At 72.4% G+C, this 56,140-nt stretch carries 56 protein-coding genes and 2 pseudogenes (2 of these 58 cut by a window edge); 25 read left to right on the forward strand and 33 right to left on the reverse strand.

Annotated elements, in window-relative coordinates:
- Positions 1-266, reverse strand: partial view of a phosphoglyceromutase gene (locus E0504_RS16810; RefSeq protein ID WP_071066489.1) — the start only. The gene continues 472 nt to the left of window position 1, outside the view; 266 of the gene's 738 nt are visible here — the first part of the coding sequence; the start codon lies at positions 264-266; its stop codon lies off the left edge, out of view.
- Between the two features lie 403 nt (positions 267-669).
- Between E0504_RS16810 and E0504_RS16815 the strand changes: the two genes are divergently transcribed.
- Both E0504_RS16815 and E0504_RS16820 read left to right on the forward strand, forming a co-directional pair.
- Positions 670-1,104, forward strand: a complete 435-nt coding sequence (locus tag E0504_RS16815) for a Fur family transcriptional regulator (RefSeq protein WP_071066490.1) — start codon at positions 670-672, stop codon at positions 1,102-1,104.
- 7 nt (positions 1,105-1,111) lie between these two features.
- Positions 1,112-2,350: a folate-binding protein YgfZ gene (locus E0504_RS16820; protein WP_112106942.1), complete on the forward strand. Its 1,239-nt coding sequence runs from the start codon at positions 1,112-1,114 to the stop codon at positions 2,348-2,350.
- 77 nt (positions 2,351-2,427) lie between these two features.
- Here the strand turns inward: E0504_RS16820 and E0504_RS16825 are convergent, their stop codons facing one another.
- The 5 genes from E0504_RS16825 to E0504_RS16845 form a co-directional block, all read right to left on the reverse strand.
- A complete protein-coding gene (locus E0504_RS16825) occupies positions 2,428-3,777 on the reverse strand; it encodes a transcriptional regulator (RefSeq protein ID WP_071066492.1) in 1,350 nt (449 codons plus the stop codon).
- A 528-nt stretch (positions 3,778-4,305) separates the two neighbouring features.
- Positions 4,306-5,496: an ABC transporter ATP-binding protein gene (locus tag E0504_RS16830; RefSeq protein WP_112106947.1), complete on the reverse strand. Its 1,191-nt coding sequence runs from the start codon at positions 5,494-5,496 to the stop codon at positions 4,306-4,308.
- A gap of 11 nt (positions 5,497-5,507) precedes the next feature.
- Positions 5,508-6,863 (reverse strand): extracellular solute-binding protein, encoded by a 1,356-nt coding sequence (locus E0504_RS16835; protein WP_112106941.1) that lies wholly within the window; start codon positions 6,861-6,863, stop codon positions 5,508-5,510.
- Between the two features lie 35 nt (positions 6,864-6,898).
- Entirely contained in the window at positions 6,899-7,822 is a 924-nt protein-coding gene (locus E0504_RS16840) for a carbohydrate ABC transporter permease (RefSeq protein WP_071066494.1), read from the reverse strand.
- Positions 7,819-8,763, reverse strand: a complete 945-nt coding sequence (locus E0504_RS16845) for a carbohydrate ABC transporter permease (RefSeq protein WP_131625077.1) — start codon at positions 8,761-8,763, stop codon at positions 7,819-7,821. Before E0504_RS16845 ends, E0504_RS16840 begins: the two co-directional genes overlap by 4 nt.
- Positions 8,764-9,101: 338 nt before the next feature.
- Between E0504_RS16845 and E0504_RS16850 the strand changes: the two genes are divergently transcribed.
- The 4 genes from E0504_RS16850 (at position 9,102) to E0504_RS16865 (ending at position 12,914) form a co-directional block, all read left to right on the forward strand.
- Entirely contained in the window at positions 9,102-10,445 is a 1,344-nt protein-coding gene (locus E0504_RS16850) for a DUF349 domain-containing protein (protein ID WP_243657529.1), read from the forward strand.
- 114 nt (positions 10,446-10,559) lie between these two features.
- Positions 10,560-11,351 (forward strand): helix-turn-helix domain-containing protein, encoded by a 792-nt coding sequence (locus tag E0504_RS53480; RefSeq protein WP_112106938.1) that lies wholly within the window; start codon positions 10,560-10,562, stop codon positions 11,349-11,351.
- A 41-nt stretch (positions 11,352-11,392) separates the two neighbouring features.
- Positions 11,393-11,863, forward strand: coding sequence for a hypothetical protein (locus E0504_RS16860; RefSeq protein ID WP_112106937.1), 471 nt, complete (start codon positions 11,393-11,395; stop codon positions 11,861-11,863).
- A 97-nt stretch (positions 11,864-11,960) separates the two neighbouring features.
- Positions 11,961-12,914, forward strand: coding sequence for an aldo/keto reductase (locus tag E0504_RS16865; protein ID WP_112106936.1), 954 nt, complete (start codon positions 11,961-11,963; stop codon positions 12,912-12,914).
- A 69-nt stretch (positions 12,915-12,983) separates the two neighbouring features.
- Here E0504_RS16865 and E0504_RS16870 read toward each other — a convergent pair whose 3' ends face one another.
- Positions 12,984-13,481, reverse strand: coding sequence for a DUF1269 domain-containing protein (locus E0504_RS16870; RefSeq protein WP_165938533.1), 498 nt, complete (start codon positions 13,479-13,481; stop codon positions 12,984-12,986).
- Positions 13,482-13,565: 84 nt separating this feature from the next.
- On the opposite strand from E0504_RS16870, the gene E0504_RS16875 reads away from it, so the two are divergent.
- Positions 13,566-14,090, forward strand: a complete 525-nt coding sequence (locus E0504_RS16875) for an O-acetyl-ADP-ribose deacetylase (protein ID WP_112106935.1) — start codon at positions 13,566-13,568, stop codon at positions 14,088-14,090.
- A 6-nt stretch (positions 14,091-14,096) separates the two neighbouring features.
- Here the strand turns inward: E0504_RS16875 and E0504_RS16880 are convergent, their stop codons facing one another.
- Positions 14,097-14,942 (reverse strand): class I SAM-dependent methyltransferase, encoded by an 846-nt coding sequence (locus E0504_RS16880; RefSeq protein WP_112106934.1) that lies wholly within the window; start codon positions 14,940-14,942, stop codon positions 14,097-14,099.
- Between the two features lie 255 nt (positions 14,943-15,197).
- On the opposite strand from E0504_RS16880, the gene mshA reads away from it, so the two are divergent.
- On the forward strand, positions 15,198-16,502 hold the full coding sequence (gene mshA, locus E0504_RS16885; protein ID WP_071066503.1) for a D-inositol-3-phosphate glycosyltransferase: 1,305 nt from the start codon (positions 15,198-15,200) through the stop codon (positions 16,500-16,502).
- A gap of 166 nt (positions 16,503-16,668) precedes the next feature.
- Positions 16,669-17,163 carry a YbjN domain-containing protein gene (locus tag E0504_RS16890; protein ID WP_112106933.1) on the forward strand — a complete coding sequence of 165 codons (495 nt, stop codon included), beginning with the start codon at positions 16,669-16,671 and terminating at the stop codon, positions 17,161-17,163.
- A gap of 55 nt (positions 17,164-17,218) precedes the next feature.
- Here the strand turns inward: E0504_RS16890 and E0504_RS16895 are convergent, their stop codons facing one another.
- A complete protein-coding gene (locus E0504_RS16895; RefSeq protein WP_131625078.1) occupies positions 17,219-17,860 on the reverse strand; it encodes an FABP family protein in 642 nt (213 codons plus the stop codon).
- A gap of 263 nt (positions 17,861-18,123) precedes the next feature.
- Between E0504_RS16895 and E0504_RS16900 the strand changes: the two genes are divergently transcribed.
- Positions 18,124-18,486 carry a DsrE family protein gene (locus E0504_RS16900; protein ID WP_041254942.1) on the forward strand — a complete coding sequence of 121 codons (363 nt, stop codon included), beginning with the start codon at positions 18,124-18,126 and terminating at the stop codon, positions 18,484-18,486.
- Between the two features lie 189 nt (positions 18,487-18,675).
- Positions 18,676-18,924, forward strand: coding sequence for a hypothetical protein (locus E0504_RS16905; protein WP_112106930.1), 249 nt, complete (start codon positions 18,676-18,678; stop codon positions 18,922-18,924).
- Positions 18,925-19,064: 140 nt separating this feature from the next.
- On the opposite strand, the gene E0504_RS16910 is transcribed toward E0504_RS16905, so the two are convergent.
- The 9 genes from E0504_RS16910 to E0504_RS16945 form a co-directional block, all read right to left on the reverse strand.
- A complete protein-coding gene (locus tag E0504_RS16910; protein ID WP_020463590.1) occupies positions 19,065-19,364 on the reverse strand; it encodes a DUF1416 domain-containing protein in 300 nt (99 codons plus the stop codon).
- Between the two features lie 2 nt (positions 19,365-19,366).
- Positions 19,367-20,200: a sulfurtransferase gene (locus E0504_RS16915; RefSeq protein WP_071066507.1), complete on the reverse strand. Its 834-nt coding sequence runs from the start codon at positions 20,198-20,200 to the stop codon at positions 19,367-19,369.
- A complete protein-coding gene (locus E0504_RS16920) occupies positions 20,197-20,616 on the reverse strand; it encodes a DUF4395 domain-containing protein (protein ID WP_112106929.1) in 420 nt (139 codons plus the stop codon). The genes E0504_RS16915 and E0504_RS16920 overlap by 4 nt, the downstream gene beginning before the upstream one ends.
- Positions 20,617-20,709: 93 nt before the next feature.
- Complete coding sequence (locus tag E0504_RS54255) at positions 20,710-20,859, reverse strand: putative leader peptide (RefSeq protein ID WP_368952255.1); 150 nt, start codon at positions 20,857-20,859, stop codon at positions 20,710-20,712.
- A complete protein-coding gene (locus E0504_RS52110) occupies positions 20,825-21,493 on the reverse strand; it encodes a thioredoxin family protein (protein WP_235014140.1) in 669 nt (222 codons plus the stop codon). Before E0504_RS52110 ends, E0504_RS54255 begins: the two co-directional genes overlap by 35 nt.
- Positions 21,494-21,574: 81 nt before the next feature.
- A complete protein-coding gene (locus tag E0504_RS16930) occupies positions 21,575-22,342 on the reverse strand; it encodes a DUF2993 domain-containing protein (protein ID WP_131625079.1) in 768 nt (255 codons plus the stop codon).
- A complete protein-coding gene (locus tag E0504_RS16935) occupies positions 22,339-23,499 on the reverse strand; it encodes a hypothetical protein (RefSeq protein WP_243657531.1) in 1,161 nt (386 codons plus the stop codon). The genes E0504_RS16930 and E0504_RS16935 overlap by 4 nt, the downstream gene beginning before the upstream one ends.
- A 227-nt stretch (positions 23,500-23,726) precedes the next feature.
- Entirely contained in the window at positions 23,727-23,981 is a 255-nt protein-coding gene (locus tag E0504_RS16940) for a MoaD/ThiS family protein (protein ID WP_020463596.1), read from the reverse strand.
- A 64-nt stretch (positions 23,982-24,045) separates the two neighbouring features.
- Positions 24,046-25,083: an alpha/beta hydrolase gene (locus tag E0504_RS16945; protein WP_243657532.1), complete on the reverse strand. Its 1,038-nt coding sequence runs from the start codon at positions 25,081-25,083 to the stop codon at positions 24,046-24,048.
- A 126-nt stretch (positions 25,084-25,209) separates the two neighbouring features.
- On the opposite strand from E0504_RS16945, the gene E0504_RS16950 reads away from it, so the two are divergent.
- Positions 25,210-25,953 (forward strand): response regulator transcription factor, encoded by a 744-nt coding sequence (locus E0504_RS16950; protein WP_020463598.1) that lies wholly within the window; start codon positions 25,210-25,212, stop codon positions 25,951-25,953.
- A gap of 404 nt (positions 25,954-26,357) precedes the next feature.
- A complete protein-coding gene (gene mshD / locus E0504_RS16955; protein WP_112106926.1) occupies positions 26,358-27,326 on the forward strand; it encodes a mycothiol synthase in 969 nt (322 codons plus the stop codon).
- 52 nt (positions 27,327-27,378) lie between these two features.
- Here the strand turns inward: mshD and E0504_RS16960 are convergent, their stop codons facing one another.
- Complete coding sequence (locus tag E0504_RS16960; protein WP_235014135.1) at positions 27,379-27,810, reverse strand: STAS domain-containing protein; 432 nt, start codon at positions 27,808-27,810, stop codon at positions 27,379-27,381.
- A 496-nt stretch (positions 27,811-28,306) separates the two neighbouring features.
- On the opposite strand from E0504_RS16960, the gene E0504_RS16965 reads away from it, so the two are divergent.
- Positions 28,307-28,924 carry a hypothetical protein gene (locus E0504_RS16965; RefSeq protein WP_112106924.1) on the forward strand — a complete coding sequence of 206 codons (618 nt, stop codon included), beginning with the start codon at positions 28,307-28,309 and terminating at the stop codon, positions 28,922-28,924.
- A 123-nt stretch (positions 28,925-29,047) separates the two neighbouring features.
- On the opposite strand, the gene E0504_RS16970 is transcribed toward E0504_RS16965, so the two are convergent.
- The 3 genes from E0504_RS16970 to E0504_RS16980 form a co-directional block, all read right to left on the reverse strand.
- Complete coding sequence (locus E0504_RS16970; protein ID WP_071066584.1) at positions 29,048-29,422, reverse strand: hypothetical protein; 375 nt, start codon at positions 29,420-29,422, stop codon at positions 29,048-29,050.
- A gap of 444 nt (positions 29,423-29,866) precedes the next feature.
- Positions 29,867-30,547 (reverse strand): pentapeptide repeat-containing protein, encoded by a 681-nt coding sequence (locus E0504_RS16975; protein WP_235014134.1) that lies wholly within the window; start codon positions 30,545-30,547, stop codon positions 29,867-29,869.
- A gap of 54 nt (positions 30,548-30,601) precedes the next feature.
- Positions 30,602-31,336 carry a TMEM165/GDT1 family protein gene (locus tag E0504_RS16980; protein ID WP_112106923.1) on the reverse strand — a complete coding sequence of 245 codons (735 nt, stop codon included), beginning with the start codon at positions 31,334-31,336 and terminating at the stop codon, positions 30,602-30,604.
- Between the two features lie 406 nt (positions 31,337-31,742).
- Here E0504_RS16980 and selA point away from each other — a divergent pair, with 406 nt between their 5' ends.
- Both selA and E0504_RS16990 read left to right on the forward strand, forming a co-directional pair.
- Positions 31,743-33,221 (forward strand): L-seryl-tRNA(Sec) selenium transferase, encoded by a 1,479-nt coding sequence (selA, locus tag E0504_RS16985; protein WP_131625080.1) that lies wholly within the window; start codon positions 31,743-31,745, stop codon positions 33,219-33,221.
- A 24-nt stretch (positions 33,222-33,245) separates the two neighbouring features.
- Positions 33,246-33,872 carry a hypothetical protein gene (locus E0504_RS16990; RefSeq protein WP_131625081.1) on the forward strand — a complete coding sequence of 209 codons (627 nt, stop codon included), beginning with the start codon at positions 33,246-33,248 and terminating at the stop codon, positions 33,870-33,872.
- 5 nt (positions 33,873-33,877) lie between these two features.
- Here E0504_RS16990 and E0504_RS16995 read toward each other — a convergent pair whose 3' ends face one another.
- The 4 genes from E0504_RS16995 to E0504_RS17010 form a co-directional block, all read right to left on the reverse strand.
- Positions 33,878-34,672, reverse strand: a complete 795-nt coding sequence (locus E0504_RS16995; RefSeq protein WP_131625082.1) for an ABC transporter permease — start codon at positions 34,670-34,672, stop codon at positions 33,878-33,880.
- Entirely contained in the window at positions 34,669-35,652 is a 984-nt protein-coding gene (locus tag E0504_RS17000; protein ID WP_243657533.1) for an ABC transporter ATP-binding protein, read from the reverse strand. Before E0504_RS17000 ends, E0504_RS16995 begins: the two co-directional genes overlap by 4 nt.
- A 143-nt stretch (positions 35,653-35,795) precedes the next feature.
- The gene (locus tag E0504_RS17005; protein ID WP_131625083.1) at positions 35,796-36,599 is read right to left on the reverse strand and encodes a hypothetical protein; all 804 of its coding nucleotides are present in this window, start codon (positions 36,597-36,599) and stop codon (positions 35,796-35,798) included.
- Between the two features lie 226 nt (positions 36,600-36,825).
- Positions 36,826-38,361 carry a hydantoinase B/oxoprolinase family protein gene (locus tag E0504_RS17010; protein WP_112106918.1) on the reverse strand — a complete coding sequence of 512 codons (1,536 nt, stop codon included), beginning with the start codon at positions 38,359-38,361 and terminating at the stop codon, positions 36,826-36,828.
- A gap of 308 nt (positions 38,362-38,669) precedes the next feature.
- Between E0504_RS17010 and E0504_RS17015 the strand changes: the two genes are divergently transcribed.
- The 4 genes from E0504_RS17015 (at position 38,670) to hpnH (ending at position 45,108) form a co-directional block, all read left to right on the forward strand.
- Positions 38,670-40,319, forward strand: coding sequence for an NAD(P)/FAD-dependent oxidoreductase (locus E0504_RS17015; RefSeq protein ID WP_112106917.1), 1,650 nt, complete (start codon positions 38,670-38,672; stop codon positions 40,317-40,319).
- A gap of 1,204 nt (positions 40,320-41,523) precedes the next feature.
- Entirely contained in the window at positions 41,524-41,997 is a 474-nt protein-coding gene (locus tag E0504_RS17020) for a peroxiredoxin (RefSeq protein WP_112106916.1), read from the forward strand.
- 593 nt (positions 41,998-42,590) lie between these two features.
- Positions 42,591-42,962: a hypothetical protein gene (locus E0504_RS17025; protein ID WP_020463613.1), complete on the forward strand. Its 372-nt coding sequence runs from the start codon at positions 42,591-42,593 to the stop codon at positions 42,960-42,962.
- Positions 42,963-44,109: 1,147 nt separating this feature from the next.
- Entirely contained in the window at positions 44,110-45,108 is a 999-nt protein-coding gene (hpnH, locus tag E0504_RS17030; protein ID WP_112106915.1) for an adenosyl-hopene transferase HpnH, read from the forward strand.
- Between the two features lie 123 nt (positions 45,109-45,231).
- Here the strand turns inward: hpnH and E0504_RS17035 are convergent, their stop codons facing one another.
- On the reverse strand, positions 45,232-46,101 hold the full coding sequence (locus E0504_RS17035) for a helix-turn-helix transcriptional regulator (protein WP_112106914.1): 870 nt from the start codon (positions 46,099-46,101) through the stop codon (positions 45,232-45,234).
- Positions 46,102-46,530: 429 nt separating this feature from the next.
- Here E0504_RS17035 and E0504_RS17040 point away from each other — a divergent pair, with 429 nt between their 5' ends.
- The gene (locus tag E0504_RS17040; RefSeq protein WP_112106913.1) at positions 46,531-46,770 is read left to right on the forward strand and encodes a hypothetical protein; all 240 of its coding nucleotides are present in this window, start codon (positions 46,531-46,533) and stop codon (positions 46,768-46,770) included.
- A gap of 197 nt (positions 46,771-46,967) precedes the next feature.
- On the opposite strand, the gene E0504_RS17045 is transcribed toward E0504_RS17040, so the two are convergent.
- The 4 genes from E0504_RS17045 to E0504_RS17060 are packed head-to-tail and all read right to left on the reverse strand — an operon-like array spanning position 46,968 to position 51,217.
- Positions 46,968-47,939 carry an LLM class flavin-dependent oxidoreductase gene (locus E0504_RS17045; protein WP_112106912.1) on the reverse strand — a complete coding sequence of 324 codons (972 nt, stop codon included), beginning with the start codon at positions 47,937-47,939 and terminating at the stop codon, positions 46,968-46,970.
- Between the two features lie 47 nt (positions 47,940-47,986).
- On the reverse strand, positions 47,987-49,177 hold the full coding sequence (locus tag E0504_RS17050) for an XdhC/CoxI family protein (RefSeq protein WP_131625084.1): 1,191 nt from the start codon (positions 49,175-49,177) through the stop codon (positions 47,987-47,989).
- Positions 49,170-50,342 (reverse strand): VWA domain-containing protein, encoded by a 1,173-nt coding sequence (locus E0504_RS17055; protein ID WP_112106910.1) that lies wholly within the window; start codon positions 50,340-50,342, stop codon positions 49,170-49,172. The genes E0504_RS17050 and E0504_RS17055 overlap by 8 nt, the downstream gene beginning before the upstream one ends.
- Positions 50,339-51,217, reverse strand: a complete 879-nt coding sequence (locus tag E0504_RS17060; protein WP_112106909.1) for a MoxR family ATPase — start codon at positions 51,215-51,217, stop codon at positions 50,339-50,341. Before E0504_RS17060 ends, E0504_RS17055 begins: the two co-directional genes overlap by 4 nt.
- 83 nt (positions 51,218-51,300) lie before the next feature.
- Between E0504_RS17060 and E0504_RS17065 the strand changes: the two genes are divergently transcribed.
- The 3 genes and pseudogenes from E0504_RS17065 to E0504_RS17075 all read left to right on the forward strand — a co-directional run bounded on the left by E0504_RS17065 (position 51,301) and on the right by E0504_RS17075 (position 54,838).
- Positions 51,301-51,936 (forward strand): NTP transferase domain-containing protein, encoded by a 636-nt coding sequence (locus E0504_RS17065; protein WP_131625085.1) that lies wholly within the window; start codon positions 51,301-51,303, stop codon positions 51,934-51,936.
- A gap of 141 nt (positions 51,937-52,077) precedes the next feature.
- Positions 52,078-54,107: pseudogene (locus E0504_RS17070) on the forward strand (xanthine dehydrogenase family protein molybdopterin-binding subunit).
- An 11-nt stretch (positions 54,108-54,118) separates the two neighbouring features.
- On the forward strand, positions 54,119-54,838 hold the full coding sequence (locus E0504_RS17075; RefSeq protein WP_131625086.1) for an SRPBCC family protein: 720 nt from the start codon (positions 54,119-54,121) through the stop codon (positions 54,836-54,838).
- Here the strand turns inward: E0504_RS17075 and E0504_RS17080 are convergent.
- A pseudogene (locus tag E0504_RS17080) lies at positions 54,835-55,032 on the reverse strand ((2Fe-2S)-binding protein); the annotation flags it as partial. The gene E0504_RS17075 and the pseudogene E0504_RS17080 overlap by 4 nt on opposite strands.
- Positions 55,033-55,114: 82 nt before the next feature.
- The gene (locus E0504_RS17085) at positions 55,115-55,858 is read right to left on the reverse strand and encodes an ankyrin repeat domain-containing protein (RefSeq protein ID WP_112106906.1); all 744 of its coding nucleotides are present in this window, start codon (positions 55,856-55,858) and stop codon (positions 55,115-55,117) included.
- A 130-nt stretch (positions 55,859-55,988) separates the two neighbouring features.
- Between E0504_RS17085 and E0504_RS17090 the strand changes: the two genes are divergently transcribed.
- A protein-coding gene (locus E0504_RS17090; protein ID WP_200835326.1) for a thioredoxin family protein crosses the window boundary here: on the forward strand, positions 55,989-56,140 show its beginning. The gene runs 175 nt beyond the window's last position; 152 of the gene's 327 nt are visible here — the first part of the coding sequence; the start codon lies at positions 55,989-55,991; the stop codon falls past the right edge of the window.

Genomic DNA, 56,140 nt, shown 5'->3' on the forward strand with positions numbered 1-56,140 from the left:
TGCCGCTCGTTGAGGCGCCAACTGCGGCGCACCGGCACCCAGGTGCGCCCGGCCGCGTCCAGGGCCAGCCACGCGGTGCGGATGGCCCTGGTGAGCAGCGAGGTGTGCACCACGTCGGGCAGGACCCCCGCCTCCTGGAGCAGCTCCCCGCCGCGCGTGGCCTCCTTGAGGCCCTTCTCGGACAGATCGACGTCCACCCAGCCGGTGAACAGGTTTTCACGGTTCCACGTGCTCTCGCCGTGGCGGAGCAGGACGAGCGTCGGCATAGGTGAATCCTGCCCGCTCGGCCCGGTGCTCGGCCAGTGTCCTCCGCTGGTCCCGTGCACCGCCGGAAACGCAGCGACCCCCGGGTGCTCCGCCCCGCATAGGGCGGGACGGGCCGTCGGGACTAACGACGGCACCCGGGGGTCGGGTGTCTGCCTGGTACTCGCCGGTGCCGGTGCCCGAGGGCCACCCGGCAGGGGGTGAGGACCACGAGACCGGCTAGCGGACAGTCACCTCACGAGTCCTATGTGCATACAAAGCCTGGACCACCTCCCTTCTCGTGTACAGGGAACGCTACGCGCCAGCCGACCGCCGTCGCAAACGGTTTTTTCCACTGGTGCTCCGCGAGGAGCAGGGTGTGGTCCGCCCCGCCGGGATCCGCGCGGCGGGGCCTAGACTTTCTCCATGGCGGCCGAGGTCGACGACTGGCACACACGGCTACGTGCGCGTGGGTACCGCCTGACGCCGCAGCGCCAACTGGTGCTGGAGGCCGTCGCCAGGCTGGGCCACGCCACCCCGGAGGCGATCGTCCACGAGGTCCGGCAGACAGCCAGCGGCGTGAACATCTCCACCGTCTACCGCACCCTCGACCTCCTCGAGGAGCTCGACCTCGTCTCGCACGCGCACCTCTCACACGGCGCGCCGACCTACCACGTCACCGGGGTCGACCCGCACGTGCACCTGGTCTGCGGCGCCTGCGGGGCCATCCTGGAGATCTCGCCCGAGCGGCTCGCGGGCATCGTCGGCGAGCTGCGCGCGGAGCTGGGCTTCACCGTCGACATGGAGCACCTCACACTGGCGGGCCGGTGCGCGGAGTGCACAGCGGCCGGAAGGCGTTAGACCTGGCATGAGCACCGACACGCAGGCCCTCCGGCCGGCCCCGGCCCCGTCTCCGCTGCTCGCGCGGCCCGGAGCGGTCGCGGCCCCCGAGCCGGACGCGACGGTCGCGGCCCACTACGGCGATCCGCTGCGCGAGCAGCGCCGGGCAGTCACCACCGCGGTGCTGGTCGACCGCTCCAACCGCGGCGTGCTGCGCGTCACCGGTCCGGAGCGGCTCACCTGGCTGCACAGTCTGACCTCGCAGCACCTGTCGCAGCTGGCCCCGGGGCGAGGCACCGAGGCACTGGTGCTCTCCCCGCACGGCCACATCGAGCACCATCTGGTGCTCGCCGACGACGGCACCGCCACCTGGATCGACGTCGAGCCCGGGAGCGCGCCGCGGCTGCTGTCCTTCCTGGAGTCGATGCGGTTCATGCTCCGGGTCGAGCCGGCTGACGCCACGGCCGAGACGGCCGTCCTGTCGCTGCTCGGCCCGAACGCGGATGACGTCGCCCGGGCCGTGCTCGGGCCGTCGGCCGTCCCCGGCGAGGCAGGCGGCGGTCCTGCCGCGGGCACTGCCGCCGCGGGCTCCCCCACCGCGGCCGGTGCCGTGACCACCGGCCCGTACCCGGTCACCCGTGCGGCGGCCGCGACCGACCCGACCGCCACCGGCGCGGCCGTGGGCGGCCTGGCCCCCCTGATCCGCCGGATGCCCTACGGGCTGGACCTGCTGGTCGCACGCGCGGATCTCGCCACGATCGCCGACCAGCTGGTGGGCGCCGGAGCCACCCCGGCCGGCCTGAGTGCGTTCGAGGCGCTGCGGATCGCCGCGCGCCGGCCGCGCCTGGGCCGGGAGACCGACCACCGCACCATCCCGCACGAGGTGGGCTGGCTGCCGGCCGCCGTACACCTGGACAAGGGGTGCTACCGCGGCCAGGAGACCGTCGCCCGGGTGCACAACCTGGGTCGCCCGCCTCGGCGCATGGTGCTGCTGCACCTGGACGGCGCCGTCGCGGCTCCGGGTACCCCGGTCACCGCGGGCGGTCGCGCGGTCGGCTTCGTCGGGGCGTCCGAGATGCATCACGAGCTGGGCCCGATCGCGCTGGCCGTGGTGAAGCGCTCGCTTCCGGCGGACGCGGTGCTCGTCGTCACCGACCCCGACGGCGCCCAGGTGGCGGCGACGATCGACCCCGAGGCCGGCCCGGAGCAGCCGACCCGTCCCGCGGGGCGCCTGCTGCACCCGCACACCGGAGACACCGGAGGCTGACCGGCGGCGGAGGCTGACCGGCGGCCACCGCCCGCCTGTCCGGCGGCCGCCGGGATGACCGGCGGGCCGCCGGTCACTCAGGCCGTGCGGGCCAGTATCTGGTCGAGCTCACGCGCGGCCGGGTCCGCCGAGTGCCGGCGCAGCCGCCGCCGGACCTCGTCGGCACGCCGGCTGTTCCGCTTCGACCGGGTCGCCTCCAGCATCGGCAGGGCCTCCTTCGCCAGCGAGCACCCACCGTCGAGGTTGCCCAGGTCAATCTGGACGGCGGCCCGCCGCAACAGGTAGGTCGCGCGGTCCCGGGTGCGCTCGTGCGGGTGGATGGCCAGCGAGCCCTCGAGCCAGCGATCGGCGTGCACGAGGTGGCCGAGGTCGATGTAGCAGCTGCCGACCTGCGCCTGGTACTCGGCGTCGTCGAAGTAGGCCGACCAGGCCGGGTCCTCCGCGCGTGCCTCGACGAACGCCGCCTCGGCGCAGGCCAGCGCCTGGGCGCAGGCGCTGGCCTCGCCCAGCGCGGCGTGCGCGCGGGCCCGGCGCATCTGCAGCATCGCCGCGACCCGGCCGGTCGCCCGCCGCGCGCTGGCGACCGCGGCCTCCGCCAGGTCGACCGCCTCACGCGGCCGGGCGAAGTCCACGCACTGCAGCGACATGTTCTTCAGGACGTTCGCGCCGAGCATCCGGTCCCCCGCGGCGTGCGCGGCGTGCAGCGCGGTCACCCAGTACCGCTGCGCCGCGGTCTGGAAGCCGGCGTCGAAGGAGACCCAGCCGGCGAACCGGGCGAGCTCGGCCGCGACCAGGTGCAGGTGCCGGCCGATCGCCTCGGTGTAGGAGCCGCGGGCGAGCAGGTCGGCGACCACGCCGAGCTCGGCGTCCACCAGCCGCCGCACGCTCTCCCCGCCGAGACGCTCGTCCATCACCCGCAGGCCGGGGATGTTGTGCTCGATCCGGTTGACGATCTGCTCGTCCACCTGGCCGCCGGCGAGCGCGGCCTGCAGCCGGGCCGGCTCCAGGCCGAGCCACTCCGACGACAGCGACGCGACACCGGGCCCGGTGATGGTCAGGAAGCCGCGGCGGTCGGTCAGCGCGTCCTCGACGACGTCCATGAGCGAGGTGACGCTGCCCGAGGCCGTCCACGGGTACTCCGTGCGCACGGCGTCACCGGTCGGCAGCCAGGACGGCCACGGGTGGGACTCCAGCCGGTCGGTCGGGACCCCGAGCTCGGCGGCGAGCGCCAGCTGGGAGACACGGTCGGGCACGACCCCGCGGTGCTCCCAGCGCCAGACCTTCTGCCGCTCGGCGGCCATGTTCGCGACCCCGAGATCTCGGGCCCGACGCGCGACGACGCGTGCCAGCCGTTGGTAGGACCACCCACGCTGAGCGCGGACGAAGGCGAGGGGATGGGTGCAGGCGTGGGCATTGTCCGTCAGCATCGACGTCTCTCCTCTAGTCGCTGACACAGTCGCTTGCGTGACCAGCTAGCAACGCTATGTCGCGACATCTTCGTGTCCCAGGGCGATGGAGAGTGCGTTGTGAGCGAAGAGGTAACGCACGGACCACTTCAGCGACGCAATTGCACGGTTCGCTCGCCAAAGCGCGTGCGACGATGCCCGCATCGTCCCGTAGGCGCCAGATGCGGCACAGGGCCGGACAAGTCCACCCGCACTCCGCCCGCCTCGCGGACGGGCACTCGCGCCCGAGGCCGGCCGAGGCGGCCCCGCCGCCGGCACCCGCGCGAGGGCTGCCGGCCGGGGCCACGGGGATGATCCGCTTTAGACACAGGTCGGAGCACAGCCGCCTTTGCCCCAGAATGAGCATCAGCCATCCGACAGGCGCCGGCCAGGGTCTAAGGTCCGAACTCTCCATGGTCCGGACTTGGGGGCCTCAGGACACCCACGAAACGACAAAGGACCTCCGGAGGAACACTCCGGAGGTCCTGAGGTGCAGGTCAGCGGTGGTGGTCAGGACGGCTGGCGCGCCGGGGGGATCGGCAGCGACCGGCCGTCCGGGCCGAAACAGAGCAGTGCCGAGGCCGGCGCGGTCACCGTGACCGGCTCGTCGGGCGCGACCCGCACCTGGGCCGCCACCCGCACCCCGAGCGTTCCGGCCGCCGATCGCACATAGACGGTGCGCTCCGCACCGAGCCGCTCGGCGACAACGACGTGCCCCTTCACCCGGAACCCGTCACCCACGCCCGTCCCGGCGGCCGTGCCGACACCGACACCGGCGCGGGCGCCGATCCCGCCGCCGGACGGCGAGCGGGTGCCGGACGCGGCCGCGGCGGAGTCGCCGAGCCTCAGGTGCTCGGGCCGCACCCCGACGGCGACCGCGGCGGCGGGTGCCGGCGCGGAGAAGCCCGGTCCGCGCAGGATGCCGTCCGCCCAGGTGCCCTCGAAGACATTCATCGGCGGGCTGCCGACGAACGTCGCGACGAACCGGGTGGCCGGCAGGTCGTAGATCTCGTCCGGGGTGCCGATCTGCTCGACGGCGCCCCGGTTCATCACCGCCACCCGGTCGCCCACCGCCATCGCCTCGGCCTGGTCGTGGGTGACGAACACGGCGGTGGTGCCCAGTTGGCGCAGCAGGCCGACGATCTCCACCCGCAGCTCCACCCGCAGCTTCGCGTCCAGCCCGGACATCGGCTCGTCCAGCAGGACGACGCGGGCCCGGGTGGCCAGCGCGCGCCCGATCGCCACCCGCTGGCGCTGCCCGCCCGACATCTGGGCGGGGCGCCGCCGGGCGAGGTCGGCGATGCCGAGCATCCGCAGCGTCTCGGCGGCGCGCTCCCGGGCCGCCGCCTTGGACATCCCGCGCCCGTAGCGCAGGGCCAGCACGAGATTGTCCGTCGCGGACAGGTGCGGGTAGAGGGCGAAGTGCTGGAAGACCATCGAGACGTCACGCCGGTGCGGCGGGACGCCGAGCTGGCTGTCGCCGTCGAAACGCAGGTCACCCGAGGTCGGCGCGTCCAGCCCGGCGAGGATGCGCAGCAGCGTCGACTTGCCCGACCCGGACGGGCCGAGCAGGGCGACGATCTCACCGGCCTCGATCGCCAGGTCGACCCCGGCGAGGGCGTGCACGGAGCCGAAGTCCCGGCCGATGCCCACCGCCTCGATCCGGGCCCCCGAGGTGGCGGTGACCGGGCTCGCCGGCACCGGGTTCGCCGTCACCGGGTCAGGGTCTCGGCCTCGGCCTGCGCCGCGGCGAGGGTCTTGTCGACGTCCGCCCCGGTCATGATGCGCACGACCTGGTCGGACAGGGCCGGCGGGAGCTCCCCGCCGCGCGCGCCGCCCCACGACGGCGGCGCGACCAGCGACGGGATGAGGTCGTTGAACGGCAGCAGCTGCGGGTACTGGCGGTAGAACGGCTCCAGCCGGGTCAGCGCCTCGGTGTCCACGGGCAGGTAGCTCAGCGACTCGGTGCTCGCCGCCACGACGTCGGGGGCCAGCAGCGACACGACCAGCTCGGTAGCCATCTCCTTCTGGCACTGGTCGGTGGACAGCACGGTCAGCGCGTTGCCGCCCGCGACCGGCGCCTGCTTTCCGCCCGGCAGCGTCGGGAACGGCACCGCGCCGGCCCGGAAGCCCTGCGCCCCCTGGTCCTGGATGAACTTCAGGCCGCCCGCGAGGGCCGCGACCGTCACCATCGTCATCGCGGTCTGCTTGCGGATACCGAACCGCAGCAGGCCCTGGTTGGTCGGGTCGTCGGACTGCGGCCCGTACGTCCCGACCTTCGCCAGGAACCGGGCGGCCTCGAGCGCCTGCGGGCTGTTCAGCCGCGGCCGGCCCGCCTCGTCCTGGATCGGCGCGCCCTTCGAGCTGGCGAGGGTGTTCAGCGCCCACTGCCCGAACTGCTGACCGGTCGGGATGTCGATCGGCTGGACGTCCTGCCCGGACGCCTTGATCTTGTCGGCCGCGGCGATCACACCGTCCGTGGTGGTCAGCGTCTTCGGGTCGACCCCGGCCTTCTCGAGGATGTCGAGGTTGTAGACCAGCGTCAGCGTCGAGACCTGCTGGGGGATGCCGACCTGGCGGCCGCCGACCTGGCCGAGCGGGACCATCCGCTGGTCGTAGGAGGCCCGCAGCAGCCGCGGGGAGAGTTCCTGCGCGCCGAGCTGGTCGGCGAAGACCGGCAGCACGTCGAAGCCGGCGACCGCGACGTCGACCTGCTGGTGGGCTGAGCGGTCCGCGCTGAGCTGCTGCACCAGCGCCACATAGTTGGGCGCGGTGGCGACGATCTCGACCGTGAGGCCGGGATGCGTCTTCTCCATGTACGCCTTGCCGGACTTCGCCACGTCGTTCAGGTTCCCCACGGCGTACATCCGCAGCGTCTTCACCTGGGCGGCGCACTGCGGGGACGCCTTCGCGCCCTCGACGTCGTCCACGCCGGCGGCCGCGGTGCGCGCGGTCGGGCGCAGGCCCTCCCCCGGGCTGGCCGGCGTCGAGCCGCCTCCGCCACAGGCCGCCAGCGGGAACAGCGCCGCCACCACGGCGAGCGGCACCGCGCGTCGGAATCGGGTCACGGATCTTCCTCTCGGGAGGCTCGCCCGTTCGGCGGTCACGCCGCGAGCCCGGTTCCGGTGATGCCGGCCGTCAACCGGCGCTGGGCGACAACGAACACGACGAGGGTGGGCAGGCTGATGATCAGCGAGCCCGCGGCGAGCTGGGTGAAGTCGGGGAACGCGGAAGTTCTGGTGGCGAGCCCGGCGAGCGCGAGCGGGGGTGTCGCGATGTCGGGCGAGCGGGCGACGAGCAGCGGCCACAGGTACTCGTTGAACGAGAGCAGGAAGCTGAAGACGCTGACCGTGGCGATCGCGGGCATGCTCAGCGGGACGACGACGGTGCGCAGGGTGCGCAGCGTCCCCAGGCCGTCCATCCGCGCGGCCTCGAGCACCGACACCGGGATCGTCGACATGTACTGACGGAGCAGGAAGATCGCGGCGGCCTGCGTCATGAACGGCAGCACCAGGCCCACCCGGGTGTCGGCGAACCCGAGCGCCGAGATCGTGACGTAGTTCGGCACGGCGGTCACCTGCGGCGGGACGAGCAGGGTGGCCAGCACGACGCCGAACAGCAGCCCGCGCCCCCGGAAGGGCACCCAGGCGAACGCGTACGCCGCCGGGATCCCGGTGAGCAGTTGCAGCGCCAGGACGGCGAGGCTCACGCCGATCCCGGTCAGCAGCGCGGGGCCTAGATCACCCGCCTGCCAGGCGTTCTCGAACGCCCCGAAGCCCACCGAGGACGGGATCGGGTTCGCCGAGAGCCGCAGGGCGTTCTGCGGCGGGCCGACCGCGGTGCGCAGCATCCAGACGAACGGGAGGAGCGCGGCGGTGATACCGACCGCGAGGAACCCGAACCGGCCCGCCGCCGACAGCGACGACCAGAACGGCACGGCGCGCCGCCCGGCGCCTGCCGAACGCTTCGAACCGGGCGCCCGGCCGGCACCGGCGCGGTGCCGCGGGCTCGCCGCCTCGCTGGTCATGACCGGCCTCCTTCGGCGACGGGATCCTCGGCGCCCATGCCGTCGAGCTGCCTGGCCATCCGGACGCGCCGGCCCAGCAGCGCTCCCGCCGCGCCGACGAGCACCACCGCGACCAGCAGCAACAGGGCGATCATGGATGCGTAGCCGATCCGGAACGAACCCGTGAAACCGACCTTGTAGATGTAGTAGATGATCGTCGTGCTGGAGTCCAGGGGCCCGCCCTCGGTGAGCACCGCGACCGTCTCGAACGTCTGCAACGTCAGGACGGTGACGAACACCCCCAGGAACACCGTCGTCGGGGCCAGCAGCGGCAGCGTGACGTGGCGCAGCCGGGCGAGCCCGCGGACGCCGTCCACGTCGGCCGCCTCGTACACCGAGCGCGGAATCGCGGTCAGGCCGGCCAGATAGACCACGAAGACGAAACTGGTCAGCCGCCAGCCACCGACCAGCGCGACGACCGGGAGAGCGGTGGCGCGGTCACCGAGCCAGTTCACCGGATCGATGCCGACGAATCCGACGAGAGTGTTGGCCAGCCCGTCGGGGCTGCTGTCGAAGATGTACTGGAAGACCACAGCCATCGCCACGATGTTCGCACTCGCCGGCAGGAACAACGCGAATCGGACGGCCGCCCGGCCGCGGGTCACCCGTTCGGCCGCGAGCGCCAGCAACAGGCCGAACAGAACGGACGGAATGACCGTCAACAGGCAGTAGACCAGCGTGTTGCGGACGGCCTGGCCGAGATCGGGGTCCGCCAGTGCCTCGCGCAGGTTCGCCGTCCCCACCCAGTGGAAGTCCGGGCCGGTGAGGTTCTTGTCGGTGCCGGCGACGAAGGCCGACACGATCGCCGGGCCGATGACGAACACACACAGCCCGACAAAGGCGGGCGTCAACAGCGCGGCCGCCCGCCAGCCGTCCCGCCCGGCTCTGGTCCCCTGCGCCACGGTTACGCATCTTGGCCCGACGGCGACCGGTCCGCACACACCGGGGGGCGGGAAAAGATGAACGCCCGACGTCTTTTACGGCCAGCGCCTGATGACACACCGAACAGAGCCGCGCCATGGTGACGACGCTCGCGCCGCGCGGCCACACCGCCAGGCACCCGCGACAGCGACATCCTGGTCGTATCCCGGTGACGTCCCCGGCGGCGTCCCGGCGGCGTCCCGGCGGCCGACGCGCACCGACACGCCCGGGGGCGACACCGGTTGCGGGCAGGTTCGGCGAACCTCCTTCTTCATTCGATAGCCGCCAGCGGTCCCCTTCCGGCCGGATGCCTGCAACAATGACAGGCATCTTGATGTCGATCTTCGGGAACGCGATGAGTGACCGCAGCGACGGCGACCGCGATGACAGCGGACGCCACGGCACCGGACCTGGTGGGCCCGCCCACCACCATGACGGGGACGGACCTTCCGGCGGGCGGGACGAACTCGGCGACGACTGGGGCCGGGTGGATGCCGACGGCACCGTGTACCTGCGCACCGCCGACGGCGAGCGCGCGGTCGGCTCGTGGCGCGCGGGCAGCCCTGAGGAGGGCCTGGCCCACTTCCGCCGCCGCTACGACGACCTCCTCGCCGAGGTGGTGTTGCTGGAGCGGCGGCTGACGGTGAGTGGCGTCGACCCCGGCGGCATCGCCGGCAGCGCCCGCCGGCTGCGGGAGGGGCTGGCCCAGGCCTCGGTCGTCGGCGACGTCGACGCCCTGGCCGCGCGGCTCGACGCCGTCCTGGCGGCCACGGACACCCGCCGCACGGAGCTCGCCGCCGAGCGGGCCCGCCGGGTCGCCGCCGCGGTCACCGCCAAGGAGGAGCTGGTCACCGAGGCCGAACAGCTCGCCCGCAGCTCCGAGTGGAAGGTGACGAGCGAGCGTTTCCGGACCATCGGCGACGATTTCCGCGCGATCACCGGTGTCGACAAGCGGACCGACTCGGCGCTGTGGCGGCGGATCGCCGCGGCCCGCGACGAGTTCACCCGCCGCCGCACCTCGCACTTCGCCGCGCTCGACACCCAGCGCACGCGCTCACGCGAGCGCAAGGAGGCGATCATCGCCGAGGCCGCCGCGCTGTCGGACTCGACGGACTGGGGCCCGACGACCGCGCGGTACCGCGCGCTGATGGTCGAGTGGAAGGCGGCCGGCCGGGCCGCCAAGGACGTCGACGACGAGCTGTGGGCCCGGTTCCGGGCCGCGCAGGACGGCTTCTTCAGCCGGCGCAACGCCGTGAACGCCGAGCGCGACGCGGAGCAGATCGCCAACCAGGCCCGCAAGGAGGAGCTGCTCGTCGAGGCCGCCGCGCTCGATCCCGTCGACGTCGAGCGGTCGCTGCGCCGGTACCGCGAGATCCAGGAGCGCTGGGACGCGATCGGCCGGGTGCCCCGCGAGGCGGTCGGCAGCCTGGAACGCCAGCTCAACGCCATCGGGGACAAGCTGCGCGATGCCTCCGACGCCCGTTGGGACCGTCGCGACATCGCCGAGTCCCCGTTCCTGACGAAGCTGCGCGAGTCGGTGGCGAAGCTCGAGGCGAAGCTGGAGCGCGCCCGCGCCGCCGGCCGGGCCCGCGAGATCACCGAGACCGAGAACGCCCTCGCGACCCAGCGCGCCTGGCTGGCGCAGGCCGAGAAGGGAAGCTGACCGCGGTGCGCCGAATGGCCCAACTGCGCTAACTGCCCGCTTGCCACAGCTAGCATCAGCCCGTATCGTCGACCTCCTCTTGACCGGTTGTTCCTGTGGAGGTCGACGACGGCGGTGGCGGCTATCCATGTGCGGGATGTCGGCGACTTCATCCGCGAGCAGCGGCGCGGCGCGCAGATCTCACTGCGCCAGCTCGCCCGCCAGGCGGGGGTGAGCAATCCCTACCTCAGCCAGATCGAGCGCGGCCTGCGCCGGCCCTCGGCCGAGATCCTGCAGCAGATCGCGAAGGCCCTGCGCATCTCGGCGGAGGTCCTCTACGTGCAGGCCGGCATCCTCGAGGAACGCGAGGGCGGCGAGGACCTGCTGGCCGCCGTCCACGCCGACGAGACGCTGACCGAACGCCAGAAGCAGGTCATCGTCGACATCTACGACGCGTTCCGCCGGGAGAACGCGCTCGCCGGGCTGACCCCCGGCGCGCGGGGCCCGGCCGCGGCAGAGGCCGGCGACACCGAAGCCGACGTCGAGGCCGGCACCGCGACCGACGCTCTGACCGACACCGAGCCCGGCTCCGCGGCACCCGCGCCGCGCTCGGCGGCATCCCCGTCGGGCACGGACCGCGCGGCCTCTGCCGCCGAGCATGGCGAGACCACCCCGGGCGGGAAAGCCCCGGGCGAGGCCGGGCCGGGGCCCGCCGGGCGGACCAGGCCCGCGACGACCCGGCGCAAGACCGCCGCCACGGCGGGCGAGCCGACGTCCACGACGCGGCGCGCGGCGACCCGCAAGGCGGGGGACGGCCGGCGAGGCCCGCGTAGCAGCAGTACGAGGAGCGCCCCGGTGGCACCGGAGGACGGTGCCGGCGAGGCCACCACGAGCCGGACCCCGCCCGCGGGGCCGTCAAACACCTGACCCAACACCATCACAACCAGCGGAGATCGCTAGGAGATCACATGGCTACCGCCCGCACCGGCACGAAGACGAAGAGCGACACGCCCGCGGCAACCTCCGATGTTCGCAAGCCCCTGTACGCGTCGGTCGGCGCCGCCGATCTCGCGGTCGAGAAGCTCCGGACGCTTCCCACGGCCTACGGGACAGAGGTCCGGCGCATCTCGGACCGGGTCAGCCAGATCCCGGCCCAGGCGGCCAAGGTGCCCGTCCAGGTCGGCTCGGCCGTCCTCGCGCTTCCGGTGACCGTCGGGTCGCAGATTTCCGACCTGCAGGGCCGGGCGACCCAGCTCTACAACTCCTTCGCCAGCCGGGGCGAGAAGCGCGTCGCCGGCATCCGGCGCAGCCCCGCGACGGAGGAGGCGGTGAAGCAGACGAAGACGGCCGTCAGCCAGACGCGGGCCGCGCGCACCTCCACCCGCCGGGCGGCCACCGCCACGGGCCGCGCCGTCAGCGACGCCGCGACACCGAACTGAAAACAGCAGAACAAAAAATCAACACCACAGCTGCGCGCACCACGAACCCCAGACCCTGATTGCTGACGGTTCGTGGTGCGCGTGTTGTATTAAGGGCATGCGTTATCGCCCCCTGGGATCTTCGGGCCTGATGGTCTCCGTCGTCGGGCTGGGATGCAACAACTTCGGGTCCAGGGTCGACCTGACCGGTACGCGTGCCGTCGTCGAGGCCGCCCTTGACTCCGGGATCAACTTCTTCGACACCGCCGACACCTACGGGAACAAGGGCGGCTCGGAGACCCTGCTGGGGCACGTGCTCCGGGGCCGGCGCGACGACGTCGTCCTCGCCACCAAGGTCGGCAACGACATGGGCGGCATGTACGGCCAGGACTTCAACGCACGCGCCTCCCGCCGCTACATCCGCAAGGCGGTCGAGGGGTCGCTGAGCCGGCTGCAGACCGACTACATCGACCTGTACCAGCTCCACAACCTGGACGCCTTCACTCCCATCGAGGAGACGCTGGAGGCGCTCGGCGAGCTCGTCCAGGAGGGCAAGGTCCGCTACGTCGGGTCGTGCAACCTGGACGCCTGGCAGGTGTCCGACGCCGAGTGGACGGCACGGGCGTCCGGCACCACCCGGTTCATCTCGGCCCAGAACCACTACAACCTGCTCGTCCGGGACGTCGAGGCCGAGCTGGTGCCGGCCGCCCTCAAGTACGGGATCGGGGTCATCCCCTACTTCCCGTTGGAGAACGGCGTCCTGAGCGGCAAGTACCTGCGCGACGAGGCGCCGCCGGCCGGCACCCGGATGGCGGGCCGTCAGGACGAGCTCACCGACGACCTGTTCGATCGGGTGGAGACCCTGGAGACCTTCGCCAGGGAGCGGGACCGCTCCCTGCTGGACGTGGCGATCGGCGGCCTCGCCGCCCAGCCCGCGGTCGCCTCCGTGATCGCCGGTGCGACGAGCGCGGCGCAGGTCCGGGCGAACGCCGCGGCCGGCCAGTGGCAGCCCCGAGCGGACGACCTCGCCGTCCTCGACAAGATCGCTCCCACCCGCCGCCCGGGGGCCTGACACCTCGGGCCCGCTCGACGGCCCGGATCGGGAGCCTGACTCCTCAGCCGGGCTCGGAGCCCTGGCGCCTCAGGCCGGGCTCGACTGAAAGCGCAGGGCGCGGGCCAGGGCCTCCTCCCGCTCCCGGGGCAGCGAGGTTTTGATCACCATCGGATGGTGCTCGCGCAGCGCCGCGATCGCCGCCGGCCGGGACTCGCGGACCAGCGCGAACACCGCCGCACGGCCGGGCTGCAGATGGCCGGCGATGCGCCGGATCATGCCAGTGTCCATCGCCTGGGCCATCAGGAGCCGGCCAGCGAGCGCCCCACCGCCGGCGCCGATCGCCAGGCCCACGACCGGGGCCAGGAAGACGGCACCGACGGTGGCCCCGCACGCCGCGCCGCCCACCGCCGCTGATCTGATCCGCCGTGCCCCGTGCCGCACGTGCACCGCACCGCTGTCCTCGCGCCACGCGACCGCCCGGTCAGCCAGGTCGACCAGCCCCTGCCGGGACAGCCGCCGACCCAGCTCCCAGACCTGCTCGGCCTGGCGCCTGCTGTCGAACCCGAGTACGACCAACTCCGCCACGCCTCCATCGCATCGCAGGCCGTTGACGTCTGGCAAACGGACATTCCCGCGAGGGGCCCACTCTGGTCTCGGTACTGTGTCCGCATGGTCACGGTGAGGCTAGTTCAGGGCGACATCACCACCCAGGCCGTGGACGCGATCGTCAACGCCGCCAAATCGTCGCTGCTCGGGGGCGGCGGCGTCGACGGGGCGGTCCACGCCGCCGGCGGACCCGACATCCTGGCCGCCTGCCGCCGTCTTCGGGCCGGTGCCCTGCCCGGCGGGCTACCCGTCGGCGAGGCCGTCGCGACCACCGCCGGCCGGCTCGCCGCGAAGCACGTCATCCACACCGTCGGGCCGGTCCACACCCCCCACGAGGACCGGTCCCACCTGCTCCGGTCGTGCTACGCGCGTTCCCTGGCCGTCGCGGACGAGATCGAGGCCCGGACCCTCGCGCTGCCCGCGGTGAGCGCGGGGGCCTACGGCTGGCCGGCCCGCGACGCCGCCGACATCGCCGTGACCACCGTGCTCACCACCCCCAGCTCGGTCACCGAGGCCCGCTTCGTCCTGTTCGACCAGGCCATGCTGCGGATCTTCACCGAAGCCCTCGAGAACGCCACGACCGGCTGAAGCGCCTCAGGACGTCCGCGGCGGGCGGGGTGGCCAGGCGACGGTGAGCTCGCCGAGGCGCCACCGGCGCGGGCCGTCCAGCACCGACCAGCCGTCCCGCCGCAGCAGCTCGACGGCGCCGATCCAGCGCTGACGTGGCCCGAACGGACCACGCGGAGCCGCCCGCTCCCAGGCCAGATCCAACGCCGTGAGCAGGTCATGGACGTCCTCACCGGGCACGTTGCGCGCGATCAGCGCCTTCGGCAGCCGCGGCGCCAGGTCGGACGGGCGGGCCAGACTCGGCAGGTGCGCCGACAGGGTCAGCGTCCGGGGCACCCCGCCGGGCGGGACCGCGAACCAGCACGCCCGCCGGCCGATCTCGTCGCAGGTCCCCTCGACCAGCAGCCCGCCGTCCTGCAGCCGACCGGCCATCGCCGCCCACGCCGCGCCGACCGCCTCCTCGTCGTACTGGCGCAGCACGTTCATCGCCCGCACCACCACCGGGCGCAGTCCGGCGAGCTCGAAGCCGCCGCGCGCGAACGCCAGCCCCGGCGGACGGGCCGCCGGCGCCGCCGCGGCCACCCGCCCCTGGTCCAGCTCGAGCCCGACCACCCGCAGGTGGGGCCGCACCGGCCGCAGCCGGTCGTACATCTCGACGGTGGTGACCGGCGACGACCCGAACCCGAGGTCGACCACGAGCGGGTCCTCGGCGGCGCGCAACGCCGACCAGGCCGCCGAGGTCAGCCACCGGTCGACGCGGCGCAGCCGGTTCGGCGCCGTCGTGCCCCGGGTGGGCAGTCCGAGCGCCCGCGCCCGCCCCGCCGCCAGCCTCGGCGGCCGCCGCGCGACTGTCACACCCCTCACACCCCCCATCGGAGAACTCGACCACGAAGCACGCTGTTGTACACGGTCGCCGTCATGCCGGGTCGCACTGGCACAGCGTCGCTGTGGTGCAGCGTCGCACTGGCACAGCGTCGCCGTGGCGCGGAGTCGGTCGGATGGCGACGACCTGGTCCGGGCACATACAAGCTCGTACCGAGTGTGCCGGGCGGGCATAGGACGGCCACCGCCCGGTGTTGAACCGCTTTGGCGCCGGTCGTCGGGTAGATCTGCCTGTGGAGGTGGTTGGTGCATCTGGTCGGAGGCGCGCCGCCGGAACATCCCGAACCAGCCCGGCCGAAGCCAGCCTCGCGGGTCGCGATGCTGTCGATGCACACGTCGCCCCTGGAGCAGCCCGGCACCGGCGACGCGGGCGGGATGAACGTCTACGTCATCGAGCTCGCCCGGCAGCTGGCCGTGCTCGGCACCGAGGTGGAGGTCTTCACCCGGGCCGTGAGCAGCCGGCTCCCACCCGCCCTGGAGATCGCCCCCGGGGTCATCGTCCGGCATGTGCCCGCCGGCCCGTTCGAGGACATCGGCCGCGAGGAGCTGCCCGCCTGGCTGTGCGCCTTCACGGCGGACGTCCTGCGCACCGAGGCCGGCCACGCAGCGGGCTGGTTCGACGTCGTCCACTCGCACTACTGGCTGTCCGGGCAGGTCGGGCTGTCGGCCGCCCGCCGGTGGGGCGTGCCTCTGGTGCACACGGCCCACACCCTGGCGCGGGTCAAGAACGCCTCCCTCGCCGACGGCGACCGCCCCGAGCCGGAACCGCGCGTCCAGGGCGAGCAGGAGATCATCAAGGCGGCGACGCGGCTCATCGCGTCGACCGACACCGAGCGCCGCCACCTCACCCAGCTCTACGGCGCGGCGCCGGGCAAGGTGGACGTGGTCGCCCCCGGTGTCGACCTCGACGTCTTCCGCCCCGGCGACCCCCGGGCCGCCCGCGAGCGGGTCGGCCTCGACCCCGACACCCAGCTCCTCCTCTTCGTCGGACGCATCCAGCCGCTCAAGGCACCGGACGTCCTGCTCGCCGCCGCGGCCGAACTCATCCACCGCGACCCCGACCGCCGCGGACAGCTGGCGGTCGTCGTCGTCGGCGGCCCGAGCGGCTCCGGGCTCGAACGCCCGGACTCTCTGGTCAAGCTCGCCGCCGAACTCGGCATCACCGACATCGTCCGTTTCCAGCCGCCGGTACCCCAGGAGCAGCTCGCCCACTGGTACCGCGCGGCGACGGCGGTCGTCGTCCCCAGCCACAGCGAGAGCTTCGGCCTGGTCGCGGTCGAGGCCCAGGCCTGCGGCACCCCCGTGGTGGCCGCCTCCGTCGGCGGCCTGCGCACCGCCGTCGCCCACGGGACGTCCGGAGTCCTCGTCCACGGCTGGGAGCCCGCCGACTACGCCGACGCCCTGGAACGCATCCTCACCGAGGAACGCTGGCGCCGGCACCTGTCGACAGGCGCCCGACTGCGCGCCGCGAGCTTCGGCTGGACAGCGACCGCGAAGGGCGTCCTCGCGAGCTACCAGGCGGCGATCTCACCAGCGGCCGTCGCCGTCTGACCCGCCCCGGCGAGCCGGTCACCGCCGACCCGCTCGGCGGACCAGCCACTCGGGCGTACCCTCCGTCGCCGAGTCGGCTAGCGTCGCCGACGGCGGGTTCGGCCGGGCTCGGCGTCACCGCGCCCGCCCGGCTTGACCGGCACCACGAACGGGGAGGTCCCTGCGCATGACGGCACCCATCGACGGCGCGGAACGCGAACGGCTCGACAAGCTGATCAGTACCGCCCTGGACGACCTCGGCGTGGCCTACGAGCACCCCGACACCGGCGCCTTCCTGGTCACGCTCGAAGGCGAGCACAAGCTGCGCACCATGACCTGGCTCGTGGTCCAGGACCACACGCTGCTCGTCGAGGCGTTCTTCATGCGCGCGCCCGCCGAGAACGCCGCCGGTACCTACGGCTTCCTGCTCAGCCGGAACGCCCGCACCTACGGCGTGCACTTCTCGATCGACCGCGTCGGCGACATCTTCCTGACCGGCCAGGTCCCGCTGACCGCGGTCACCGCCGAGGAGGTCGACCGCCTCCTCGGCTGCGTCGGCTCCTACGCCGACGACAACTTCGACCCGGCCATCGCGCTCGGCTTCGCCGGCGCCATCGAGCGCGAACGCGCCTGGCGCGCCAGGCTGGCCGCCGACGCCGGCACCGCCCCCCGCCCCACCTGACGCCCCAGCCGCCGGCCGACAGCCCCGACCGGCCGGTAACCCGGCCGGTGCCGGATCAGGACGGTGAGCGGTGCAGGCGGGCGGAGAGGTGGGACTGCAGCGGCTTGCCGCCGGCCTCCATGTCGATCGCGTACGCCAGGTCACCGCCCTCGACCAGGCCGTACAGCCGGACCGACCGGGTGACCTCCCGGGCGGTGGCCGTCCTGATCAGGACGTTCGAGTCGAGATCGATCCTGGTTCCGGTGACCGTCCCGACGTAGATCTCGGCGATGCCGAAGGGGTGGGCGAGCATCACCTCGACGACCGGGCTCCCGTTCACCTTCCCGTCGGGGCCGGGCTCGGTGGCCGGTGGCTGGACCCGCCAGAAGCCGGTCTCGGTGGCCAGCGGGCTGCCGGGCTCGCGGCCGTCCCGCGGCTCGTCGGACCACCAGGCGTGCGAGACGTAGCCGAGCGCGGGGCGCCCGTCCGCCGCGAAGGTGATCTCCTGGCCGTAGTGGAACGACTCCATGCCCTCGTAGCCGCCGACGCCTTCGCCGCGCCAGGTCCCGACGAGGAACGCCAGCGGCAGCAGGCTCGGGTGCAGGTCGACCGTCGCGATGTTCCCGGCCGTGCCGCCGGTAGCTCCGCCGCTCGCGGTGTCGCCGTGTGCCGCTCTGTCGCCGCGTGCCGCCGTGTCGCCGGTCGCGTCCGCCCTCATCGTCCTGCCACCTCTCGCCCGGCCGCTCAGCGCTGGCCTCCGTACAGCTTGTAGACGGCGTAGCCGGAGAACCAGGCGATCAGCATCGCCATGGCCACCAGCAGGCCGCTCATGAAGTAGTGCAGCACGGACCACAGCCTAGGCCGTGCCCTGACGCGTTCCGTAACGCCTGCCCCGTACCGCACCTGGCCGGTGCGTGTCCGCCACCAGCCACCAGCTACCAGCCGCCGGCCCGCGGTGGCCCGGCACGGCACACTGGACGGGTGACCCGTTCGCTGCTCGTCAAGGTGACCGCCGGCGCCGACGCCCCGGAACGCTGCTCCCAGGCTTTCACCGTAGCCTCGGTGGCCGTCGCGTCCGGAGTGGATGTCTCCCTGTGGCTCACCGGCGAATCGGCCTGGTTCGCGCTCCCGGGGCGTGCCGCGGAGTTCTCGCTGCCGGAGGCCGCGCCGTTGAACGATCTTCTCGACGCGATTCTCGCCGCCGGCCGGGTGACCCTGTGCACGCAGTGCGCCGCCCGCCGGTCGATCGGCCCGGACGACGTCATTCCCGGGGTCCGCATCGCCGGGGCGGCCGTCTTCGTGAGTGAGGCGCTCGCCGACGACGTCCAGGCGCTCGTCTACTGACGTCCGCTCCGCCGGCGTCCGCATGTGGCCGGCGTCCGCAGGTGGCTGACGTTCGCGTTATACGCACCTGCACATGAGCGGTGCGTGTGCACCGAGAATGCGCGCTACTTCTGCACGCGCACGGCAGACCACTGACAGCACACGACGCGGCGCGTTCACCGGAACGCCGGGATGCGCTTTCATGATCGCATGATGCCGGAGTCCGAGATGCTCTTCGCCGTGGTGCAGTTCGAGGGAGCGGGCCGGCACACGGTCCGTCGCGTGGTCGCGCCGTTCCCCGACCGCAGCGCCGCGGCGACCTTCGCCGTCGACAACGACCTGCGTCACTTCACCGTGGGCCCGATGGCCTTCGCGGTCCCCACCAGCATCCCGTTCGGCGTCGTGGACGACGCCGAGCCCGCCGACAGGTTTCCCGCCCCGCGCCAGGCCACGAGCTGACCACCACTCCGGGCCACACTCGTCCCACCTGGGATGGCGCCCCACGCGTAACAGCCGGGTCCCGGGGAGGCGATTCCTCGGGACCCGGCCGCCACCGGGCACCCAGCTGCCAGCCGGATGCCCAGAAGTGTCAGACGAGGTCAGGCCGCGACGTCGACCTGGGTGTCGACCGGCTCGCCCTGCCGGGCGACGACCTTGCGCTCACCGCTCCCGCCGGGGACGAGCGCGCGGACCGTCCACTCGCCGGGGCGGGCGAAGAAACGGAACTGGCCGGTCGCCGAGAGCGGCACCTCCGCGGTGAAGTCGCCGCCGGAGTCGAGCAGCCGGGCGTAGCCGGTCGAGACCGGCGACCCGTCCTTCACCACGACGCCCTGGATCACGGTCTCCTTGGCCACGTCGATTCCTTCCACCGAGGGTCCACCACTGGTAGCGCCACACATGATCAGGCACCCTTCTCGATCGGCACGCCCACCAGGGAGCCGTACTCGGTCCACGAGCCGTCATAGTTCTTGACGTTCGCCAGGCCCAGCAGCTCGTGCAGGGCGAACCAGGTGTGCGCGGAGCGCTCCCCGATCCGGCAGTAGGCGATGGTGTCCTTCGACAGGTCGACACCGGCCTCGGAGTACAGCTTCTCCAGGTCGGCGTTCGACTTGAAGGTGCCGTCCTCGTTGGCGGTCCTCGCCCACGGGATGTTCTTCGCGGTCGGCACGTGGCCGGCCCGCTGCGACTGCTCCTGCGGCAGGTGCGCCGGGGCGAGCAGGCGGCCGCTGAACTCGTCGGGCGAGCGGACGTCCACCAGGTTCTTGTCACCGATGGCGGTGATGACCTCGTCGCGGAACGCGCGGATGTCGGTACGCGCCTCCGAGGCGGAGTACTTGGTCGCCGCGCGCGGGGTGACCTCGATGGTCAGCTCGCGGCCGTCCAGCTCCCACTTCTTGCGGCCGCCGTCGAGCAGGCGGACCTCGGCGTGGCCGTAGAGGACGAAGTACCAGTAGGCGTAGGCGGCGAACCAGTTGTTGTTGCCGCCGTAGAGCACCACGGTGTCGTCGTCGGCGATGCCCTTCTCCGACAGGAGCTTCTCGAACTGCTCCTTGTTCACGAAGTCACGGATCACCGGGTCCTGCAGCTCGGACTTCCAGTCAAGCCGCACTGCGCCGGGGATATGGCCCTTGTCGTAGGCCGACACGTCCTCGTCGACCTCGACGAGGACGACCTTGGGGTCGCCGCTGTGGGCTTCCACCCAGGTCGCGTCGACCAGCGCGTTCTCACGGCTCATGTGCGTGCTCCCTTCACGGTTGCGGAACGTAGGACGAGGTGGATCTGGCATCCGAGGCAGAATCCGAACGCCGCGTTCAGGAAGGCCGCGGCGAAGGCGAGGGCCGCCGCCGAGTAGCCCAGCGCGGCAGGCCCGGCGAGCAGCCCGACGGTTCCCAGCACGCCGAACACGGCGCCCACGGCCTGGGCGAACCGCGGGGGCGCCTCGTCCTCCAGGTCGGCGGGCGGGCCGAGCCGCGGCCGGACGAGGTGACGGAACACCAGCCCGTAGGGGGCGTTTCGGATCCCGGCCACGGCGCCGACCAGGAAGACCACGGTCTGCGCGAGCAGGAGCCACGGATTACCGGTAATGATCGTTACGGCGAGTACAACAGTGGTCACGGCCGCGGCGAACCGCGGCCCACGTGGATCCACCATGGTGCTGTTCTCCTGACCTGCAAACGAGCTCGGGCAGCCGGGCGGGGCTGCCACACCCGGCCGGCACGGGCGCGGACGTACGTCAACGCGCTGTCAGAAGATGCGACACAAGCAGCTGCTCACGCGGCACAGGTCGACCGCGCGGCGCTTGACCAGCTCAGTGCTGCACATGGTTCGTGTCACGGTAGCAGCGAACGTCACGTCTGTGTTAAGCGTTACCCGACAGACCCACCGAATCACCATCAGTACCCTTCCGATGGTCTCCGGGCGCCGACTCGACGAGCGACGCGAGGGTCGCCAGGACGGCGTCCCGGGTCGGCGGCGCACCGCTCGCCCTGCGTGCCTCGACACCCTCGGCGTCGAGGACGAGCACCGTCGGCGTCCGGCGCACACCCAGCCTGCGCACCAGCTCCAGGTGCGACTCGGCGTCCACCTCGACATGGCGCACCCCCGGCACGATCGCGGCGACGTCGGCGAGCACCCTCCGGACCACCCGACAGGGGGCGCAGAACGCCGTCGAGAACTGCAGCAGGGTCGCGACCTCGCCGGGCACGTGCCCCAGCGCCGCAAGCTCCGCCGTCAGACCACCCCGCCCGCCCCGCGCCGTCTCGCCAGGCGCCGTCTCGCCAGGCGCCTCGGGGCGGTGATCGCCCGGATCAGGGCCCGGCACCGCACCGACACCGGTCACCGCCGCCGGACCCGCGTCCCCACGACCCTCACGTTCACCACCTCCGTGCTGGTCACCGCGGCGCGCGCCGGCGCCCCGGGGACCACCGCGCACCCGGGACACCCGGAACCGGCCGTCCCGCGCCCTGGTCACCAGGCCGACCCCGGTCGCCGCTACAAGTGCCGCCAGCAGGACCCACACGCCGGTCATGGCGGGTGCAGCGCCTCAGGACCGCGAAACCTTCCCACCTCCGTGCGAGGCGCGAGGCGCGCGTGCGCGCCGGGCCGCGGGTCAGAGGCCGGGTGTGCCCGCGGGGGCGACCGTCGGGGCGACGGTGGCGTCGAGCAGCACGTTCTCCCCACCAGCGGCGAACGTCAGCCGGTCGGCGCCCACTGTGGCGGACCGCAGCTTCATGTTGAACGGCAGCCCGGTCACCGGCACCCGCACCGTGAGCAGTGAGCGGACGGTGTCGAGCAGGCCCGGCGGGATCACCGCCGCCAGGTCGGGGGCCAGGTCGCGCGGGGTGAAGGTGACAGCGTCCGGCGCGACGCCGATATCGGTCGTACCGGAGACGGGGTAGGCCGTGCCGAGGAGATCGACCGTTCCGCCGACCTGGATCCCCTGCCCGGCCGGGCTGATCTTCAGCTGCGAGTTCTGACTGGCCAGGTATGCGTTCAGGTCGTTGAAGGTCAGGTCGACCTCGGCGTCGACCTGGTCGACGGGCACCCGCTCGACCGCGCCGCGCAGGACGTCGGAGAGCGGGAGCCGCACCCCTGTCAGGTCGGCGTGGACGCGATCGATCCGTGTGCCGTCCTGCTCGTAGCCGCGGACCTCGAGCTGGACGTCGCGATACCGGCCGGCGACGACCTGGGTGAGGAAGGGGAAGCCGCCGAGGGACACATCTGGCCGTTGCGCCAGGTTCTCGGCGTTCTGGGCCCTGGTCGCGATCTGGTCGGCGACCACGCGTGCGGCGACCCGGTCCAGCACCCCGACGACGATCAGAGCCACGACCATTGTGATCAGGAAGATGCGCAGGCCGCGCCGGCCACCGGGGCTCATCCGGGAAGCTGCCTGCCGACGAGGTACACCATGGGCGCCGCCAGCGCGATCGGGAGCAGCGCGCCGAGCAGCACCCCGGCCAGGGCGCCTCCCGGAGCGAGAACGCCACGCGAGGCAGGGCTGCCCGAGACAGGGCTGCCCGAGGCAAGGCCACCCGGAGCGAGGCCACCCGGGGCGAGGGCCCCGGCTCGTGGCTCGGAGTCCGGCGCGGACGGTGCCTCGGGCGCGGTCTGGCCCAGCAGGAGGCTCACGCACGCGGCGGCAACGGCCCCGGCGGCGGCGAGGGCGGCCGCCGGGGCCGCCCCGAGGTCCGTGAGCGAGCCGTAGAGCGAGCCCGCACCCGCACCCGCCATGGCGCCGAACGCCGCCGCGATGAGGACCACAGCTCGTGCCACACCCCCGCCCACCGAGCCAGGTCCGCCGGGCGCCGCGAAACGGCCGAGGCCGGCGAGCGCGGCCAGCAGCCGGCCGGCCAGTACCGACGTCCCGGCCCCGATCAGCCCGGCGATCACCATGCTGTCGGCGGGGTTCGGGGCTCCGGCCTCCGAGCGCAGCACCAGGAATCCGGTCAGGAAGGCGGTGACGGCGACACCGCCCAGCGCGGCAGCCATGTCACCGCTGACCCGGTCCGCCGCGCGGGACGGCCGACCCTCCGCGGGCACCGCCGCGGGGCCGGGCCGGTGTACGCGCCGCGCGAGCTGGTAGAGCACCGTCACCGCGAGGGAGACCCCGATGACGCCGGCGACCGTGCCGATCCCATTGTCGTCGTAGCCGTGACCGCCCGCTTCGCCGTCGCCGGGCCAGAGCACGGCGAGGTCACAGGCCAGCGCGCTGCCGGCGACGAGGGCGACGGTTCCCGCCGAGGCACCGAGGGAGCGCGTCCACGCCCAGCCGAGGACAATCTGCGCCGCGAGCAGCACTCCCGCCAGCGCCCAGGGACCAGCGACCGCCGCGAACGCCGCACCGGCGGCCAGCACCGCGACCGTCGCCCCGACGGACACCGCCTCAAGCCCACCCGGCAGAACCGATGGGACCGGCAGGTCCGGTTCGCCCGGCGCGACCGACGGATCCGGCAGGGCCGGTTCGGCCGGGCGTGCCGCACCGACCGGCCGGGCGACTTCCGGCGATCCGGGCGAACCGGGCTCGGGCGTGGGCACCGCACCATGCTGCCACGGTCGATCGACGAAGATTCCAGGGCCCAACGGTGGCTGCATGTGTCCGTGCGTCAGCCGGCCGCGGACGCCCGCACCCAGCGCCGTCATCGCGACCCAGGCCGCACCGAATCATCGAACTACTTGTCGTTCGCCGTCCCACTCGCCGCTTCAGGAGCAGAGCAGCCCCATCGACCCCGAAACGGCGAGCACGACGTCAAAGAGAGAGCGGCTCATCCCCCCGCGAACGGGGGTAACACCTCGATGAGCGCGCCTTCCCGCAGCGTGACGCTGTCGGGATCACGCCGGCCGACGGGCTCGTCGTCCACCAGGAAGGCGCACCTCGCGAGTACCGCACCGAGGCGCTCGCCCCGGCGTTCGGTGACGTCGGCCAGCGCGGTCGCGAGGGTGGCGGCGTCGAGCTCCTCCTGGGCGACGCCGGCCGCGTCGCGGGCCGCGGCCCAGTACCTGACCATGATGCGTGCCACGGTTCTCCTTCACGTCTAGTCCACGTCGACCGCGTCCGGTCAGTCCACGTCGACTCAATCCACGTCAACCGCGTCGTGACCGGCTCCCTCGGCCAGGGCCGGAACGACGCCACTCCCCCGCCGCTCCCCGCCGCGCGACCGGTGGCCGCAGGACTCCGGACGACGGTTCGCCCAGTATTGGGGACGTGTCACCTCCCGGGCCCCGGCCAACCCCCCGGCCAGCGTCGAGACCCGCCCCCAGGCCCTCGGCCGTCTCCCCGGCGATGCGCCCCGCGCGCGCCGACCACTCGGGACGGCCGGCCAGCAGATCGGGCAGGTGGGCGCCGATGCGGTCGAGCAGGCCCGCGGTGGCGGCGGCCTCGGCGTGGCCGAATCCCGGGACCACCCACAGCTGCCCGGTCGGGCCGGCCGCGGCGGCCAGCGCCCGCGGGTGCTCGAGCGTGAAGTACGAGTCACGGTCACCGTGCACGATCAGGACGGGCGTCGGCGCGATCCGTCCGATGAGTTCGACCGGCGAGGGCGGCACCGCCGGCCATGGCTGCGCGGCGATGCGCACGCCCAGGGCGACCCGGGCCGCGGCTCGTCCGGACGCCGTCTCGGCGAACCAGTGGATGCGGCGCATCGGCGCCGTGTCGCGGACGAACCACCGGCTCGCGGCACTGACGGCGACGACCGCGTCCGGACGGTGCCGGACCCGGTGCCCGTGCGCCGGCTCGCCGCCGGCTGCCAGCCCCGCGTGCCGGACCACCACGGCACCACCCATGGACCACCCCATAGTGACCACTTCGCGGTAGCCGAGCCGTCGCGCCTCGCCTACCGCCGCGTCGACATCCAGGACTTCGCGGTCCCCGAAAGTGCAGGTGCCGGTCGATCTGCCGTGACCTCGCAGGTCCATCGACAGCACACTCACGTGCGTGCGCAATCCGGCTGTTACAGCACGCAGCGCGGGTCGCCCGATCGATCCGGAGAACCCGTGGACGAGAACGACGCAGACCCCGTGCGGGTCTGTCACCGCGGGAACACGATTACGCAGCTCCGTGGCCAGGATCTCAGCGTCTGCGGTGGGAAGAAGTCGGTAGACAGTAGGAGCGGAGTAGGGCACTCCGCTATCCTCCCCATGGACCGGTGCTCGTTTCATGCCCATGACGGTCGTGGAACGTGGGACACCGGAGACAAGGATCGCTGGGTCGACGCTGCCCCAACACACACCGCACCTGGAGGAGCCGTCTTGAGCGTCGTCCTTTTGCTCACCAACGCCCCCGGTCCGTCAGCCGAGTCCTTCCCGTCGCTCGGCCTGCTCACGCACACGGTCCGGGTGGCACCGCTGGAGGCAAGCGCACTGCTCGACGCACCGCCGGTCGATGTGATCGTCGTCGACGGCCGCCGTGAGCTCGTGATCGCGCGGGGCCTGTGCCGGCTGCTGCGCACCACCGGGCTCACCACCCCGCTGCTCGCCCTTGTCACCGAGGGTGGGCTCGCCGCCGTGTCGGCGGACTGGGGCGTCGACGACGTGGTCCTCGACACCGCGGGTCCCGCCGAGGTCGAGGCGCGGCTGCGCCTGGCCATCGGGCGGGTCGCCGCCGCCGGCGGTACGGCCGAGGCCGGGGTCATCCGGTCCGGCGACCTGTCGGTCGACGAGACCACCTACTCCGCCAAGCTGCGTGGACGTCCGCTCGAGCTCACGTTCAAGGAGTTCGAGCTGCTCAAGTACCTCGCGCAGCACCCGGGGCGGGTCTTCACCCGCGCGCAGCTCCTGCAGGAGGTCTGGGGCTACGACTACTACGGCGGCACCCGCACGGTTGACGTGCACGTCCGCCGGCTGCGGGCGAAGCTCGGGCCCGAGCACGAGGCGATGATCGGAACCGTCCGCCACGTTGGCTACAAGTTCGTGGCGCCGCCGATCTCGCCGCTGCCCGAGTCCGGTGCCAACCGTATGGACCGGGACGACATCCGCACCCCCGAGCGCGTCTGACCTCACCACTGGCGCTACCCGCTCCACAGGCGCCACTTGCTCCACAGGCACGGGGCTCGCGCCAGCACCACCGCGCGCGTTCCGAAAGGGTCCGACGGTCGTCGGTGACGACGACCGCCGGACCCTTTCGGCGTTTCCGGCGTCTTCCGCCACCATCGCCCTGCGCCACCGGCGCCTTCCGCCACCGGTCACGGACAGCCATGGTCGGCGTCCGTTGACGCCTGACGTAACCTCGTGGTCACGTGCAGACGCAGGCTCCGCCGCGACCGGGCGGGACACAGGTCCCGCCGCCACCGCCCCCCGCCGGCGCTCGTCACATTGACACCGGTACCGGGAAGATCGACGTTCTGGGGAACGTCCTCGTGCCGGGCGAATGTCCGGCCCGGACGCACTAACGTCGACTGGTGACCTCGCTGAGCTGGCTCCGCGCGCTCGATGTGGCCGACATCGCCGCCATCACCGACCTGCTGGCCGCGGCCGAGCGGGCCGACGGCAACGGCGGCGTCTCCGAGGACGTCCGCCTCGCCCTCCGCCCCGGCCCGGTCGGTGGCGGCGTGGAGCACCTGGTCGCCCGCGCCGGCTCGGCTGTCGTCGGCTACGCGGCGCTCGGCGGCACGGCCATGGAGCGGCAGGCTGAGCTGGTTGTCCATCCCGACCACCGCCGCAGGGGAGTCGGCACCGCGCTCGTCCACGCCCTCTTCGCGACGACGTCACCGGTCTCGTTGAACATCTGGGCACACGGGGACACACCGGCCGCGGCCGCGCTGGCCGCGCGCAACGGGTTCGACCGGGAGCGGGTGCTCCTGCAGCTGCGCCGGCCCCTGGCTTCGGCCCGCCCCGGTGATCCGGATGATCTGCCAAGGCCCATCATCCCGGCCGACGTGACGATCCGGGCCTTCGAAGTGGGCGTGGACGAGGAGGCCTGGCTCGCCGTCAACGCCGAGGCCTTCGCCGACCACCCCGAGCAGGGCCGCTGGACGCTGGACGACCTGCGTGCGCGGGAGGGTGAGTCCTGGTTCGACCCGGCCGGCTTCTTCCTCGCCGAACGGAACGGCGCCCTGCTCGGCTTCCACTGGACCAAGGTGCACCCGCAGGACCCGGTACCCGAGCACCCCGCCGCGCCGGACCAGCCGGCCGGGCAACCAGGGCCGATCGGTGAGGTCTACGTCGTCGGAGTGGCCTCGGCGGCGGCGGGCACCGGGCTGGGCGCGGCGTTGACGATCGTGGGTCTGCGGCACCTGCGCGACATCGGCCTGGCCTCGGTGATGCTCTACGTGGACGAGGACAACGCGCGCGCCGTCCGTCTCTACACCCGGCTCGGGTTCCGCCGGCACGCCGCCGACGTCTCCTACCGGCACCCGGCGCGCGGCTAGGCCCGGTGCCGTGGATGGACGCAGCGACGGGTCCGTTCAGGGGCCGGGCAGCTCAGGCTCCGCGGCGCGACACCACTCCCGGCCACCGTTCCATGCCACGCGCGCCGCTCGCCCGCATGCCGTTCGGACGCGCAGCATTGGAGCGCGTGCCGTTCGGGACGGCGACCGAGCCGTGGTCGACGTCGATCACGGTCGTCAGATTGGTCACGTCGAGCAGCCGGTAGGTGTTCTCGTTCAGGTTTCGCAGAATCAGGCGCCCGCCCGCGGACCGCTGCCGCTGGTGCGCGTAGAGGATCACGGCAAGCCCCTGCGAGTCCAGGAACGAGACCTGCTCGAGATCGACGACGATCTCACGAACTCCGGCGATTCGGGCGTCGAGCAACGCCTCCCGCAGCGGTTCCAGTGACGAGTAGTCGATCTCGCCAACCGGGTGCACCACGACAGCGTCCCGACCTGTCACTTCCACACGCACGCTGGGGACCATGGCTCCGCTGTCGGCCGAAACGACGGTGCGGGGCGGGAAGCACGGCCGGCCTGCCTCCCGCGGCGCGACGCGCTCCTGACAAGCGCGATAATCCAGCTACTACCCCTCCGCTATCGGGCTCACACCCGCGCGTCCGTCACGTTTTCATCCGTCCGCGTCTTCGCCGTGGGCGGGCGTGGGAGCGGCCACAGCGATCTCCCCCGGCCTGCGCTGACACCCGATGGCGTAGAACAGCTACCTGAAGCAATCTGGTTTACGTGGAGCAACCGACCGGCGGAATTTGCGTCTCTCTGTGGTCCTGTTTCACGGTGGTCCTGTTTCACGCGGGACGGCCCACCGCGGCCACCTCCACCGATCTCCGCCGCCGATCCGTCGAGGAAAGGCGGATGCCGGGTAAAGCTCCCCGGCCCGCGGGGTGTAATGGCCGAAATTCACATGAGAGCGTCGTCCCGTGAACAGCGATCGAGCAATCCCTCGGCCGCGGACAGGAGTAACGATGCCCCGATCCACCCCCAGCCCCATCACGGCCCCGGCCACCGGGCCGCGCGACGCTCACTCCGGGTCACCCTCGGATCCGGCGATCTCCCCGACCGGCACCACGACGGCCCCGACCGACGTCCCGACGTTCCCGAGTGACACCAGGATCTTCGTCGGCCGGGTCGACGGGACCGCCGTCACCGTCACCGTGACGCCCGGTTCGGGGGGCCGTCCGGAGACTGGGCCCACGGGCGGGTCCCGGGGCGCTCACGTCAATAGCGACAACGAGATCACGGACGACGAGGACACGGAAGGCAAGGAGGAGGAGGTGACCGTGCGGCTGCGGATCGAACCGCCGGAACCGGGCCGTGCCGCCTTCGTCGACCTCGAGCCGGACGAGATCCTCCGCATAGTCGATCACCTGATGACGATCGTCTCCACGCGGCCGGCCGCGTTCCGGGCCGCACCCGAGCCGGCCGGGGGCGCTTCACGGCTCACGGTCGTGGCGACCGAGGGCACGACGGCCGGAGGCCTGCGCCAGGCGCTGGCCTCCGTGCCGGCCGAGGCCCGGTTGCAGGACTTCGTCACCGACACCGAGGTCGTCCTCGTCTTCGGCCAGCACCGGCAGCGGCCCTGAAGACGCTGGTACCGGCGGCGGTCCAGAAGCCGCCGATGCCCGCGGCGGCCCTGAAACCGCAGGTGCCCGCGGCGGGACACCACTGCCGGGCCACTGCCTGCCAGCGGAGAACAGCCAGGTCGGTCAGCCCCCGGGGACGCCGGCCCGCCGCGTGTCCAGATCGGCGCGGTCGGCGACCCAGTACGGGCCCTCGTCCTCCACCACGTCAGCCATGATCACATAGTGGTGGCCCTGATGGCCGGTCGGAAGCAGGCAGGTCATCCCCTCGGCGCGGCACCCGGGAGCCGTGATGGTCCTCGGGGCGGACCACGACAGCCAGACCTCCTCGTTCCCCCATCCCTGCAGTACCGCCATGTGGTTGTCCGGGTGGCCCTGCTGAAGCGCGCAGGTCACCTCGCTGGGCACCTCGTACGCGGCTCCTGGCACATCGTCGAGCCGTATCGCTATCTCTTCGGGCACGCGCTGCCAGGCACCGCAGCTGCCCTCCTCCGTGATCATCTCGTCGCCGTTCCCTCCGCTGTCCGCCGGCAGCCCCATCGCCACCGGTTCGATCGGGCGTATTGGGGCACTCTTCGTGTCCACATCGCCACAAGCGCGATCGACGCACCGATATAAGCACGGACCGTCGCGAGGTCTCCCAGCAGGGCGGAAACATCCCGTTCATGGGTCCGCGCGCCTTTCATCACGTTCCGCATTCCGGCGATCCTCCACCTTCACCCGAAATCAGGAGAATTCCCACTAAGGACATCCGAATCGGTCATCCGGACCGGAGGTCGGGGTCGAGCCTCCGGACCACGGGTACCTCAGGCGACGGCCGTCACGCGCGCGACCGGCGGCCTCGCGGTCGCGGTCGCGGTCGCGGTCCGCCTGTATCACTCCAGCACCGGTATCGCCCGCTACACCGAACGCGACCAGGCACAACCCAGGTACGGGCGGAAACGCTCAGACCACAGATATTCCGAGCGCGGCGGCCATCGGCCCGGCGAGACTCGCCAGGTCCGACGAGTCCACCTCGGCTCCAGCCAGGCCATCGGCTCCCACCACGCCGTCGAAACGACATCCCCGCAGCTGAGCCGCCGCGATCTGCGTACCAGTGAAGATCGCGGAGCTGAGATCACAGTCCTCGAACCGCACGTGGTCGAGCCGTGTGTCCGTCATATCCAGCCCGGAGAGGTCGCAGTTCACGAACCGCGCCCGGCGCAGCAGGCAGGCCCGCAGCGCGAGCCCGTCCGCCCGTACCTGGTCGAACACCACGTCGTTGAGCTCCCCGCGGATCCACACCGTGCCGGACACCCGGCCGCCGGTGGCCCGGACCCGCGTCGCGCCGCCCCCGTCGAGCACGATGCCGGCCAGGACGGCCTGATCGGCGACCATGTCGCGCAACCGCAGGCCCGTGACCCGCCCGCCCAGGACACGGGCGCCGGCCAGGACGATCGACTCCACCGTCGTCCCGGTCAGGCCACCGGCGTCCGGGTCGAGTTCGCTGACGGCCGCGGCCAGGTCGTCGACGGTTCCACGGACGACCCGGCGGCCACCTCCCGCGGACGCGGCGGCACTCCCGGGCTGGTCGTCGATGGCCGGAGGGAGCGGCTGCCAAAGGTCGGTCCTGCGTCGCGGCGGCATGTGCGGAGTCTGCCGCGCCGCGTTCGGCCGGCGAACCGGGCCCGTGCCGGGCGGTCAGCCGCGGATGGCGTCCACGAGCGAGATCAGCGCCAGTGCCGTGAACGCGACCGCGGCGATCCGCGTGATCACCTTTACCGACAGGACACGAAGCAGCCCACGACCGCCGACGATGGCCAGACCCGCGACGGTCCACAGCGCGAGGACCGCGCCGAGCCACACCGCCACCGGCGCGGAGAACCGGGCGGCGAGGTTCGCCGTCGAGAACTGTGTGAGGTCACCGAGTTCCGCGACGAACACGACCGCGAAGGACGTCGCCGCGACCCGCGGGAACGTGGACCGCGACGGGTCCGCGCTCGCCGGGCGCGCCGAACTCGGCTCCGCAGCGGGAACCGGGCCGGACGCATGCCCGGTGCCAGCACCGCCAGCCGCACCGGCACCGCCCGCCGGCTCCGCGACCACGGTGGCAGCCCTCGGCGCGGGCAGCGCCTCGGCCGGGCTGGGCTCGGACTCGTCCGTGGTCTCCTCGCGTCCCTCGCGGAGCACCAGCACCGCGCCGAGCGCGAACAGCACCGCCGCGACCGCGTCGACGAGCCGCCCGGGCAGCAGCGAGATCGCGCTGCCGGCGGCGACCGCCACTGTCACGTGGATCGCGAAGGCGGCCGCGACACCCGTCCAGACGTAGAGGGGACGGTAGCGGCTGCCCAGCACGAGGCTCGCCACCATCGTCTTGTCAGGCAGTTCCGCCAGGAAGATCACACCGAAGGTGACAAGTACGGCGGTGAGGCTCACGGCTCGGGTCCCTCTCATTGGAGCCGGGCCGGGACGGGAGCCGCCTTCGACCCGGCATGACAGCCAGATCGAAGGTCTCGCCCACCTGACGGAGGTCAGGCCCGACGGCCGGGCCCGAACAGGTCGGGCCAGTATGTCGACGCGCCGGACCGTGCGGCTCCCCGGCGGCCCGACGACCGCGGCGCATCCGCCGCGCACGGAGCGCGGTGACACGGGCGCGGCGATCGGACACGGCCGGTGGCCACACGGCGGGGCTACTCCCCTTCAGCTCCGAAGCTACCCCCAACAACGCCCTGACGGAACCCACGGCGATCCCGTCTCAGGACGACAGTCAGGCCACGCATCGGGGACAGACGACGGAGAGCCAACCATCCATCACAGATAAGGGCCATTAACATCACTCAAGGTGACCGACGATCCAGGTCGACCTCTTACCGAGCCGACGCGGTTCCTCACCACGCCCGCGCCGACCGCCGTGCTGGTGGCGCCCGCCCGGCAGGCCGGAGGCCCACGCCCGGTGATCAACGCCACCGGCATTCTCCTGCACGACGGCCTCGGCCGCGCGCCGCTGTCCCCGGCGGCCCGCACCGCGCTCGACGCCGCGGCCGGGACCTGCGACGTCGAGGTCGACCTGGTCACGGGTCGCCGCGGCCGGCGCGGCCGCACGGCGATGACCGCGCTGGCCGCGGCCGTGCCAATGGCCCGTTCCGTGCACGTGGTCAACAACAATGCGGCCGCGCTCATCCTGTCGGCCGCGGCGCTCGCGGGCCGCCGGGAGATAGTCATCAGCCGCGGCGAGCTCATCGAGACAGCCGACGGGCTCCGCCTGCCCGAGCTGCTGACGTCGACCGGAGCCCGGCTGCGCGAGGTTGGGACCACAAATCGGACCACACTCGGCGACTACGCCGACGCCATCGGGCCAGGCACCGGTTTCGTACTTCGGGTACATCCGCCCAGTTACCGGGTCGTCGGGCTGACGACGGCCCCGGCGCTCGCCGATCTCGCCGAGCTGTGCGCCGGCCGCGGTGTGCCACTCGTCGGCGATCCCGGATCCGGACTGCTGCACCCCGAGCCCACCCTGCCCGACGAACCGGACGCCTCGACCTGGCTGAGCTGCGGGGTCAGCCTGGTCACCACCTGCGGCGACAAGCTTCTCGGCGGGCCGCAGTGCGGCCTCGTCCTGGGCCGCGCGGACCTGGTCGACCGGCTGCGCCGGCATCCGCTCGCCCGCGCCCTGCGGGTGGGCAAACTGACGTTGGCCGCACTGGAGGCCACGCTGGGCACCGGGGACAACCCCGTCCGCAGGTCGCTGCGCGCCGAGCCCGCCGAGCTGCGGCACCGGGCCGAGCGGCTGGCGTCCTGGCTGCGGCAGTCCGGGGTCCCTGCCTCCGCCGTGACCAGCCGGGCGGTCGTCGGCTCGGACGGCATCGACGACACCGCCCGGGCCGGGGCCGCCGTGCGCCGCGGCGCCGTCGGAACCGGAGCGGGCCACGGCGGCCACACGGTCTACGGGTCGGGGCCGGACGTGTGGGAGAGCGGCCTGCCGAGTGCGGCCGTCGCGCTGGACGCGGCCCTGGCCGCCTTCCTGCGCCGCGGCCGCCCGTCCGTCCTCGGACGGGTCGAGCAGGGCTGCTGCCTGCTGGATCTGCGGTCGGTTCCACCGGACCTGGACCCCGTCCTCGCCGCGACGGTGCTCGCCGCCGCGGCCGAGTCGGGTACCGCCACCGCCGGCGACCTCCACGCGCTCTCCGCGGACACGCCCGCCTCCACCGTTCCTTCGGCGGCCACCGGCTGGACGGATCCGGCACGCCGGGAGGATCCGGCGGGCTGGGAAGGGCCGGGCGCCGACGCCGGGTCCGACGTCGACGCGGTCACCTTGCAGTGAGCGAACCGGCGTGAGCGTGGCCCGGTGACCCTCGGCCCGGTCAGCGAGGGCTCGGTAAGCCGTGGCCCCGTCAGCCGAGACTCGGTCGGCCGCGGCGCGGTCAGACGTGGCGCCAGCTGGGCCGGCGGATTCGTCATCGTCACCCACGGCCTGGTGCACCTGCTGGTCTGGCCGGGCGCACCGCTCGGGACGGCCGGCGCGGGCGGCGGCAAGCGCCTGCGCTGGAACGGCGACTCGTGGTCGTGGCAGCCGGGGTGGCTGCCGGCCGTCGTGGTCCACTCCGTCGGGGCGGCGCTGCTCGCGGGCGCGGTCCTCGGTTGTGTGCTGGGCGGGCTCGCGCTGCTCGGGCTGCCCGGCGTCCGCCGCTTCCCGCTGCTGACCAGCGCGGTCGGGGCCATCTGCTCGCTGCTGCTGTTCGCCCTCGTCTGGCCCGGCCTCGAACCGGACGCGGCCGAGTTCACCGCCGGGCCGGTGCTCAGCGGAGTCCTGCTGGCCGGGGCGGGCGTCGCCGCGCTGCTACGCCGACGAGCCCGCCGCTCCTCCGGCGACACACCCGCCACCAGCCCGCCCGCCACCAGCCCGCCCGCCGGCAGCCCGCCCGCCGGGCATCCGACGCCTGGCGGACGTCCGACACCCGCCACCGGCAGGTGAGGCCGTCAGGAGACCTCGCGGCGCAGGGTGCGGACGAAGCCGGCCACCAGCGGCACCAGGACCCACAGCGCAGACGAGACGGCCATCTGGCCGAGATGGCCGTCGAACCGCGCCTCCTGCATCCAGGTCACCGACTGCGCGCTGTCCAGCCACGGACTCAGCTTCCGCAGCACTCCGAACGAGAAGACGACGCCCCACAGGGTCGGGATGAGGTAGACGCTCACGATCGCGGCCGCGCTCGAGCCGAACAGCGCCGCGAAACCCATCGCCGAGACCGTCCCGACCACCGAGGCGAGCACGAGCCCCAGGACGAGCAGGCTCCACGGGCGGTCGGCGACGACCGAGCGGCCCAGCCCCCACTCGGCGACCGCCATCCCGCCCAGCGCGATCACGAAGGTCGCGACGACCGCGAGCAGGGCCAGGATCACGCCGACCGTGATCTTCGCAGTGAGCACCCGCGCGCGGCGTGGCTCCTGGGTGAAGGTCACCAGCACCGTGCGCTGCGTCCACTCGCTGGTCAGCGCCAGGATCACGACGACCGGCAGCAGCACGCCGAACCCGACCGAGCCGAGGCCTAGATAGACCGATGCCCACTGGTCGACGTCGTCCGGGAGCAGGAGCGGGACCAGCTGGCACAGGACGGACACGGCGGTGGCGACGGCCAGCAGCCATCGCGTGGCGCGGGTGCCCAGGCACTTGTCCCACTCCACCCGCACCAGCCGGGCGAACGGGATCGGGACGGCGGCCGGCCGCGGTGCCACCGCGCCGGGGCCACCGGTTCTCGTGGCGGTGACGGTCATCGGGCCACCTCGGTCCGGGCAGCGGTGCCGGCGGCGGAGCCGGCAACGGAGCTGGCGGCAACGGTGCCGGTGCCGGCGGGCACATCCGTGGGGAGGGAGGCGGTGAGCGAGAAGAAGAGGTCCTCGAGGGTTCCGTGGTCCGCCGGGCGCAGCTCGGTCACGAGCACGCCGGCGCCGACGGCGGCCCGGGCGACGTCCGCCGCGGTCGTGCCGGACGAGACGTCCACCAGCAGGGCCCCGTCCGGATTCGGCGTGAACGGGATCGCCGCCCGGGACAGTGCCGCCGCCAGCGCGGCCCGGTCCGGCGCGCCGACGATCAGCCCGGCGGGGGCGAGCAGCTCGTCCAGCCGCCCGCGCGCCACCACCGCGCCCGCGGCGATGACCACGAGCCGGTCGACGGTCGCCTGCACCTCGCCGAGCAGATGACTCGACAGCAGCACCGTCCCGCCGCGCGCGGCGAACTCCCGCAGCAGCCGGCGCATCCAGGCGATGCCCTCCGGGTCGAGGCCGTTCGCCGGCTCGTCCAGGATGAGGACGTACGGGTCGCCGATCAGCGCCTGGGCGAAGCCGAGCCGCTGGCGCATCCCCAACGAGTAGGTACCCGAGCGGCGGCCGGCCGCCGGGCCGGCGAGACCGACCAGGTCGAGCATCTCCTCGACCCGCCGGCGGGGGACGCCGGCCATGTCCGCGGCCGTCCGCAGGATCGCCCGGCCGCTGCGGCCGCGGTGGGTCGCGGACGCGTCCAGCAGCGTGCCGACCGCGCGGGAGGCGTTGGGCAGCGCGGCGAACGGATGTCCGTCTACGGTGGCCTGGCCGGCGTCCGGCCTGGTCAGGCCGGTGATCATGCGCAGTGTGGTGGACTTGCCGGAGCCGTTCGGGCCGAGGAAGCCCGTCACCGTCCCCGGTTCGCAGGTGAAGGAGACGTCCCGTACGACGGTGGACACCCCGTAACGTCTGGTCAGCGACTCGACACGAATCATGGCGATGATCGTGCCGGCCGACGCCCGTCGCGGGCATCGGCCGAACGGCGACTCCGCATCGACGACCGGCTCTGTCTCCGCTCCGGCCAGCGACGGTCGGCCGTGGCCGGAAGGTGATCCGCGCCGGCGGCCGAAGACAGCCCTCAGGTCAGGGAGAGCGCCGAGAGCTCGCGGTTGAGGTTGGCGCGGGCGGCCGGCTCCCAGTGCCTGCGGGCCCAGGAGGTCGCGTAGATCTCCCCGTCCAGCAGATGCCGCAGGATGGCGCCGCGCCCGGAGGCCCAGGTGTCGCCACCGACCCAGGCGTACTCCAGGCGCACCCGGCGGACGTACCGGTCGTAGGCGGGCGCGGGACGCGCGAGCACCCGCAGGTCGGCGTCGTTGACGAACGCCTCGTCGACGGACACCGCCCGGTGCCCCGCTGTGGCCTCGACCAGGCGGCACACGTCGGCGATCGCCTCGGCCTGGCAGCCGAGACGGGTCAGGACGCCGGCGGCGAGCTCGGCGGAGCGCTGTTCGTTGTCCCGCGCCCGGGAGTCGTAGACGACGTCGTGGAAGTGCACGGCGAGCAGGCAGACCGGTAGCCGCACCTCGGCGGCCTCGGCCCGGTCGGCGGCGATCAGCAGGTGGAAGGCGGCGGTCGTCTCCGCCACGTGCCGCAGGGTGTGGTAGTGCCGACCAGGTTCCTGGTACCTCCGGACGAGGTCCACGAACGCGGCGACCCGTTCCCCCGGGTCCGCCGTCGCGCCGACCGCGACCAGCGCGCCGTCGAACGCCCTGGCCAGCGGTGAGCGTGGGGCAGGGGCGGTCACGGCAGGGGCGGTCACGGCCGCGGCGGTCGCGGCGGGCGCGGCGGTCGCGGCGGTCGCGGCGGTCGCGGTCGGGGTCGCGGGCGCACCGGGCACCGCGGCCACCGCCATCGCGGCGCCAACACCGAACTCAGCCTCCATGTGGCCTCCCGGTTCCTCGCATCCCGGTCGGGTCACCCTCGATCGTGAACGCTGTGTGGTCCGTCCGCAGCCAATTACATAGATCTACCGATCACACCTTTGGTCTATGGGTAGCCCGGTGCGCATCGCCGCAGTCGAACACGCGCGCGAAGGTGGGCGCGTGGCCGTCCAGATAACGATCGACAGCCAGACGTACACCCTGCGCGATGATGTCGATCCCGAGGAATTACGGCGGCGGGCCCCATCCGCCACCGCCCGGTGTGCGCAGAGTGACGACCGACCCGGCAGGGAGCTGCCGGCTCGCCTTCGGCGGGAGCGGAACACCGTCAACATCGTTGTGCCCGACCGCGCCGGGCCCACCGCCCGCCACCCCACCGGGCGCGTGCCGCCGCCGGTCGGTCAGGACGGACAGCGTCGCCGGCTCCAGCACCCGCACCGAGCGCACGAGGCCGTCCCCGCCCGGATGCCTGCCGGCCCCACCAGTGCCGTCGGCCAGCTCGTAGCGCTCCACCCGCATCGGGTACTCCAGCTCGAGCGCCTCGATCGGGGTGTTCAGCGTGTTCGTCATCCCCACGTGCACCCCGGAGGGGCCCCGGCCGCGGGCGGACGCGCCCTGCCCTCCGCCCAGCGTCTCGTAGTACGTCCAGGTCGCGCCGCCGATCACCAGATTGTTCATCGTCCCCTGCCCGGGCGCCGCCAGGACGTCCGACCCGGCGCCGACCGCCAGCCGCAGGGCCGCCAGCACCGTGTCGGCGATGCGCTGCGATGTCTCCACGTTGCCCGCCACGACGGCGGACGGGCGTTGCGCGTCGACCAGCGAACCGGGCTCGGTCACCACGGTCAGCGGGGCGTAGGTGCCGTCGCCGGTCGGGACGTCGTCGGGCAGCAGCACCCGCAGCGCGAAACAGCACGCGGAGCGGGTCACGGCGCGCGGGCAGTTGACGTTGCCGCGCACCGCCGGTGACGTGCCGGTGAAGTCGACGGTGATGCCGTCGCCCTCGATGGTCACCGCGACCCGCAGCGCTATGTCCCGGTCGTCGACGCCGTCGCCCTCGAGCTCGCTCTCCACCCGGTGGACGCCGTCGGGCAGCCGCGCGATCACCGCCCGGCTGCGCCGCTCGCCGTAGCGGAGTACCTCGGCGAACGACTCCAGGACGAGCCCGGTGCCGTGCCGGCGCGCGAGCTCGGCCAGCCGGGTGGCGGCCAGCCCGTTCGCCGCCGCCTGCGCGCGCAGGTCACCGCGGCGCAGGTCGGGCGTCCGCGAGTTCGCGCAGATGAGGTCGAGCAGGTCCTCCTCCCAGCGCCCCGCCCGGACGAGCCGGACCGGCGGGATGATCAGGCCCTCGGCGAAGATCTCGGTGGAGTCCGCGGGCATCGACCCGGGACGCATCCCGCCCATGTCGGAGTGGTGCGCCCGGGTGGCCGCGTAGCCGACCACCTCGCCGTCGAACGCGAGCGGGGAGATCAGCGTGACGTCGGGCAGGTGGTTCCCGCCGGAGAACGGGTCGTTGAGCACCCACACGTCACCAGGCAGCGGCCCGCGCTCGGCGACCACCCGGACCGACTCGTACATGGCGCCCAGGTGCACCGGCACGTGGGCGGCCTGAGCGATCATCCGGGCGTCCACGTCGAAGATCGCCGCCGAGCAGTCGCGCCGCTCCTTGATGTTGGACGAGTACGCGCTCCGGACGAGCAGCGTCCCCATCTCCTCCGCGATGCCGCCCAGCGCACTGGACACCACCGACAGCGTCACCGCATCCATGCCACATCCATGCCACCAGCGTGGCAGCCCGCCGGCCGCCGCCGCGCCGGGACGGGCCCGCCGACGACCCTGCCCAACGGACGATTCCGGGCATTTACCTTAATCGGTAAATATAGGAGCAAAAACTCTATACCAAACGATATCGGGAGAATTGCCTATCCATCCGAGTTTATATTGCGTTTATCTAGACCAACGGACGAATAAGTGGTTCAGTACGCGATTGTGAAGGGATCGGGGGGTCTCGAGAGCCCGCAAGCGGAGCGAGACCCGCTGATCATCTCCGATAGCGGCGTACAGGGAGTCACGCAATGAGCGAGTACGACTATTCGGTTGCCATTCTCGGCAGCGGCATCGCCGGCTCGACCCTGGCCAACATCCTCGCCCGCCACGGTCACAGTGTGGTACTCATCGACAGTGGAACACACCCGCGATTCGCACTGGGGGAATCGACGATCGGCGAGACGACCTATCTGCTGAAACTTCTCGCGCAACGTTTCGACGTCCCGGAGCTCGGCCATGTCAGCAGCTTCGAGGGCGTCCGGCAGCACGTCTCGTCCGCGTGCGGCGTGAAACGCAATTTCGGCTTCGTCTACCACCGGGAGGGGGAGATCCAGGACCCGGAGGAGGTCACGCAGTGCAGTGTCTCGGAGTTCCCGAACGGCCCTGAGATGCACATGCACCGCCAGGACATCGACTCCTACCTCTTCTACTCCGCGGTGCGCCACGGCGCCCACCCGCGGCAGCGGACCTTCGTCGACCACGTAGAGATCACCGATGACGCGGCCACCCTGACGACGCGGGCCGGTGAGCGGATCCGGGTCCGCTACGTCGTCGACGCCTCCGGGCGGAACTCGGTGCTGGCCAACCAGTACGGCCTGCGCGAGGACCCCTGCCGGTTCAGGACACACTCGCGGACGCTGTTCACCCACATGGTCGGGGTCACCCCGTTCGACGAGGTGACCCGGCCCAGCGGACAGCCGTCACCGTGGCACCAGGGGACGCTGCACCACATCTTCGACGGCGGGTGGCTCTGGGTGATCCCGTTCGACAACCACCAGAGCGCCACCAACCCGCTGTGCAGCGTCGGCCTCAACCTCGACACCCGCCGCTTCCCGAAGCAGCCCGGCGTCACCGCCGACGAGGAGTGGCAGACCTACCTGGACCGTTTCCCCAGCGTGGCGCGCCAGTTCGCCGCCGCCCGGCCCACCTGGGACTGGGTGTCCACCGGGCGCACCCAGTACTCCAGCACCCGGACGGTGGGTGACCGCTGGACCATGATGAGCCACGCCGCCGGCGCCATCGACGCGCTGTTCTCCCGCGGCATGGCGAACACCATGCAGGTCATCTACGCCTTCGCGCCCATGCTCATGGACGCCCTCACCGACGGCGACCTCTCGGCCGAGCGCTTCGCCTCCATCGACCAGCTCAACCAGACGATCCTCGACGTGAACGACCGGCTGGTGGCCGGCTCGTACACGTCCTTCCAGGACTTCGACCTGTGGCGGGCCTGGTCCAAGGTGTGGTTCATGGCCTGGAACCTGGGCATCTCGCGGATCGTCGGCACCTACTTCGGCTTCCTCGAGCGGGGCGACCCGGCGCTGTTCGACCGGCTCTTCGACGCCCCCTTCCCCGGTACCTTCTGCCCGGACCTGCCCGAGTTCCAGGACCTGTTCCGCCGGCTCGGCGGTGTGATGGACGAGGTGGACCAGGGCCAGGCGACACCCACCGAGGCGGTCGGACGCCTCGCGGACCTGCTCGGCACCGCCGCCTTCCTGCCCGAGCCGCTGCGTCTGGGCGACGTCCTGCGTAGGTGGCACGACGGCTCGTTCGACGCGCAGCGCCAGATGTACGAGTGGGGCCGCTCGGCATCGCCGCGGCCGCTGCGCCGCTGGTACGACTACGACCTCGACGTGCTCCTGGCCCGCAGCGGCGGCGTTCCGCAACCCGTCACCTTCTGAACCAGCCATTCCGCCGTACCGCCGAGCGCGTCGCCTGCTCGGCGCTACGGCGCTACGGCGCTACGTGACGCAGTGGCGTGACAGGACTACGGAGCTGCGATTCCGCGGTTCCACGGAACCGCGGCTGGGCGGCTGGGCGGCTCCGCGGAACCGCGGCGGCTCCGCGGCTCGGCTACCGCGGGAGGGCATGGCGGAGCCGCGAGCGCGGGGCGTGGACGCGAGCCACCAGCGCGTCATGTGACTCAAAGTAGTCGACGGAGACGGCCAGCGGATGCGAAAGAAGTCGCTCGGCGACGGTTCCACCGCGTCAGGAATCGACCCTTCTTTCACCGCCGAAGAGGTCATCCTCCACCATTCCGCGCGCTACGGAACCCGACGGAACGCAGGTCGACCAGCTGGAGGATCCGGGGCCGCCGACCACGTGCCGCAGAGCCACCCGACGACGCAGCCGCCGGTGGAATACCAGGACCGTGCAGTATGCGTTCCGTGTAACCGGAAATGCCAGCCATTCACTTTATCGACACATTGGCGACTCGATATGAGCCGGACCTGGGTGGGCAGGCCTTCGCTCGGAGCGGTGCCACAGGCCTGCAATCCCGACCGGCCATTGTCGCGGCACGGAAGGCCCCGCGGACTCCGATTCCCGGAAGCCGGGACCATCGCCGCAGACCAGGGCCCTTGGTCCCTCAATAGAAGAACAATGTCCAGACGACACCACCGCGCACCACCCGCCCCTACACCGGACCTCCCGGCACCTTCCCCGAGGCCCGAGCCGCACCCCAACCCGATCCCATCCCGGCACCGGACAGAAGCGTGGCGACCGAGTGACACCATGGACTCTCTCAGTCGCCACACTTCAGATCCCACGCCCGCTCGGGGCTCGGACGCCCCGTCCCCCGCGAGCTCCGCGGCCCGTGGGTGGGTGGAAAGGTGACCGAAACAGCCGAAAACGTGACACGGCGCTTTACGTCACCGGTACGGTTACCTAATTCAGCCATCCACGGCTTGGCCGTCATCCACCACGGGCGCGGGTCCAGTGACCCGGCGCACGCGACCGGTCCCCGCCGCGGCGCACCCGGAAGGAGCCAGATGTCGAGTCTTCTCGACGATCCCACCAGGCGGGTTCACCCCGGCTGCCCCCGTGACCCGGGCCGCCGTGTCATGCCCGGCGGGTCGCTCGGCCGCGAGTGGGGGGTGGCCTGAGATGGCGACGCCCGCGATCGGTCAGCCGGCGCCCGACTTCACCCTGCCCGGCCTGACGCTGACCGGTGAGGAGGCCACCCGGTCCGAGTTCGCCCTCTCCGGGGAGCGGGGCCACCCGGTCGTCCTCGCCTTCTACCCGGGTGACAACACTCCGGTCTGCACGAAGCAGATGTGTTCCTACGCCGCCGGCATCGAGGTGTTCCGTGACCTCGGGGCCCTGGTCTGGGGAATCAGCCCGCAGGACCTCGACAGCCACGAAGCCTTCGCCCGTTCGTATTCTCTCGGCTTTCCCCTGCTCGCGGACGACGACCGCACGGTCGTCAAGCAGTATGGCATCTCCCTGCCAGGACTCGGACTACGCCGGTCGGTGTTCCTCGTGGATGCGAACGGCATACTACGCTGGAAGCAGGTCGGGCTGATCGGTGTGACCTACTCCGACGTGGAGACGATCGCCAAGCAGATCGCTCAGCTCTGAGCACACGTTCCGCTCTGAACGCGTGCTCGGCGTGGCCCGTGGCATCGCGGGCGGCTCCCGGTTGTAGGCCGTAGGACCGGAGGGCCGTCCACGGAACGATGGTGGATCGCCTGCCACGTGGGGGCTTCGGGGCGGTGTGGCGGGGCCGAGACCACCGCGGCCACGGGACGAATCGGCCGGGTCGCGTGCCCGTCCCGCCGGCGCCGCCTGCTCCTGGGGCTCGACACCTGTCTTGACCTGCGGTTATACGAATTCAGGTAGACAATCCCACGGACCTCTCAATTTATGCACTCGCGACACTCTAATTGCCTGGTCAGTCGATCACCGTGCGAAGTGCTCCACCAATGCACGGGTCAGATCTGCCCGAATCCTGGTGAGATGGCCCTGACAGGCACCTGCGAGTTGGCATTGCCGGGAGAGAGGGCCGCCACGACATGGCGCTCGACGACCCGGAGAGTGCCCCCATTTTCAGGTGGGGCGAAATGCGGATAAGGCTCGGGACCTGGTGGTTTGCACGAGCGGACCGATCCGCCAACGACGAAGGCAGTGACCTGGCTGCCCTGGAAGAAGTTGATGATCACGTGGGAGGCGACATGAACAGCGTCGACGTTGCACTGAAGGAATCGCTGGAGATCGAGGGGGCGACCGGGGTCGCCCTCGTCGACTTCACGAGTGGGATGACGCTCGGCAAGCTGAGCAACATCCATAACTTCGACCTGGAGATCGCGGCCGCCGGGAACACCGAGGTCGTCCGGGCGAAGATCCGCACGATGGAGAGCCTCGGCCTGCAGGACACCATCGAGGACATCCTCATCACCCTCGGTCGGCAGTACCACCTGATCAGGCTTCTGAGCAGCCACACTGGGCGCGGCCTGTTCCTGTATCTGGTGCTGGACAAGAGCCGCGCGAACCTGGCGATGGCCCGCCACCGGTTGCGCACCATCGAGTCACGCCTCGACATGTGACGTCCGCCAGCTCGTGGTCGGCCGCCGCCGGCACGGTCCGCCCGGGACGGCGCTCCCGCGGCGGGGCCGAACCACGAGCGCGCCGGTGCCGGCCCCGACGACGCTGACCGGCACCGGTTCCCGATGACGCCGCCCGACAACGGTTCCTGACAACGGTTCCCGACAACGCCGCCCGGCACCCGCCGGATCGTGTCGGCTACGAAGCCACCCCGGCTCCAGCACTGGACGATCAGGCGCACCGCGCCCGGCACCGTGATCACCACCGGTGCACACCACCTCGACGGCACCGACGCCCAAGCCGGCGAACGGAACCCGTCGGCCCGCGCGACCGGGCGGGCCATGCGTGGCCGCGCACCGCCCGCGCCCACGCGATCTCCGCCGTCTCCTCGGCTGCCTCTGCGCCCCCGTCTCCTCCGCGCGTTCCACTCCCTCTGCGCCCGCGGGCTCCTTCGTCTCCCCCAGGCCGGGATGCCGCGGCCGAGCGTCTGCTCCCCCGCATACACGTCGATCGCCCCCGCCGGCCGCCGGGACCGGCTCCGCCGGGCGCCCCCGTACTGGTATCGGCGCCCCGAGGCCGCGCCGGGACGATTCCGCGTCCCGGGACCGGGCCCGGTGCCGGTGCCCGCCGAGACGTACCGCGTGACCGGGGTCTTCAGTCCGGTGGCGGCATCCGACGGCCCGCCCGCGTCCCGGTACCGGATGGCACGGTGACCCGCCCGCCCGATGACCCGGCACGTTCGGGCGCGGCGCATTTCCGTCCACCGGGTTACGGTCGTGGCTCCGACCTGCTTCGCCGGGCCTGACTGGCCGGGCAACGGCTTTCGCGGGTGCGTACGCGAGCAGTCGGACGTCCGCCGCCTCGACGGGCGTTGTGCCCTTGACGATGACCTAAGACGGGCCCAAAGGTCCAGTTCGATGTGAGACCGCGGTAGCCGGCGGGTACGTGAAAATCGCATCTCGCTTCGGTAAACGGGCTGGTGGCGACATAGTTGACCGGAAAAAGATCTCGGCCAGCCGGTTAAGTAGCTCTCATCGAAGAATTTTTCCAAGAACTAGATAAGGCGCCTCCTTAGACTTAGGGGAGCGGTACGGCATCGCGACTCCACCACCCACCAGGCGAACGTAGATCAACACCGGAAGGGTGAATATGAGCATTCCGCGGCGTCAGGCGATCAAGATCGGTGCCTATCTGCTGAAGCAGAAAATCGCACGTCGAGACAAGTTCCCGATCACGCTCGAGCTGGAACCGCTGTTCGCGTGCAACCTCTCCTGCGAGGGCTGCGGCAAGATCCAGCACCCCGCGGACGTCCTCAAGCAGCGCATGCCGGTCGAGCAGGCGCTCGCCGCCGTCGACGAGTGCGGCGCGCCCGTCGTGTGTCTGGCGGGTGGCGAGCCGCTGATGCACCCACAGATCGAGCAGATCGTGGAAGGCCTGGTCAAGCGCAAGAAGTTCATCTACCTCTGCACGAACGCGGTGCTGCTCCCGCGCAAGATCGACAAGCTGAAGCCCTCGCCGTACCTGTCGCTCGCGGTGCACATCGACGGGCTCGAGGACCGCCACGACGAGTCCGTGGCGAAGAAGGGCGTCTTCGCCCAGGCCGTCGACGCGATCAAGGACGCGCAGGAACGCGGATTCCGGGTGACGACGAACACCACGTTCTTCAACACCGACACCCCGCAAACCGTCATCGAGGTGCTGGACTTCCTGAACAACGACCTCAATGTCGACGGCATGATGCTCTCGCCGGCCTACGCCTACGAGAAGGCCCCTGAGCAGGACAAGTTCCTGGGCGTCAAGGAGACTCAGGAGCTTTTCCGCAAGGCGTTCGCCGACGGCCGGCGCAAGCGCTGGCGCATCCAGCACTCGCCGCTGTTCCTCGACTTCCTCGAGGGCAAGGTCGACTTCCCCTGCACCGCGTGGGGAATTCCGTCGTACTCCCTCTACGGCTGGCAGAAGCCGTGCTATCTGATGGGTGACGGATACGCCTCGAGCTACCAGGAGCTTCTCGACACCACCGACTGGGAGTCGTACGGCCGCGGCCGCGACCCCCGCTGCGAGAACTGCATGGCCCACTGCGGCTACGAGCCGACGGCCATCGCCGCCACGCTGACCTCGCTGCGGGAGTCCATCCGCGCGACGCGCTGAGACGCTCGGCGAGCGGATGCGGAAGATGATCTCGGTGACGGCGGTCGCGCCCTCCGGCCGGAGGGCGACGACCGCCGCACCGAGGTCCTCCACGCTGCTCCGGCTCGCCGGTTCCAGCGGCCGTCACGCCACCTTCGGAAACTGTTTCTTGAGGCGGTCGATCAGGGTCACGGTGGCCTCCTCCGAACGAGCCATCGCTCCCCACCCCTCGATGAACAGGCCGTCGTAGCTGAGGCCGACCCAGCGGCCGGTGAGCCGGTCACCGTGCGGGTGCAGCGAGAGGAACAGCGTGCCCTTCGACCGCACCGGGCCGTCGACCGCCACGTACCAACCCATGACGATCTCGTTGTCGAAGACGCGCAGCTCGCCCGACCAGAGGTAGCCGCCCTCCTCCAGGGCCAGCCCGCGCGAGACCGCCTCGATGCGGAGGACCTCGCCGGCCTGCTCCACGCTGACCTCCTGCGAGGAGCGGATCTCCTTGCCGTCCCGGAAGGTCTGCCAGGACGTCCACCACCGCCCCGACAGGTCGATCCGGCTCGGTGCCGGGGGCCCGGCCGCTCCGGACCGGGGCGCGGGAACGGCCGACGCGCCCGACGATGCCGGTGCATCGGACAGTGCTGGCACGGCCGGCAGGGCCGCGGCCGCCGCCGGCCCGACCGCGACGGCGCCGCCCCCGACGATGAGCTGTCGGCGATCCGTGATGTCCACCTCCTCCGGGACTCCCCGCCAGATGACGCCCGCCTGACCGCCCTTGTCCTCCAGCCACGCATGACGGCGCAGCTCGACGAGCGCGCCGCCGGCGTTCAGCTCCGCGTCGATCGCGGCCACGAGCGACTGCGACGGCACGCCCAGCAGGCCGCGCTCGGCCTTCGAGAGGTAACTCGGTTGGTAACGCACCCGGTTGGCCAGCTGGGCCTGGCTGAGCCCGGCGGCCTTCCTGCGCTGGACGATTGCGCCCAACAACTTGGCGAGACAGGGTTGTATGTGCTTCACATCGTCTACCCGGGGTCCTCGGTTCTGGTTCGTCGCCGACCGATTCCAGCTGGTCTGACTGTTGTCACACCCACGCGGGCGAGGCGCCGGCCGCCAGGGCCGCCACAATTCGTCCGCTGATCTCCCGTGCTGATCGTGCCATACCGGACCGGCCCGTTGACCGTGCCGCATTCGACGCGCCGGTGGCTCTGTGTCCCTTCCTCCGCATGCCTGCAGTATGACGCCACTCACACCCTCGCCCGATCGCCCGTCATGGTGGACCGTTGGTCGAAGGGAGAGGGGACGCCATCCAGCAGGAACACCGCCCGGACCGGAGCGATACATGACAAAGGGGCGCCGACTCGTCGAGGCCGACCTCGTCGAGGCCGACAGAGTGGCATTAGATTCATTTAAAGAAGTTAAATTCATTTTCCGCAGAGCGAGGCCGGCGTGACGACGCCGAGCCCCCTGCACCCCCCGTCCGAGGAGAGCTGGCGGCACGTCGAGCACGCCGTGCGCGGGAAGTGGGCGGCACCCAGCGCCTACGCCGTCGTGCTCGTCGACGACGCCGGGTCCCCGACCTCCGTCGTCGGGACGTTCCCCGGCCCGATGTCAGCCGAGATGTACGGGCGGATCGTCGGCGCCGACTTCCGCGTCGTACGGGTGGACCCGGCCGATCCGGGGATCTGACCGCGCGGGCCGCCGGCCCGCGAACACGAACGCCGGCTGGAATCGCGAAACCGGGGTTCCACGGGCCCGAAATGCTGATGCCCGAAGCCGGTTCGGGCTTCGGGCATCAGCATTCGGGAACCAGGGATCAGTACGGTCCGCCAGCGGCCAGAAGCGGCGTCGACCGCCGGCGGGCGCGAATCAGACGGGGCGACGGATCAGCGGAAGGCCGGCAGAACCTCGCGCTCGAACAGGCGCAGGCTGTCCCACGCCGACTCGGGCGGCATTCCCCCGCACAGCGGGTGGAGCTGGGTGAACGCGAATGACGCGGCCTTCTGCTCGGCCACGAGCTGCTCGGGCGTCAGCACCCGGTACTGCCCGGTCGTGCGCAGATGGTCGGCATCGACAGCCGTGCGGTACGGAGAGGCCGCGTTGTTCTGGGCCTGCCAGACGCCGTAGGCGTTCGTCTCGTGGAGGAAGAACGGCGACATTCGCTTCCAGCCCTCGTCGGCGTCCTCGGCGAGCGCGGTGACCTGGTTAGGGCCGATCGGGCTCGGTCCGGGATCGGGCCGGCCGAGCTTCTGGACCTCGTCGCGGTAGAACTCCCAGACCTCCGGCACCGAGGGGACGAAGCCGTCGGCGATGCGCGCCGCGCGACGGGCGGCCGGCTCGCTGCTGCCACCGAGCGAGATCTGCGGGCCGCCGGGGCGGAAGGGACCGGGGGTGAGGTGGACCGTCCGGCCGCGGTATTCGAACGGCTCGCCGGAGAACGCGGCCTTGAGGGTCGTCACGGTCTCGGTCACCCGGCGCCCGCGTTCGGACATCGGGATGTCGAACATGGCGAACTCCTCGCGGACGTACCCGCCCGCGACGATCAGGTCGACGCGACCCTTGCTGATGTTGTCGAGGAAGATCAGGTCCTCGGCGAGGCGCAGCGGGTCGTGAAACGGTGCGATGAGCGCCGCGATACGGAAGCGCACCTTGGTGGTGCGGGCGGCCATCGCCGCGAGCATCGGGATCGGGCTGGGAAGGTAGCCGTCCGGCGAGCCGTGGTGCTCCGAGACCGCGATGGTCACGCAGCCCAGCTGGTCAGCCCACTCGGCCATGTCGAGGGCCGCCGCGTAACGGTCGGCCATGGTCGTACCGGCGAGGTCCGGATTACGGAAGTCGAAGCGTAAGGCGAACAGCACGGCCGGAGAGTAACAGGAATCAGATCCGTGCGATCGGCACTCGACGTTCAGCCGTCATGGGCCGACGCCCGCACGTCACCGGCCGGCGCGGATGGATCACCGAACGTCGTGGATGGGTCACCGGCCGGCGCGGACAGGTCATGGTGGATGGGGCCGGACAGCTGCCGTAGCTGGGCGCCCGATCCCCCGTGCCGCGTCGCGATGATCTCCGCGGCGATGGAGATCGCGGTCTCCTCCGGTGTGCGCCCCCCGATGTCCAGGCCGATGGGCGCGTGCAGGCGGGCCAGGTCGGCGTCGGAGAAGCCGAGCTCCCGCAGCCGCCGCGCGCGGTCGGCGTTGGTGCGGCGCGAGCCCATGACGCCGAGGTAGGCCAGCGGCCGGCGCAGCGCGACCTCCAGGAGCGGCACGTCGAACTTCGGATCGTGGGTGAGGACGCAGACGGTCGTGCGCTCGTCCACCGCCGTCGCGGCGAGGTAGCGGTGCGGCCAGTCGACGACCACCTCGTCGGCCTCGGGGAACCGCCTGCGGGTGGCGAACGTCGCCCGTGCGTCGCACACGGTCACCCGGTAGCCGAGGAAGGCGCCCACCCTGGCCAGGGCGGCGGCGAAGTCGATGGCACCGAAGACGATCAGCCGCGGCCGCGGCGCGTAGGAGGCGACGAAGACGGCACTGTCGTCACCGCGCCGCTCGCCGTCCGGGCCGTAGCGGACGATGCCCGTCCGGCCCTGCTCCAGCATCCCGCGCGCGTCGTCGCGGACGGCCGTGTCGAACCGCGCGCTGCCGAGGGTGCCCTCGACGGAGCCCGGCCGGACGACGAGGCGGGACCCGACGGTGCTGGTGCCCACCCCGCTGACCAGCGTCGCGACCGCGACCGGCCGGCCGTCCCGGACGTCGGCGAGGATCCCGCCGAGCTCGGGGAACGTCCGCCGGCTCACCGCCTCGACGAAGACGTCGATGATGCCCCCGCAGGTGAGGCCCACCGCGAACGCGTCGTCGTCACTGACCCCGTAGCGCTGCAGGACGGGGACGGACGTCGCGCGGCACTGCTCGGCCAGGTCGTACACGGCCCCCTCGACGCAGCCGCCCGAGACACTGCCCACGACCGAGCCGTCCGGGGTGACAGCCATCGCCGCGCCCGGCTGGCGCGGGGCCGACTTCCAGGTGCCGACGACCGTCGCCAGGCCCACGGTCTCCCCCGCCTGCCACCAGCTCTCGAGGTCGGGGAGCACGTCACGCATCGGAGATCACCTCGGCAAGTCCTCGCAGTGCCTGGAACGTATGCCCGGCCAGCAGGTCGTCCACGTGGGGAAGCGCCGCGGACATACCTGCGGCGGTCGGCGTGAACCCGTCCCGGCCGGTGTGCGGGTTCACCCAGAGGACCCGGTGCGCGAGCCGGGCCAGCCGGGCCATCTGCTCGGCGAGCAGGGTGACGTCGCCGCGCTCCCACCCGTCGGACACGATCACCACGACCGCCTGGCGGGCGGTGCCCCGCTGCCCCCACAGGTCGAGGAAGGCGCGCAGCGACTCCCCGAGGCGGGTGCCGCCGCTCCAGTCGGGAATCGCCTCGCCGGCCGCCCGCAGGGCCTCCCCCGCGTCCCGCAGCCGCAGCGGACGGGTGAGTCGCGTCAGCCTGGTCCCACAGGTGAACACCTCGGTGGCGAACGGGGCGACCCGGACGGCGGCGTGCGCGAAGCGCAGCATCACGTCGGCGTAGGGGCTCATGGAACCGCTGACGTCGACGAGGAACACCAGCCGCCGGGGCCGTACCCGCGGGCGCGCGCGGACGAGCTCACCGGGCTCGCCGCCGTCGCGCAGCATGGCGCGCACGGTGCGGCGCGGGTCGAGCCCGCGGTTCCCGCCGGGCCGGCGCCGGCGGCTGGGACGGGACCCGACCCGGGGGGCGAGCAGGCCGACGAGCCGGTCGATCTCGGCCCGCTCCGCCGGGCTGAGGTCCGCGACGTCGCGGCGGCGCAGCAGCTCGACGTCGCTCGCGCCGACGGGGAGCGGGTCGGCCGGGCTGTCGTCACCGTCGTCGCGCGCGGTGCCGGCGCCGCTGGACGGCCAGACCCGCACCGCCCGCGACGACGGCGCGACGGCCCCGGCGGCGGCCTGCCCGGGCAGCCCGTCGAGGCGCCCGCGGAACCACTCGTCGAACAGCGCGTCGTAGCGCGGCAGGTCGTCCGGTTCGGCGCACAGCGCCAGGCGACCGGCCCAGTACACGTCGGCGGCGCTGGTGGGATCGAGGTGGGTGAGTGCCTGCACCGCCGTCGCGACCCGGCTCGCGTCCGCCGCCGCGCCGGCGCCGCGCAGCGCGCGGGCGAACCCGGTCAGGGCGACCAGCGGGTCCGGTTCGGCGAGCGGACCCCCGGCGGACGGACCCGCGGCGGACGGCCGCGCGTTCACGTCAGCCCGCCGACGATCTCGCCCAGCTCCCGCTCTGCGCGGACGATGTCCTCCCGGTACTTCAGCACCGCGCCCAGCGTCATCCGCGCCGCCTCCCCGTCGAGGCGGGAGCGGCCGAGGGTGTGCAGGGCCAGCGCCCAGTCGATCGTCTCGGCGATGCCGGGCGGCTTGAGCAGGCCCGCCTCCCGCAGCCACGCGGTGGCCCGGGCGACGTCCGCGACGAGCTGGCGCGCCGCGCCCGGCACCCGCCGCCGGACGATCTCCACCTCCCGGGCGAAGTCCGGATGGTCCAGCCACAGGTAGAGGCAGCGGCGCTTCAGCGCGTCGTGCACCTCACGGGTCCGGTTCGAGGTGATCACCGTCAGCGGCGGGACGTCCGCCCGGATCGTGCCGATCTCCGGGACCGTCACCGAGCCCTCGGCGAGCACCTCGAGCAGGAACGCCTCGAACTCGTCGTCAGCGCGGTCGATCTCGTCGACGAGCAGGACGGCGGGGCTCTGCTCGAGTGCCTGCAGCACCGGGCGGGCGATCAGGAAGCGGCGGTCGTACAGCGAGGCCTCGATCTCGCCCGGGTCCGCGCTGCCGGCGGCGGCACGCAGGTGGAGGACCTGGCGCGGGAAGTCCCAGTCGTAGAGCGCCTGGCTCACGTCGATGCCCTCGTAGCACTGCAGGCGGATCAGGCGGGCCTGGCAGACCGTGGCCAGTGCGTGCGCCAGCGCGGTCTTGCCGACGCCGGGGTCGCCCTCCACGAACAGCGGCCGGCCCATCCGCAGGGCGAGGAACGCGGCGGTGGCGACGCCCTCGTCCGGCACGTACCCGGCCGCGTCGAGCGCACCGGCCACCGCCGCCGGGTCGGCGAAGTCACGTAACGGCATGACGGCGAGTTTGACATCCTCCCCGCCCCGGTTCCCGCCACGCGGGCGGGACCAGACTGACCGACGGGACCAGACTGGCCGGCATGACCGGACACGCACCGGCCCGGATCGTCGCGGCCGTGCTCGCGGCGGGCGGCGGCAGCCGGATGGGCGCGCCGAAGGCCGAGCTCGTCGTGGGCGGGGCGCGGCTGGTGGACCGCGCGGTGGCCGCCGCGCGGGACGCCGGCTGCCGCTGGATCATCGCGGTGGTCCGGGACGGCACGGCCGTTCCAGGCGCGGACGTCGTGGTGAACCCTGACCCCGGCCGCGGGCAGCGCAGCTCGCTCACACTCGCGCTGGACCGCGCCCGCGGCCCGGCGCCCACTGCCGATACGGCGGGGGTAAACGCGGTCGCGGTGCTGCTGGTCGACACCCCCGGGATCGGCGCGGACGCGGTGCGCGCCGTCCTGGCGGCCTGGCGGCCGGGCCGGGTCGCCGTCGGCCGCTACGGCGGCCGGCGCGGACATCCGATCGTCATGGCGCCGCGGCTGTGGCGCGAGGCGATCGCGCTCGCCGGTGCCGACGAGGGTGCGCGCCGCTTCCTCGCCGCGCACCCGGATCTGGTCGACGAGGTGCCGGTCCCGGGTGATCCCGCCGACCTCGACACCCCGGAGGATGTACGGCGCTGGCCCGGTTCCCGCCCGTCCGCGGCCGGCACCGCCGCGGACGCGCCCTCCTGAGCGGTCGCCCAACATCGTCGAGCCCGGACGGCTAGAGTCGTGCGCCGGCGGCATGTGAGACGTACGCGACATCTGTGACGTACGCGGTATGCCGGCTATCCGACCGTCCGGCCGTCCGGCGCACGAACGGAGCAGGTGCTCATGCGCGAGACCACCGCGGCGCGTTATGCGGGCACCCGGGTCCAGCGGGTGGAGGACGGGCGCCTGCTCACCGGGCACGGCACGTTCGTGGACGACGTCCGGCGGCCGGGCATGCTGCACACCTGCTTCGTGCGCAGCCCGTTCACCCACGCCCGCGTCACCCATGTCGACATCTCGGCCGCGCTGGACCTCCCCGGTGTCCACGCCGTGTTCCTCGCCGCCGATCTCAACCCGGACATCCGCGAGCAGTGGTACACCTCGATGGGCAAGGACATCCCGGACACGCCCCGGCCGGCGCTCGCCTCGGACGAGGTCCGCTTCGTCGGCGACCCGGTCGCCCTGGTGATCGCCGAGAGTCGGTACATCGCCGAGGACGCGACCGAGCTGGTCGAGGTCGACTACGACCCGCTGCCCGCCGTCGCCGACTACCGCGACGCCGAGACGGCGGACGCCCTGGTGCACGAGGCCTACCCCGGCAACGTCGCCGGGAGGATGGGCGGCCCGCCGCCGGCCGCGGCCGAGGAGGTCTTCGCCGCCGCGGCGCACGTCGCCGACGAGACCATCTACCAGCAGGGCTACGCCGCGGTGCCGATCGAGACCCGCGGGCTGGTCGTCGAGTGGTCCGCCGGTGAGCTCACGATCTGGGCTGCGACGCAGGCCCCGCACGAGGTCCGGGCGTTCTGCGCCCGGCTGCTCGACCTGCCCGAGCAGTGCGTCCGGGTCATCATGCGCGACACCGGCGGCGGCTTCGGCCAGAAGGTCATCCCGCTGCGCGAGGACATGTGCGTCATGCTGGCGGCCCGCAAGGTCCCCGCCGCGATCAAGTGGATCGAGGACCGGCGCGAGAACCTGATGTCGGCCGGCCAGGCCCGCCACGAGCACGGCCGGGCGCGGATGGCGTTCGCCGCCGACGGCGAGATCCTCGCCGCCCACATCGACCACGCCCAGGACGTCGGCTCCTACCCCAGCCCGTGGCCGGTCGGGACGTCGGCGGCCGTCGGGATGATCTTTCCGGGCCCGTACCGGATCCCCCAGGCCACCTGGTCGACGGTCTCGCTGTTCTCGAACACCAGCGGCCGGACGGCCTACCGGGGCCCCTGGCAGTTCGAGTCGATGGCCCGCGAGGTGCTCCTCGACATCGCCGCCCGGCAGATGGGCCTCGACCCGGTCGCGCTGCGCTGGCGCAACCTGCTCGGCCTGGCCGACATGCCGTACGTGAACCCGTGCGGGATGCCCTACGACCACATGTCCCCGCGGGAGACCTTCGACCTAGCGTTGGAGATGCTCGACTACGGGGCGTTCCGCCGCGAGCAGCACGAGGCCCGCGCGGCCGGCCGCTACCTCGGGGTCGGCACCTGCAGCTATGTGGAGCCCACCTCGACCGGGATGGGGTACTACGCCACCGAGGGCGCCACGATCCGCATCGAGCCGTCCGGCGCGGTGAACGTCTATGTGGCCGGCGGCTCGACCGGCAACAGCATCGAGACGACGGTGGTGCAGCTGACCGCCGACGCGCTGGGCGTCGACCTCGACCAGGTCGCCACGATCCAGGGCGACACGGCGGTCACGCCGTTCGGCGCCGGCACCGCCGGCAGCCGCAGCGGCTCAAGGTCACGCTGCTGCGCCACATCGTCGGCGAGGACGTCGGCCCGATGATCAACCCGAACGTCGTCGAGGGGCAGATCGCCGGCGGAACCGTGCAGGGCATCGGCGGCGCCCTGCTGGAGAACCTCGCCTACGACCCCGACGGCAACCCGCTCGCCTCGACGTTCGTCGACTACCTCCTCCCGACGACCACCGAGGTCCCGACGATCGAGTACGGCCACCTGGAGACCCCCGCGCCCGACCCGGGAGGCTACAAGGGGGTCGGCGAGGGCGGCGCGATCGGCTCGGCCCCGGCGGTCGTCAACGCCGTAGCCGACGCGCTGGCCCCGTTCGGAGTGAAGATCACAAGTTTGCCCGCCAGCCCCGCGACGATCGTCTCGCTGCTGGAGAAGGCGCGCCGGTCGTCCGCGGCGCCGACACCGTGAGGACATAAGCAGTGGAGCTGACCAACGAGTTCCGGGTCGCCGTGCCGATCGACCGGGCATGGGACGTGCTGACCGACCTCGAACTGATCGCACCGTGCATGCCGGGCGCCGAGCTGTTGTCGGTCGAGGGCGAGGAGTACCGCGGCGCGGTCAAGGTGAAGGTCGGGCCGATCACCGCCCAGTACAAGGGCAAGGCCACCTTCCAGGAGAAGGACCACGCCGCCCACCGGGCCGTGATCAGGGCTGACGGCCGCGAGACCCGCGGCCAGGGCAACGCCAGCGCGGTCATCACCGCCACCCTCACCGAGGACGGCGACGCGACCGCCGTCCGGCTCTCCACCGACCTCACCATCTCCGGCAAGGCCGCGCAGTTCGGCCGCGGCGTGCTCGCCGACGTGAGCGCCAAGCTGCTCCGGCAGTTCGTCCAGTGCCTGGAGAGCAACGTCCTCTCCGCGGCCCCCGCCTCCGTACCCGACTCAGCACCTGACGACACTCCCGTTGCCGCGGCGGACGTTCCCGCTCCTCACCAGGAAGCTGCCACGCGCCCCGCTCCGCGCCCGGCCGGCGGGGACATCACAGCCGCCCGCGCGGAGGCGCGCGGCCAGGAGCCCGTCCCGGTGAACCTGCTCGGGACGATCGCCGTGCCCGTGGCGAAGCGGATGGCACCGGTCGCGGCGGTGCTCGTCGTCGCCCTGTGGCTGATCCGGCGCGCGGGACGGCCCCGGCGCTAACCGTCCGCGCTGGTTGCACCGGTGGCCGCGGCGCGGCGCACCGCCTCGAGGATTCCCTGGTAGCCGGTGCAGCGGCAGTAGTTCCCCGACAGGCCCTCGCGGATCTCCTCGTCCGACGGGCTCGGGATGTCGCGCAGCAGCGCGGTGATGGAAATGACGAAACCCGGGGTGCAGAAGCCGCACTGCAAGCGCCTTCGCCGGGCCCACCCGGCTCAGTGGACCGGCAGGGGTGCGGTGGTCAGTGGAGGCGGTGTGCAGAGGATGCGCTGGTGTTCGTCAGCACTGTGTCTTGCTGGTGGTTCCGGTGGACCGGGCGCCGCGGTGGTGCAGCCAGGCGACGAGTTCGTTGGCTCCGGTGCGTTGGGCGGCGTCGAGAGGTGTCAGGTCGTCGTAACCGACCCAGTTGATGTCGGCGCCGTGGTCGAGGAGGTATTCGGCGGTGCGGCGTTGGCCGCCGTGGCAGGCGCTCCAGAATGCGCGGGTGGTGTCTTCGGCGGTCGGGGGCGGTGTCGCGTCGAAGGCGGCGGTGAGGCGGTCGAGCAGGTCGAGGGCGGCGGCGTGCCAGAGGGTGGTGCTGGCGCCGCGTTCGACGAGCCGCCGGGCGGCTTTCCACTGGCCGAAGGCGCAGGCGTCGTCGAGCGGGGTGCCGCCGCCGATGACCGCACCTTCGGCCTCGATGTCGGCTCCGGCGTCGAGCAGCGCGTCGAGGACGGCGACGTCGTCGCTGCTGGCGGCCCAGTGCAGCGGGGTTTCCGTGTGGGGCCCGGTGAACCGGGCGTCGACGTCGGCGCCCGCCTCGACCAGGGTGGCCACGGTGGCGGGGCCGTTCGGGTAGTGGCCGGGCCAGTCGGTGGCGACGTGAAGCATGGTCCGGGACATCCCCTGGTCCCCCTCGTCTCCGAGGTGAACGGTGGCAAGTTCGGGGTGGTCGGCGAGTAGCTGGCGCAGTGTGGGCAGGTCGCCGGCGTGGACGGCGGCGACCGCGGCGACGGCGCGCGGGTCGTCGGTGCTGATGAACACAGCCGGTCCTCTCGCTTTGTGACCGGCACGTGCCGGCGGCGGGCGTCGTCGCCCGGGTCGAGTGTTGCCGGGCGTGAAAGGTCGGTCAACGCTGGTGTGGGCCACTCGCTCTGACCGGACGGAGGCGAGGGTGACGGTGCTTGTCGAACTGCTCTATGTCACGGACTGCCCGAACTACCGGCCGTTGCTGGCCCACCTGGGTTACCTGCTGACACGTGCGGGCGTGCACGAGCCGGTGCGGCTCGTCGAGGTCGAAGGTCCCGAGAGGGCGCGGACGCTGCG

The organism is Parafrankia sp. BMG5.11 (assembly GCF_004337455.1).

Bases quoted from the DNA above. Each gene is read 5' to 3' on its own strand.
- E0504_RS16875 (WP_112106935.1), top strand. From the start codon at position 13,566: ATGGTCACGGTGAGGCTAGTTCAGGGCGACATCACCACCCAGGCCGTG.
- E0504_RS17020 (WP_112106916.1), top strand. From the start codon at position 41,524: ATGGCGACGCCCGCGATCGGTCAGCCGGCGCCCGACTTCACCCTGCCC.
- E0504_RS52110 (WP_235014140.1), bottom strand. From the start codon at position 21,493: ATGACCGGCGTGTGGGTCCTGCTGGCGGCACTTGTAGCGGCGACCGGG.
- E0504_RS17000 (WP_243657533.1), bottom strand. From the start codon at position 35,652: ATGATTCGTGTCGAGTCGCTGACCAGACGTTACGGGGTGTCCACCGTC.
- E0504_RS16890 (WP_112106933.1), top strand. From the start codon at position 16,669: ATGACGGCACCCATCGACGGCGCGGAACGCGAACGGCTCGACAAGCTG.
- E0504_RS16865 (WP_112106936.1), top strand. From the start codon at position 11,961: ATGCGTTATCGCCCCCTGGGATCTTCGGGCCTGATGGTCTCCGTCGTC.
- E0504_RS17015 (WP_112106917.1), top strand. From the start codon at position 38,670: ATGAGCGAGTACGACTATTCGGTTGCCATTCTCGGCAGCGGCATCGCC.
- E0504_RS16815 (WP_071066490.1), top strand. From the start codon at position 670: ATGGCGGCCGAGGTCGACGACTGGCACACACGGCTACGTGCGCGTGGG.
- E0504_RS16930 (WP_131625079.1), bottom strand. From the start codon at position 22,342: ATGAGCCCCGGTGGCCGGCGCGGCCTGCGCATCTTCCTGATCACAATG.
- E0504_RS16880 (WP_112106934.1), bottom strand. From the start codon at position 14,942: ATGGGGGGTGTGAGGGGTGTGACAGTCGCGCGGCGGCCGCCGAGGCTG.
- E0504_RS16920 (WP_112106929.1), bottom strand. From the start codon at position 20,616: ATGGTGGATCCACGTGGGCCGCGGTTCGCCGCGGCCGTGACCACTGTT.
- E0504_RS16860 (WP_112106937.1), top strand. From the start codon at position 11,393: ATGGCTACCGCCCGCACCGGCACGAAGACGAAGAGCGACACGCCCGCG.
- E0504_RS16970 (WP_071066584.1), bottom strand. From the start codon at position 29,422: ATGATCACGGAGGAGGGCAGCTGCGGTGCCTGGCAGCGCGTGCCCGAA.
- E0504_RS16965 (WP_112106924.1), top strand. From the start codon at position 28,307: ATGCCCCGATCCACCCCCAGCCCCATCACGGCCCCGGCCACCGGGCCG.
- E0504_RS16825 (WP_071066492.1), bottom strand. From the start codon at position 3,777: ATGCTGACGGACAATGCCCACGCCTGCACCCATCCCCTCGCCTTCGTC.
- E0504_RS17060 (WP_112106909.1), bottom strand. From the start codon at position 51,217: ATGCCGTTACGTGACTTCGCCGACCCGGCGGCGGTGGCCGGTGCGCTC.
- E0504_RS16910 (WP_020463590.1), bottom strand. From the start codon at position 19,364: ATGTGTGGCGCTACCAGTGGTGGACCCTCGGTGGAAGGAATCGACGTG.
- E0504_RS16995 (WP_131625082.1), bottom strand. From the start codon at position 34,672: ATGACCGTCACCGCCACGAGAACCGGTGGCCCCGGCGCGGTGGCACCG.
- E0504_RS16840 (WP_071066494.1), bottom strand. From the start codon at position 7,822: ATGACCAGCGAGGCGGCGAGCCCGCGGCACCGCGCCGGTGCCGGCCGG.
- E0504_RS17065 (WP_131625085.1), top strand. From the start codon at position 51,301: ATGACCGGACACGCACCGGCCCGGATCGTCGCGGCCGTGCTCGCGGCG.
- E0504_RS17025 (WP_020463613.1), top strand. From the start codon at position 42,591: ATGAACAGCGTCGACGTTGCACTGAAGGAATCGCTGGAGATCGAGGGG.
- E0504_RS16975 (WP_235014134.1), bottom strand. From the start codon at position 30,547: ATGCCGCCGCGACGCAGGACCGACCTTTGGCAGCCGCTCCCTCCGGCC.
- E0504_RS16820 (WP_112106942.1), top strand. From the start codon at position 1,112: ATGAGCACCGACACGCAGGCCCTCCGGCCGGCCCCGGCCCCGTCTCCG.
- E0504_RS17005 (WP_131625083.1), bottom strand. From the start codon at position 36,599: ATGGAGGCTGAGTTCGGTGTTGGCGCCGCGATGGCGGTGGCCGCGGTG.
- E0504_RS17010 (WP_112106918.1), bottom strand. From the start codon at position 38,361: ATGGATGCGGTGACGCTGTCGGTGGTGTCCAGTGCGCTGGGCGGCATC.
- E0504_RS16850 (WP_243657529.1), top strand. From the start codon at position 9,102: ATGACAGGCATCTTGATGTCGATCTTCGGGAACGCGATGAGTGACCGC.
- E0504_RS16905 (WP_112106930.1), top strand. From the start codon at position 18,676: ATGATGCCGGAGTCCGAGATGCTCTTCGCCGTGGTGCAGTTCGAGGGA.
- E0504_RS16915 (WP_071066507.1), bottom strand. From the start codon at position 20,200: ATGAGCCGTGAGAACGCGCTGGTCGACGCGACCTGGGTGGAAGCCCAC.
- E0504_RS17050 (WP_131625084.1), bottom strand. From the start codon at position 49,177: ATGCGTGACGTGCTCCCCGACCTCGAGAGCTGGTGGCAGGCGGGGGAG.
- E0504_RS54255 (WP_368952255.1), bottom strand. From the start codon at position 20,859: ATGGTGATTCGGTGGGTCTGTCGGGTAACGCTTAACACAGACGTGACG.
- E0504_RS16895 (WP_131625078.1), bottom strand. From the start codon at position 17,860: ATGAGGGCGGACGCGACCGGCGACACGGCGGCACGCGGCGACAGAGCG.
- hpnH (WP_112106915.1), top strand. From the start codon at position 44,110: ATGAGCATTCCGCGGCGTCAGGCGATCAAGATCGGTGCCTATCTGCTG.
- E0504_RS16960 (WP_235014135.1), bottom strand. From the start codon at position 27,810: ATGGTCCCCAGCGTGCGTGTGGAAGTGACAGGTCGGGACGCTGTCGTG.